The following is a 56151-nucleotide window of genomic DNA, read 5'->3' on the forward strand; positions in this document are numbered from 1 at the left end:
TCGGTCGAGGGGTCGAGCAGCTCCTTGAACCAGCCGACGCCGTTCCAGAAGAACTGGTTGTTGCCGAAGGTGTCCTGCATCGAATAGTTCACCACCGTCATCAGCGGGATCACCGCGGAGAAGGCGACGACCAGGAACACCGGCAGGACCAGGAACCAGGCTTTTTGATTAATGGTCTTGTCCATCAGGCGGCTCCTTCCACCAGAAGGCTGTCCGCATAGACGTGGACATGCGACGGATCGAATTTCAGTCCGGCGCAGCCGTCGGAGCTGGTGAAACCGCCCGGCGCGCGGGCAGCGAGCTTGGCATCGCCGACGCGCACGCGGGCGAAGCGGATGCGGCCGAGATCATCGATCCGGTCGATCTTCGAGGTGAGCAGCCCGGGAGCCGGCGCGACCACGTCGACGAATTCCGGCCGCACCCCGATCTCGATCTTGGCCCCAGCGGGCAGATGGTCGTAGCTGCGGTTGAGCGCGATGACGTGGCCGTCGATCCGCGCCTCGCGGCCCTTCACCTCCGCAGGCATGATGTTCATGCCGGGCGAGCCGATGAAGTAACCGACGAAGGTATGCGCGGGCTTGTCGAACAGCTCCGCCGGTGTACCGCTCTGCACCACGCGGCCGTCATGCATCACCACCACGGTGTCGGCGAAGGTCAGCGCTTCGGTCTGGTCGTGGGTGACGTAGATCATCGTGAGATCGAGCTCGCGATGCAGCGCCTTCAGCTTCGAGCGCAGCTGCCACTTCAGCTCGGGATCGATCACCGTCAGCGGTTCGTCGAACAGCACGGCGGCGACGTCGTTGCGCACGAGGCCCCGGCCGAGCGAGATCTTCTGCTTGGCGTCGGCCGTGAGCCGCGTCGCCTTGCGGTTCAGATATGGCTCGAGGTCAAGCAGGCGGCCGATCTGGGTCACGCGCTTGTCGATATCGGCCTTGGGCACGCCGCGGTTCTTCAGCGGAAACGCGAGGTTCTCCCCCACCGTCATGGTGTCGTAGATCACCGGAAACTGGAACACCTGGGCGATGTTGCGCTTCTGGGTTGACAGCGGTGTGATGTCCTTGCCGTCGAACAGGATTTTTCCACGCGAGGGCGTGATGATGCCGGAGATGACGTTGAGCAGCGTGGTCTTGCCGCAGCCTGAGGGCCCGAGCAGCGCATAGGCGCCGCCTTGCCGCCAGGTCATGGTCACCGGCTTCAGCGCAAAGCTTTCGGCCGGCGCATCATTGCCGCCGTAGGAGTGCGCGAGATCGACGAGGTCAATGCGGGCCATGGCGCACCTCCCTCACGTATTTATGGAGCTGGGCGCGGCGACCAGGCGGTCGGCCGCGTCGAACACGAAGACATCCTGCGGATCGAGCACGGCATCGAGCGTCTGGCCGGGCTCGAACTCGTGCACGCCGTGCAGCACCGCAACCCAGTTCGATCCGTCGCGGGTCAAATGCACGAAACTCTCCGAACCGGTGATCTCGGTCACCGTCACTGTGGCGTGGAAGGCGTGGCGATCGGTCTGGCCATTGGCGAGCCCGAGCTGGTGGGCGCGGAAGCCGACGCGATAGGGTCCGTCGGCGAGTCCGGCGTAAAGGCCGGAGGCCGGCGCCAAGCTGCCGCCGGCATATGCGACCTGCCCGTTCTTCTTCTCGATGCCGACCAGATTGAGCGGCGGGTCCGAAAATACCTGCGCAACGCGGAGCGTCTGCGGGCGGCGGTAGACGTTGGAGGTCTCGCCCATCTGGAGCGCACGGCCCTCCCACATGCAGACGGTGTTGCCACCGAGCAGCAACGCTTCGGACGGCTCCGTTGTCGCATAGACGAAGATCGCACCCGAGGCCTCGAAGATGCGCGGCAGCTCGGCGCGCAGCTCCTCGCGGAGCTTGTAGTCGAGATTGGCGAGCGGCTCGTCGAGCAGCACGAGATCGGCGCCCTTCACAAGCGCGCGCGCGATCGCGGTGCGCTGCTGCTGGCCGCCGGAAAGCTGGAGCGGCGTGCGCTTCAGGAACGGCTCGAGCCGCAACAGCCTTGCGGCCTCCGCGACGCGCTTCTCGATTTCCTCGCGCGGCTTGCCCTGCACGCGCAGCGGCGAGGCAATGTTCTCATAGACCGTGAGCGAGGGGTAGTTGATGAACTGCTGGTAGACCATCGCCACCGAGCGCTGGCGCACGTCGATGCCGGTGACGTCCTTGCCGTTGACGAGCACCCTGCCCGTGGTCGGCTTGTCGAGGCCTGCGAGCAGCCGCATGATCGAGGTCTTGCCCGACAGCGTCGGCCCGAGCAGCACGTTGAGCGTGCCACCGTCGAGCGTCAGCGAGACGTCGCTGATGTGCGGAACGCCGTCCACGGAACGGCTGACGTGATCCAGTGTGACGGTCATGAGCGTCCTCCCGCTTCGAGCAGGGGACTTTGCGGCACGGCATGGCTGGCGATCCAGTCGTCAAGTGCCGCGATCTGATCGGCACTTAGTCGCAGGCCAAGCTTGGAGCGCCGCCAGACGATATCCTCGGCGGTCACCGCCCATTCGTTGTTCATGAGATAGCGCACCTCGCGTTCCGTCAGCGTGGCGCCGAAGGACTGGCCGAGATCGGCCGCCGACTTGGCGTCGCCGAGGAGCTTGATGGCGCGGGTTCCATAGGCCCGCGCCAGGCGGCGGGCATGCTCGACGGAGAGGAAGGGATAGCCGCGCTGGAGGTCCGCGATCAGCGCGTCGACCGCCGACACGTCCATGTCGCCGCCGGGCAGCGGCCATTTGCCGGTCCAGCCCTCGCGCGCCTTGGCGCTGCGCAAATAGGGCGCGAGACGCTCGAGCGCCTCCTCGGCAAGACGCCGGTAGGTCGTGATCTTGCCGCCATAGATCGACAGCAGCGGCGCGCCGCCGGGCGTGTCGAGCTCGAACACGTAATCGCGGGTCGCAGCCTTGGCTTCGCTGGCGCCATCGTCATAGAGCGGGCGCACGCCGGAATAGGTCCAGACGACGTCCTCAGCCTTCACGGGCTTGGCGAGATATTCGCTCGCGGCGGTGCAGAGATACTGGATCTCTTCGGCCGTCGCCTTCACCTTGGCGGGGTCGCCGTCATAATCGCGGTCGGTGGTGCCGATCAGCGTGAAATCGTCCTGGTAGGGAATGACGAAGATGATGCGGCCGTCCGCGTTCTGGAACATGTAGGCGCGGTCGTGGTCGTAGAGTTTTTTGACGACGATGTGCGAGCCCTGCACCAGGCGGACTTTTGCCTTCGCGTTCACGCCGGCGCCGCGCCCGAGCACGTCCTCGACCCAGGGACCGCCGGCATTGACCAGCGCGCGAGCGCGGATCGTCGAGCGCGCGCCGGTGATGGTATCAACCAGGCCGACGGTCCATACGCCGTCGGACTGGCGGATCTCGGTGGCGCGGGTGCGGGTGCGGATGTCGGCGCCCTTGTCGGCGGCATCGCGTGCATTGAGCACGACGAGGCGGGCGTCATCGACGAAGCAGTCGGAATATTCGAAAGCGCGCGAATAGCGGTTCGGGATCAGCGGACGGCCGACTTCGTCCTTGGTCAGATCGACCGAACGGGTTGCCGGCAACAGATGGCGGCCACCGATATGATCGTAGAGGAAAAGGCCCAGGCGGAGCAGCCAGGCCGGGCGCAGGCCGGCGTGATGCGGCAAAACGAAACGAAGGGGACGGATGATGTGGGGCGCGACGCCCCAGAGGATCTCGCGCTCGATCAACGCTTCGCGGACAAGGCGGAATTCGTAATATTCGAGATAGCGCAGGCCGCCGTGCACGAGCTTGGTCGACCAGGACGACGTCCCGCTAGCCAGGTCGTTCATTTCGCACAGGAAAACCGTGTTGCCCCGGCCGACCGCATCGCGCGCGATGCCGCAACCGTTAACACCGCCTCCAATGATGGCGAGGTCGAAAACACGCTCCAACTGACGCATCCCCCGGCGATCGCCCATTCGCTTAGGCGATTTTGCTTTCGCTTTCGATTAGATCAGAACCGAAAACGAAAGCAAGGCGAAAGAAAGCGAAAATGGAACTTTTTTCGTGGGCAAACCGGTGATTTTTGCTGGGCAACAGGATGAAACGGTGGGCAGTACCCTCCCTTGGGTCGGCTCACATGGACCATCCAAAAGAGATCGTCATGCCCGGGCTTGTCCCGGGCATCCACGTTTCTTTGTGCCACGGGGCTAGGCGTGGATGGCCGGGACCAGCCCGGCCGTGACGATGCGGAAGCATCGGCCCGCTACCTCAACCGCACCACCGGCGCCGCTTCGGGCGCGGAATCCTGAGTGGGCTCCGTTGCAGCGTCGTCCTCGGGGGAGCCTTTCGGCATCGCCTCGACCACCTCGATGCCCTTGCTGTGGCAGATCGTGGCGAGACGCTCGGGCAGTTCCTGGTCGGTAACGAAGGTCTGGATCTGGCTGATATGGGCGATGCGCACCGGCGCGCTGCGGCGGAGCTTTGTTGAATCGGCGACCAGCATCACGCTGCGCGCATTCGCGATGATCGCCTGCGCGACCTGCACCTCGCGATAGTCGAAGTCGAGCAGCGCGCCTTCTTCATCGATCGCGGACGCACCGATGATGGCGTAGTCGACCTTGAACTGGCCGATCAGCTGCGTCGCGGTCGAGCCGACCACCGCACCGTCGGCGCGCCGCACCGTGCCGCCGGCGACCACCACCTCGATGCGGGGATGGCGATAGAGCAGCATCGCGACGTTGAGGTTGTTGGTGATGACGAGCAGGTCCTCGTGCGAGGTCAGCGCGCTTGCGACCTCTTCCGTCGTGGTGCCGATGTTGATGAAGAGCGAGCAGCCGTTCGGGATCAGCGAGGCGGCCGCAGCGCCGATCGCCTTCTTCTCGTCGGCGGCGACGAAGCGCCGCGCCTCGTAGGCGAGGTTTTCGACGCCCGAGGCGATGATAGCGCCGCCATGGATCCGGGTCAGCGAGCGGCGCTCGCAGAGATCGTTGAGATCTTTCCGGATGGTCTGCGCCGAAACCTCGAAACGGCGCGCGAGCTCTTCGACCATCACCCGGCCCGAGGCGCGGGCGATGTTGAGGATTTCGGCCTGGCGATGGGTCAATCCGGTCACGGGCGGCAACCTCACATCAGAGTTCTGCATGGTGCGGCGGTTCGACGCCGAGGTCAACGAGAGAGCGCGGTAAAGTTAACGACGGCGCGCCGGCGCCCTGCCCTCACCACTTCATGGCGGCCGCGACAAGCTTCATCAGGGCGTCATCATCGTAAGCGCGGGCCGAGGCGACGGCGCCGGCAGCGACAAGATCGTCGTGACTGAGCGAGGTCCGCATGCCGATCGTCGGTATGCCCGCGGCCGAGGCCGATTGAATTCCGGAGCGGGAATCCTCGAACGCGATCGAGGCATGGGCGGCGGCACCGGCGAAGCGCAGCCCTTCCAGATAAGGCAGCGGATGCGGCTTGCCGTGCGGCAGTTCGTCGCCGATCACGATCGCCTTGAAGCGATCCATGATGCCGAGCCCCGACAGCAGCATCTCCGCATTCAGTCGCGGTGCATTGTTGACGGCGACCATGGGAACGCCCGTCGCGTCCGCCTTGTCGAGCAGCGCCATCAGGCCCGGTACCGGCTTGATCTGCCCGGCCACCAGCGTGCGGAAGATGTGCTCTTTCTCGTCGAGAATCGCTGCGCGCCGCTCCGGCAACACGTCGCTCAAGAATCGCTCCCCGATCGACACATTGGAGAAGCCCTGCAACTCCTTCGAAAACCGTGCATGATCGAACACGTGACCGCGCGGGCCAAACACCTGGTTGAACGCCTCGCGATGCAGCGCGTCGGTATCGGCGAGCGTGCCGTCGATGTCGAACAGCAGAGCCTGGCCCGTGGTTTGCGACATTTCAAATGATTCCTCTTCGCCGGGGCGCACTAATAGCCGAGAATTTCTCGTCCGTCATTCCGGGACGTGCCGCAAGGCGCGGGCCCGGAATCCATCCAATCGCACACGCTGCGGCCCGAATGACGAGTGAGCACACTCGACAAATCGGCGCGCGGCTGCAACACTACCTGCAAGAGCAAAAAGGAGAAAACGATGACCATCAATCGGCGCGAACTGGCCGTCTCGGCCCTGGCACTTGCCGCTCTCGGCGCGGCTCCCGCGCTGGCCGCCTCAGTGGACGATGAGGCGGTTGCGAAAAAGGTCGAGGCTTTTCGTCTCGCCCAGATTGCGGCGGATCCAAAGGCGCTCGGCGCGCTCTGCTGGGACGATCTCAGCTACAGCCATTCCAGCGGCAAGGTCGAGGACAAGGCGACCTTCATCGCCAACGCCACGGATGGAAAATCGAAATTCCTGTCGATCGAGTACAAGGACCCGACCATCAAGGTCGTCGGCCCCGCCGCGATCGTGCGCTTCCACTGGATCGCCGAGCAGGAGATGGCGGCCGATGGGAAAAAAGTGCCGACCAACCTTCACATCCTGATGAACTGGCAGAAGCAGGGCGACGACTGGAAGCTGCTGTCGCGCGCCGCGACGAAGCTTTGATGTAATTCACTTCATTCCGGGGCGCGCCGTAAGGCGCGAGCCCGGAATGACCTGAGGATGCTGCATCGCCCTGCAACGGGCGCGCGGATTCCACGGCATAAATTCCAATCACGCCGCTTCCTTCAAATCTCCATTCACCAACCTCCGCGCGGCGCGTTCCGCTTCGCGTGCGTTGCGGAAGATCTGGCCTTCGAGGCGGTTGAAGCGGTGGGAGGAAGCGAAGAAGCGGTATCCTTCCGGGTTGCGTACGACGATACCTGCTGTCTGTGAATCGACTTCAATGATGTAGCTGTCCGGCATTGCCCGTGATTCCTCGAGTGCGGGCAAATAACGGTGCTCCTGCCCAATGGTTCCTATGGGCATGCGGCCGTTTCCACCCCGAATCGACACGCAATGGAGTACGCTGCGACCTCATCCGTTTTGTGACTTGTTCTTGGCGAAGCCGCGACATCCGCGGCGCACGATCACCACATGCGTTAAGGCAACACATGCGTTAAGGCTCCGCGCGCTTACGTCGCAATCGGCGGCGCGGTGCGGTTGACGGTCTGCGGGCGACCGTGATCATCGATCGAGACATAGGTGAAGTTGCCGTCGGTGACGAGGAACGGATGCTGTTCGCCGCGGCGCAGCGCCCAGGCTTCGAGACGCACCGTGAGCGAGGTGCGCCCAACGCGCACGAGCGTGGCGTAGACCGAGACGAGATCGCCGACGTAGACCGCTTTGCGAAAATTCATCGCTTCGATCGCGACCGTCACGGTGCGCGACTTCGCGACTTTCGAGGCGAACACGCCGCCACCGACGTCCATCTGGCTGAGCAGCCAGCCGCCGAATATGTCGCCATTGGCGTTGGTGTCGGCGGGCATCGCAAGCGTGCGGATGCAGAGATCGCCGCGGGGTTCGGTGCTGGTCTGTTCGGTCATGCCTCTCTCGTTTGAAAATTTCCAGGTATTGATGGGTGCCTAGCTTAGCCGAAAGCGCAAATATCAACACCGTCATTCCGGAGCGCAGCAAAGCGCGAGCCCGGAATCCATTGAACCGCAGAGATTGTAGATGAATGGATTCCGGGCCTGCGCCTGTCGGTGCATCCCGGAATGACGGAAGACCTAATCCGGCCTGACCATCTCGAACATGTTTTCCGGCTTGATCTCGAAATAGTCGCCGCGCCGTCCCGCCCGGACGATCGGACGAGTCGCAGCCGTCTGGTAGACGCCGTCCTTGATGAAGGCCTTGTCGATGTGGACGGCGACGACCTCGCCGAGCGTCAGCCAGGCATCGGCCTGCCGGCCATCGGCGCCCTTGAGGCGCACGATGTCGGACACCCTGCATTCGAAGGCGACCGGGCTCTCGCCGACGCGCGGCACGTTGACGAGCCTGCCAGGCACGGCTGACAGCCCCGCGATCTTGAACTCGTCGACCTCGGGCGCGACGTGGGCGGCGGTCGCATTCATCTGCTTCGCCAGGTCCATGGTGGCGAGATTCCAGACGAACTCCTTCGTCGTCTCGATATTGCCGACGGTGTCCTTCCAGTTGGTGGAGGAGAAGCCGATGATCGGCGGGGTGTAGCAGAAGGCGTTGAAGAAGCTGTAGGGCGCGAGGTTGACGTGGCCCGTGGCGTCACGCGAGGAGATCCAGCCGATCGGCCGCGGCGCGATGATGGCATTGAAAGGATCGTGCTTGAGGCCATGGCCCTTGGCGGGCTCGTAGAAGTGCAGGTCTTTCTCGGTCACGTTGCTTTTTCCCTGATCGTCATTGCGAGCGCAGCGAAGCAATCCAGACTGTCTCCGCGGCGGGATCCTGGATTGCTTCGCTGCGCTCGCAATGACGGAGTTTGTTGGTCCGTGTTGCGCGCCAATCGCCCGGTCATTCCGGGGTAGGTCCGCAAGACCGATCCCAGACTGACGTCCAGCTTGCTTATAGGGGCAATTGCACCACGCGTCAGTGACGCGGCGACAGGCCTGCGATGACGAAATCGATCATCTGATCGATCGTGGGGCCCGGCTTGGTGGCGCATTGAGCGATCATCTGGGGATGGAAGAAGCGCATCATCGCTGTGCAGGCGCAGAGCGAGGCCAGTTGCAGGTCCGGCGCCTCGAATTCGCCGGAGGCGGCACCTTGCGCGATCATCTGGCCGATGATCGAGGCGATGCACTCCATATGGGCGACGCAGACGTCCCAATCCTCCTGCATCGCGATCTCGACCATCTCATGCAGCTTGGAATCACCGACATAGCGCTCGGTGTTCATGCGATGGATGGTGGTCAGAAGCTGCCGGAAGCGGTCGCGCACCGGACCGGGCTGGGCCACGATCCGCTGCGCTTCGAGTTCGACCTCGCCCATCAACGCCCGGGCCACCGACTGATGGATCGCCTTCTTCGATTCGAAGAAGCGATAGACGTTGGCCGGGCTCATCCGGAGCTCTTTGGCGATGTCGCCGACAGTGGTCTTCTGGTAGCCGATCTGGCGGAACAGCCGCTCGGCCACCTCGAGGATGCGTTCCCGGGTGTCGCCTTCGATATGTTCCGAAACCAGTGTCATCTGTCAGGACTCGTCAAAACTCACTCTTCATTTATTCAGCCGCTTCAGCAAGCGGAAATGCGGGCTCGGCATCGCTGCCATGCTGCGGCGCAACCTCCGGCTGCTCGGCCGTTCCAGCCTCGTCGAGGCTCTTGCGGAACCACAGGGCGTAGAGGCCCGGCAGATACAGGAGCGTCAGGAAGGTCGCAACGAACAATCCGCCCATGATGGTGATCGCCATCGGGCCCCAGAACGCCGAGCGCGACAGCGGGATCATGGCGAGGATCGCGGCGAGCGCGGTCAGCACCACCGGACGCGCGCGCCGGACGGTCGCCTCCACGATCGCCTCGCGCCGGGTCAGGCCATGGGAGACGTCGGTCTCGATCTGGTCGACCAGGATGACTGCGTTGCGCATGATCATACCGGCGAGCGCGATCAGGCCGAGCAGCGCCACGAAGCCGAACGGCTGGTTGGCGACGTTGAGCCCGAGGGACGCACCGACGATGCCGAGCGGCGCGGTGAGGAACACCAGGATCAGGCGTGAGAAGCTCTGGAGCTGGATCATCAACAGCGTCAGCATCACCATGACCATCACCGGGAAGAGGATGAAGATCGAGGCATTGCCCTTGGCGGATTCCTCGAACGCGCCACCCGGCTCGATGCGGTAGGCCGGCTCGAGGTAGTCCTTGATCTGTTGCAGCTTCGGCGTGATCTGGCTGGTGACGTCGGGCGCCTGGACGCCGTCGACGACGTCGGAGCGCACGGTGATCGCCATGTCGCGGTTGCGCCGCCACAGGATCGGCTCCTCGTGGGAATACTCGATCTTGGCAATCTGCTGGAGCGGCACGGCAACGCCATTGCGCGAGGTGATGGTGAGATCGCCGACATGGGCGAGGTCGAGCCGCTCGGAGGGGATCGCACGGGCGACCACGCCGACCTTCTCGATGCCGTCGCGCACGGTCGTGACCTGCGCTCCGGAGATCAGCATCGCAAGTGACTGTGAGACCTCCTGCGGGGTGAGGCCCATCGCACGCGCGCGGTCCTGGTCGACGACGAGCTTGAGATACGGCGACTGCTCGTTCCAGTCGAGCTGGACGTCCTTGACGTTCTTGTTCTGACGCATGACGTCGCGGACCTGGTAGGCGATCTCGCGCACCTTGTTGGGATCGGGGCCGATCACGCGGAACTGCACGGGGAAGCCGACCGGGGGACCGAAATTGAAGCGGTCGACGCGGACGCGGGCTTCGTTGAGCGCGCCGTCGGAAACGGCGTTCTCGAGCTTCGCCTTGATGCGCTCGCGCGCCTCGACACCCTTGGCGACGATGACGATCTCGGCAAAGGCCTCGTTCGGCAGCTGCGGATTGAGGCCGAGCCAGAAGCGCGGCGAACCCTGCCCGACATAGGCCGTGTAGGTCGCGATGTCCTGGTCATCCTTCAACAGCTTCTCGGCATCCTTCACCGCCTTTTCGGTGACGTTGAAGGCGGTGCCTTCCGGCAGGCGGAGCTGGAGGAACAGCTCGGGCCGCTCGGACAGCGGGAAGAACTGCTGCTGCACATGGCCGAAGCCGACGATCGAGGCGACGAAGACGCCGACGGTCGCGACCACCACCGTGATGCGGTGGTTGACGCACCATTGCACGATGGCGCGAAGGCCGCGGTACATGCGGGTCTCATAGACCGCGTGCGGATCGTGGTTGTGGTGCAGCTTGATGTTGGGCAACAGCTTGACGCCGATATAGGGCGTGAAGATCACCGCGACGAACCAGGACGCGACCAGCGCGATCGCCACGATCCAGAAGATGCTGCCGGCATATTCGCCGACCGCCGAATTGGCAAAGCCGATGGGGAGGAAGCCAGCGGCCGTGACCAGCGTTCCCGTGAGCATCGGAAACGCAGTGGATTCCCAGGCAAAGGATGCCGCGCGGATGCGGTCCCAGCCCTGCTCCATCTTCACTACCATCATCTCGACTGCGATGATGGCGTCGTCGACCAAAAGGCCGAGCGCGATGATCAGCGCGCCGAGCGAGATGCGGTGCAGGTCGAGCGACATCGAGTTCATGACGATGAACACGATGCCGAGCACCAACGGCACCGAGAGGGCGACCACGATGCCGGTGCGCCAGCCGAGTGCAACAAAGGACACGAACAGCACGATCGCGAGCGCTTCCACGAAGGAGTGCACGAACTCGCCCACCGCATGCTCGACCACGTGGGGCTGGTCGGCGATCAGCTCGACGTCGATGCCCTGCGGCACCGCCTTCATGAATTCGCTGGTCGCCTTTTCGACGTCCTTGCCGAGCTCGAGGATGTTGGCGCCCTTAGCAGTGACGACGCCGATGCCGATCGCGGGCTTGCCTTCCTGGCGCACGACGAAGCTGGGCGGATCGACATAACCGTGGGTAACGGTTGCGATGTCGCCGAGGCGGAAGACGCGCCCATTGCTTTCGACCGGCGTCTCGGCAACAGCCTTGGCGCCGTCGAGCGCGCCGGTCACGCGCAGCGGCACGCGCTGCGAGGACGTTTCGACCGTGCCGGCGGGGGTCACGTTGTTCTGCTTGGCAAGCGAATCGAACAGCGCCTGCGGCGTGATGCCGAGGGTCGCGAGTTTCGCATGCGAGAACTCGACATAGATGCGCTCGTCCTGCGTGCCGTACACGTCGACCTTGGTTACGCCGGGAACTTTGAGGAGGCGCTGGCGGAAACCTTCTGCGGTCTTCTTGAGCTGCGCATAATCAGCGCCATCGCCGGTCATCATGTAGAGAATGGAATCGACGTCGGAGAACTCGTCATTGACGACGGGGCCGAGAATGCCCGACGGCAGCTGGCCCTGCACGTCGACGAGCTTCTTGCGCAGGAGATAGAAAAGATATGGCACGTCCTTCGGCGGCGTGTTGTCGCGGAAGGTCACCTGCATGGCGGTGAAGGCGGGCTTCGAGTAGGTCTGCACCTTCTCGAAATAGGGCAGCTCCTGAAGCTTCTTCTCGATGGGATCAGCGACCTGGGTCTGCATCTCCTGCGCGGTCGCACCCGGCCACATCACCGAGACGTTGACCACTTTCACCGTAAAGAACGGATCTTCGGCGCGGCCGAGCTTCTGATAGGAGAAGAAGCCGGCGGCGCCGAGCACGATCATCAGGAACAGGACCAGCGTCGGATGGCTGACGGCCCAGGCTGAAAGGTTGAAGCGCTTCATCGCACTCTCTCCAAAGATGACCCAATTGCCAAAAACAAAACAACCAACCCTGTTCAACCCGTCATTGCGAGGTAGCGAAGCGATCCAGGGGGCTGGGCAGGTTCTGGATCACTTCGCCGCTTCTTCCATCGCATTCGCGCGACGGCCGAAACTCACCTCGCAATGACGGGACCGTATTAGAACGACAGCGAGGACACGATCCGGACCTTCTGGTTCGGATCGAGCTTCTGCACGCCGAGCGCGACGATCTTCGCGCCCTCTTCCACGCCACTGGCGATGACGACGTCGTTGCTCTCGTAGGATTTCACCGTGACCGGCTTCAGCGCGACGGCGCCGTTGTCGTCCACGACGTAGAAGGAGGGCTTGCCGCCTTCGTTGAACAGCGCCGACAGCGGCAGCCGCGCGACGCGCTCGGTGGCGGCATCCGACAGTGTCAGCGTCGCGGTCATGCCAAGCGCGACCTTGTCGTCGGCTTCCGGCAGCGAGAATTTCGCAAGATAGGTGCGCGTGGCCGGATCGGCGGCAGGCGCGATCTCGCGCAGCTTGGCGGCGTACTTCTTGTTCGGCTCCGACCAAAGAGTGACGCTGGCGACGCCCGACTTGGCGCGTCCGACCAGCGTCTCAGGGATCGCGACGACCGCTTCCTTCTCGGCAAAGCGGGCGACGCGGATCGAAGCCTGGCCCGCGGCGACCACCTGGCCGGGCTCGATCAGCGTTGCGGTGACGACGCCGCGGGCGTCGGCGTTGAGCGTCGCGTAGGAAAGGGAATTCTTGGTCAGCTCGACCGAGCGCTCGGCGCGATTCAACCGCGCGCGGGCCTCGTCGGCGGCCGCGCGGCTCGTATCCATCTGCGCGTCGGTGGTCCAGCCCTTGGCCTTGAGGTCCTTGGCACGTTGCTCTGCGGCGGCAGCCTGGGCCAGCACCCCGGTCGCTGCAGTCTGCTCGGCCACGGCCTGCTCGGCCTGAAGCTTCAGATCGACTTCATCGAGGGTTGCGAGCGGCTGGCCCTCCTCGACGGTCTGGCCGACCTCGACCAGGCGCTTGGCCACCTTGCCGGCGACCCGGAAACCGAGGTCGCTCTCGATCCGGGGCCGGATGGTGCCGACGAAGCTGCGCTCCGGCGTGTCGGCCTCGTAATGGGCGGTTGCGACCAGAACCGGCCGCGGTGGCTCGGCCTTTTGCGCCACGGTGTCATTGCATCCGGCCAGCGCCACGGCCATCAGGGCCAGCGAAGCACCTGCCAAGAGCCTGGAATAGCTCGACAAAATCGACCGGACGAACATCGGACACTCCTGCGGCTGTGTTCCGGAGAAATGTCGACTAATCACTGATAAAAGTCAATAATCGTCAGTCATCAGAAAAACGTGAGCGTTAGGGGATAGTAGTGGGTCTCCCTCCCGTCGCCCTGGCGAAAGCCAAGGCCCATTACCCCTGAAGTCTGTTGTTGAAAGAAACGTCTCCCCACCTGCCCCAAGAGGGGCCGCGGGGTATGGGCCCTGGCTTTCGCCAGGGCGACGCATGAAGGCTACCGCCCGTGCTCGGCGAACTCGTGCTTGCTCTCGTGGCCGCCGACGAACACCAGGATGCCGGCGATCAGGGGCAGGATCGCGAGAACCAGGAGGCCGGTCGAGGTCTGGCCGGTGGCTTCCTTCACCCAGCCGATCAAATAGGGCCCGGCGAAGCCGGCGAGATTGCCGATCGAGTTGATCAGGGCGATGGCGCCGGCGGCCGCCATACCGGAGAGCCAGGCGGTCGGCAGGGTCCAGAACACGCCGAAGCAGCAGAATACGCCGATCGCGGCCACCGTCAGCGCCACCATCGTCAGGGTGGGATCGGTGAGATATGAGGAGACGCCGAGCGCGACGGCAGTGAGCAGCAGCGGCGCACCGACATGCATCACACGCTCGCGCGTGGCATCGGAATGCCGCGCCCACAGGATCATGGCGATGGTGCCGAACAGGTACGGAATCGCGGTGACGAAGCCGGTCTGCGCATTTGTGAGCCCAAAAGCCTTCACGATCTGCGGCAGCCAGAACTGCATGCCGTAGAGCGCACCGACGAAGCCGAAATAGATCAGGCTCAGCGCTATCACCTTCGGCGACGACAAGGCTTCGCCGAGCGAGAGGTGCTTCACCGCCTGCTTGGCTGCGACTTCCGAATCAAGCCTGGCCTTGAGCCACGCCTTCTGCTCGGCCGACAGCCAATCCGCCTTCTCCGGCTTGTCGGTGAGATAGAACCAGGTGACGATGCCGAGCAGCACCGACGGCACGCCCTCGATGATGAACAGCCACTGCCAGCCCTGCAGGCCCAGCACACCGTCGAGCCCGAGCAGGAGGCCCGAGATCGGCGCGCCGATCACAGTCGAGACCGGCACCGCAATGGCAAAGGCCGCGAGGAAGCGCGCGCGATATTCGGCAGGGTACCAATAGGTGAGATAAAGGATGATGCCGGGGAAGAAGCCGGCTTCGGCGACACCGAGCAAGAAGCGCAGGACGTAGAAGCTGGTGACGCCGTTGACCGTCGCCATCAGCGCCGAGATCACGCCCCAGGTCACCATGATGCGGGCGATCCAGCGGCTCGCGCCGAATCTCTCCAGCGCCAGGTTGCTCGGCACCTCGAAGATGAAATAGCCGATGAAGAAGATGCCGGCGCCCCAGGAGAAGATCAGCGGCGTGAACTTCAACTCCGCATTCATGGTCAGCGCCGCGAAGCCGAGATTGACGCGGTCGAGATAGGAAAAGAAGTAGGCCAGCACCAGGAAAGGAATCGGGCGCCAGGAGATGGCGCGGATGGTCGAGGTCTCGACCGCGCTCTTGTTAGGGTTCTTGGCAGTGCCTGCGGAACCGGCAAAGGTAGTGGTCTGGCTCATGGCGTCCCCCTTGGTTGTTGCTTTTCTCAGGTCCGAGGGCGGTTTTGAGCATCGCGGCGAAAGAGTCAATGGAGCGAGCAATGCACGGAACGCAATCGACCACCCCTGTTGCGCCTTTGCAGGTATCGCTGGTCCGCGCCGCCCTCGCTCTCGTCGTGATCGCCTGCGGCCTCACCCTGCGCTGGTATGGCTTTCCGCTTGGGCTGCCCGCTTTCGTCGTGAAGTATGGCGGCTCGCTGCTATGGGCGACCATGGTGTTTTTGCTGGTCGGCGCCGTGCTACCACACCTGACACGGACGAAGATTGCGGCCATTGCGACGGCGATTGCGGTTCTGGTCGAGTTGTCCCGGCTGGTGCATACACCGTGGCTCGATGCGTTCCGCCTCACGACCGCCGGCGCGCTGCTCCTGGGGCGGATCTTTTCGCTGTGGAATGTTTTGGCCTATGTCGTGGGTATTGTTGTCGGCGCCTGGCTCGATCAGATCGCAGGGTGGGCAAAGGCGCGCTAGCGCCGTGCCCACCATCTTGCCTCAACGAAACATAAGCGGTGGGCACGCTTCGCTTTGCCCACCCTACGAAGCCGCTACTTCCTCAGCCAATTGAAACTGCTCGAAGCGATCGAGCTCGTCCTCGATCCTGCGCTTCAGCTCCTTGCGGCCGGCCGTCTTCTTGCCGTTGCCGACCCAGGTCCATTTCTGCATCAGGAGTTTCTTGTTTTGCCGATCGGTCTTGAGGTCCAGCGCGGCCACGATCTCGTCGCCGACGAGCACCGGCAGCGCGAAATAGCCGAGCTTTCGCTTGGCCTTCGGCACATAGGCTTCAAAGAGGTGATTGTAGCCGAAGATGAGATTGGTGCGCTTGCGCTGGATGATCAGGGGATCGAAGGGCGAGAGGATGTGCACGAGATCGGGCGGTGCCCCCTCGCCCGGCTCCAGCGCCGACGGCGGCGCCCAATGCTCCTGCTTGGCCGCGCCTTCCAAAGCAAGCGACACGAGTTCGCCGCGTCGGACCCGTGATGCGATCAGGCGCGCCACCGCCTTCTTGCTCGGCGCGTCGAGATGGCAGATCGAATCGAGGCTCACGACGCCCTGAGCGCGCAGCGCGCGGTCGAGCAGGTAGGTGATACCGTCCTTCGCTGAGGCCGGCTTCGGCAGCTTGTCCCAGCCGAAATGGCGCGTCATCAGTTCATAGGTCTTGAGCATGCCCTGGCGTTCGCTGATTGTGACGACGCCGGTGTAGAAGGCGAGTTGCAACGCCCGCTTCGAGGGCTTGCGGCTCTGCCACAGATGCTCTTTCTCGGTGAGGACGTCATCCTCGATGTCGCGGATCGTCAGCGGGCCAGCCCGCACCAGCCGCATTACCTTGCGCATGTCGGCCGCCGTCACCGACGCGAACCATTTGTGCCCCTCGCGGCGGTGCTCGCGCATCGCCGGCAGGAAGAAACGGAAGTCGCTCGACGGCACGTAGGACAGCGCATGCGTCCAGTATTCGAATACGCTCCTGTCGACGCTCTGGGCGTGGCTCAGGTCGGCTCGGCGATAGGACGGGATGCGGCTGTAGAGAATGTGGTGATGGCAGCGCTCGATGACGTTGATGGTGTCGATCTGCACATAGCCGAGATGGGCGATGGCATCGGCAACCGCTTGCGCGCCCGCGCCAAAGGGCTCGCGGGTATCGAGCCGTTGCGCGTGCAGCCAGATCTGTCGCGCCTGTGACGTCTGAAGCGGGAGTGGTTTGGGCGTGCGGGACATTGCGAGCGGCAATGTAGCGGGATTCGCAAGCAAGCAAAGAAACAACAGCAACGAAAAAGCCGCGCTGCCACCTGCTGACAGCGCGGCCGGCCCCGGCACGAAGGCCGGTGCTACTTCATCATCTGCGCCTTCATGTAGTGCTTGCAGGCACTGGGCATCTTGCCGTTGCTCATGTCGGTGTTGGCCATCGCCATTTCCTTGTTCATGCCCATCTTGGACGAACCATCGGGCATGGCAGCCACTGTCGTCAGCGTGGCGCCCATATTGGCGCTCGTGCAGGCCATCATCTTCGCCGAAGCGGGCGAAAGCGCTAGTGCGACAAAGGCGGCGGCGGTCAGCAAAGTCTTCATCGAAAAGTCTCCTCAAGTAAAACGAAACCGGCGTCGTGCCGGCCTTCGCAACTACGTATTGTCTGCGAGGAGCGTTTCGCGGAGAAGGACGCTTTCATTGCTGCAGTGCAAGGAGGGCCCGGCTCAAGGCCCGCGCTTCGCCCCCTTGGGACGGTCCCCAATGCTGCCGGTCGCAACATCAGGCTCGCAGGCGGCCTTGCCGCGGTCGGTCGCCTGGCAGCGATAGACGCTGCCGGTCAGGCGATCGACCAGCCACATATTGTCCTCGGTCACGCCTTCCAGGCCGACATAGCGATTGGTGAGACCCGTGACCAATGTCGACAGCAGGATCGCGACCGCGATCATCGCCGCGCCGATATAGATCGGCATTGAACTCTGCGAAGTCGTCCGATCCGGCGGGCCGCCACGATTGAACTGATAGTCACTCGGCCTTGGCACTGTTCCGAACCGGCTCCCTTCGCGGGGCTAGCGTTTCTTCCGGGGTGAAGGGGTTTGCTAGGCGCCTATCTGGCCGATTTCTTGTTCGCAGCCGGGCCGCGCGACGACCGCTTTGCGACCATCGTCGAGCGAGGGTGTCCAAAACGAAGGGCGGCCCGGATCGGGCCGCCTTTGCTTCGCCTGTTTGCTCGTCAGCGGCGGCCGAACGATCCGCCCATATGCCGCCGAAGAGGCCGCCGGGAAAAGTCGACGGTCGATCCGCAGCGCTCTTTCGAAGCTCGAATAGACAGGCGTGCTTCCCGACCAACGCAAACGTCCCTGTCTTGTCGGTGGTCGGCCGCTGCCGTGGACCTACATGCGATTGGATGCTGACCGGCTCCGGCGCTAGAATAAGCATCGAGATCAATCCTTTCTGAATGTGATCCGCATCACATCAGGGTGTTTGAACCTGACCTAGGCTCGCAGCATCAAATCGCCATCAGGCGTCATAGCGAGGATTTACGACAATGACCCGTTTCAACACATTTTTCGGATTGAAGGCGATTACCATCTCGGCCGCGCTGTCCCTGACGGCGGGCCTGGCACTCGCCGGCGACAACAACGTCACCGCCAACCAGATCCTAGATGCGCTGAAGTCGAAGCCCCTGACCCGCGGGCTGTCCACCGGTCCACAGACCGACACCCCGAATCAGGCCAAGGAGGCGAGCTTCCTCAACACCGTGCGCAACCGGCAGACCCGGTCGCTGTCGATGGGCGAGCGTGAGCAGATCGCCGAGCTCGCGGCGAGCAAGCCGAAGATCGATCTGGAGATCCAGTTCGACTACAACTCGGCCAACATCGCCAAGACCTCAATGGGGTCGGTGCAGGCGCTCGGCAAGGCGCTGTCCGACCCGGCGCTGAAGGGCTCGACCTTCGTGGTCGCCGGCCACACCGATGCGATCGGCAGCGATCCCTTCAACCAGGATCTCTCCGAGAAGCGCGCCGATACCATCAAGAAGTATCTGGTCCAGAATTACGGCCTCAGCTCCGGTGACCTCGTCACCGTCGGCTACGGCAAGACCAAGCTGAAGGACACCGCGAACGGCACCGACCCGGTCAACCGTCGCGTCCAGGTCGTGAACATGGAAACCAAGACGACAGCCTCGAAGTGATTGCTGCGTCCGATTCGAAAACTCGCCCGCCGCGCCCGCGGCGGGCGAGTTTCATATCCAGTTCTGGAAGATCATCAGCCGGTTGAAGTTCTGCATCGAGGTGCCGACGAAGGCGGCGGAGATCGGCAGCATGACGGCGAAGCCGATGGCTGCGATCGCGACATAGGCCCACAGCACCCAAGGCGGAAGCTTGTCACGTCGCAGCACATAGACCAGTGCGAGCGAGGACGCGGTCGCGGCCGGCAGATAGTAGTAGATGAAGCCGAGCGTGCGCGGCAGCAGCGCCCAGGCAAGATACGGCCCGAAATAAAATGCCGAGACGAGGAACGCATCCCAGCGCCGCGTGACGATGAAGTCGCGCAACACGACCGCCAGCGCGAGCAGCGCCGGCCACAGCACGAGGGGATTGCCGAGGAAAACGACTGCGGAGATGCTGTTGTCGCCGACCTTGTCGAACAGGAACCACACCGGACGTACGAGAAACGGCCAGGACGGCCATGAGCTCATATAGGTATGCCCGGCGATCGCGGTCGTGGTGTTGTCGGCGAAGATGCGCCGCTGGGCCTCGATCAGATCGGATGGCGCCAGTCCGTAGAGCGGCAGGAACGCGGCGAGATAGAACACCGCCGGCAACAAAACGAAGCAGAGCGCGAAATGCTGCGCCCTGAAATCCGGCCAGAGGTCGGGCCGATACCAGTCGGTCGGCTTCGCGTCGGCAAACAGCGTGCGCCAGCTCTGCATCAAGCGGATCGCCGCGACGATGACGATGCAGGCCGCCAGCGGAAACAGGCCGCTCCATTTGCAGGCGGCGGCAACACCGAACAATCCGCCGGCCAGCGCAAACAACCGGTGCGGTCGCTCTCTCCGAAAGCCATGCATGAAGGCCGCCGACGCCAGCAGGCCGAAGGCAAGCGCAAAGATGTCGAGCATCGCGATGCGCGACTGTACGAACAACATCTGGTTGAAGAAAGCGATCAGCGCCGCCGCGATCGCGGGGCCTTCGGCCGAAAACAGCGCGAGGCCGCAAAGATAGACGGCGACGACCGCGAGCGCGCCGAACAGCGTTGCCGGATAGCGCCAGCCCAGCGAATTGTCGCCGAAGGCCGCGATCGACAGCGCGATAAGCTCCTTTGCCAGCGGCGGATGCATCGGATTGAGCACGGGTTTCGGCATGACCGGCTCGAGCATCTGCCGCGCGGCCGGCACGTAATGCACCTCGTCGAACACGAATTTGTCCGGCGTCGAGACGCCAATCAGAAGCACGAGATGCGCGACTAGGAAAATAACGACAGGGATCACTGCGCTCCGCGACATCAGCGACGCAGAAGTCACTTGGTGCTGTCGTTGTGCGGATGTTTTGCGTGGCAAATCTGCTTCACCGCGAAGAAAAATATCTTTGCTCAGCGCATTGAACGCATTCTGGCGCAACTGTCACTAACCATGACGCTCGTGATGCGCTACTTGTGATAATTATACCACATCGCAAGCGAGAGCGATCCGGTACGATACGGGACACATCGATCGGCTATGAGATGATTTTGCGATTTCGCGTTGTTCTTCCTGCATTGCTTGCGGCTCTCTCTTGCACGGCGTCCGCCGCACAAGCGCAGACGCGCGTCGGCGAAGCCGTGGTGATCCAGAAGGAAGTCGTTCGCGTCGCGGCGACGGCGACGCAGATCAACGTCGGCGACAGCATGCTACGCGACGAGACCGTGCGCACCGGTGCCGATAGCGCGGCGCGCTTCGTCATGGCCGACAGCACCAACCTGTCACTCGGACCGAGCGCCACGCTCAAGCTGGACCGCACCGTCTTCAACGACGAGCACAGCTATCGCGACGTCGCGATCCAGATGACGACCGGCGCCTTCCGATTCGTGACCGGGCATTCGGAGAAGGCCGCCTACAAGATCACGACGCCGCTGGCGACCATCGGCGTACGCGGCACCACGCTCGACATCCTCTCCCAGCGCGGCCGCTCGGTCGTGGTGCTGCAGGAAGGCGCTGCCAGCGTCTGCACGCTAGGCTTCCAGTGCATCCAGCTTACCCAGCCGGGCGATACCGCGATCATTACCTCGACCGGCGGCAAGACCAGGATCACCAAGACAAGCACGCCGCCCTGGACCTTTGCCGCGACCTGCACCGCGGCGGCCGGCCTCTGCTCGGTCAACCAATATGCCGACGCCTCTCCCACCATCACGCCCGCCGTCCATGATGACGGCATGCTGTGCGGACGGTGACCATGGCGATATTCCGGCCACATCGCCTGCTTCTCGCCGTCGCGCTGGCCGCAAGCGCCACTCTTGCGCTGCTCTGCGCGGACGCGCGCCCGGCCGCAGCGGCGAGCTGCGACGGCGAGTGCGTGACGACGACATCGACGCCAACGCCAACGCCAACGCCGTCTCCGTCTCCGTCGCCTACGCCGACGACGACGACGAACAGTCCGGGCAATGGGCCGACCGGAGCCGACTCCAGCGCCGGCTCGATCGGCGACCTCGCCAACCAGCGCTTCAACCAGATGATCACCAACCGGGTGCTCGGCTCGGTGCTGCTTGGTGTCAACGAGCAGGTCAATTGCAGCGACTGCATCAGCGCCTTCGGCTCGGCCGGCTCGTTCTCCGCCGGAGTCCATGGCCGCAAGGAGCTCACGAGCAACCTGTCGCTGCTCGCGGGCCTCGCCTATACGCAATACAATGAGGGTGGCTACCACATCACCAGCGCGCCGATCGGCGCCTTTGCGCTGCGCTACGATTTCACCGACTGGGGCTCGTCACGCCCCTTCTTCGACATCGGCACGGTGCTCACGCCCTGGGAGAAGGCACGCTACACCCGCAGCTATCAATCGAGCCTCGGCGCGGTCACCGTGACCGGCTCGACCGACAGCTCGAACTACGCCGTCTACGGCCGGGCCGGCTGGATGAGCCGGCTGTCGCCGCGCGACGAGGTCGCCGCCTCCGTCGAGTTCTGGCAATTGTGGCAGCGCGTGTCCGGCTACAGCGATCCGACCGTCGCGATCAATCCGTTCGATGCGACGATCGCGGGCGGCACCGACCGCACCAGCCTCGTCAAGCTCGGCGGACAATGGACGCATCTGTTTGGCAGCACGGTCGAGGCCAACGTCAACGGCGGCTGGGTGCAGTCGTTCGGCGCCCATTCCGGCATCGTCGCCACCGTCACCGGCAATGGCACGGTGGTGCCGACCATGGGCAATCAAGGCTGGTTCGAATATGGCGGCCGCCTCGGCTTCCGCTTCGCGCAAGGGTGGATCGTCGACCTCTTCGCCAACGGCACGCTCGGCCCGCAGCCCGTCGGCAACACCATCCACGGCGGCGTCGGCTTGCGGATTAATTACTGAGACGCCTCACCGAGGCATAGTCTTGTAGATTCCATGGGGCGGTGAGCGAGCCCTATCCGGTAGGTTTGGGTTACCACACTCGAACCATCGGAGAGTCTGATGCAAGCATCGACCGAGAGCACGCCCACCGCCGGGCATAGTGGCACAATTTTTGTTGCGATCGAACTGAGTCAGAAGACCTGGTTGGTGACGCTGCACAGTCCGGATCGCGACCGGCTCTCGCGCCACAAGCTGGAGGGAGGCGATCACGCCGGGCTACTGGGCCTGATCGAGAAGGTCAGGGCTCGGGCGGCCGAGAAGCTGGGGTGGGCGCCAGGTGTGGTGAGCTGCTACGAGGCCGGTTATGACGGCTTTTGGCTGCACCGGCTGCTGCAGGCGGCCGGGATCACCAACTTCGTGTTCGATGCGGCCAGCATTGCGGTGGAGCAGCGATCGCGTCGGGCGAAGACGGACCGGATCGACGGCGAACTGATGCTGCGCACCTTGATGGCCTATTTGCGGGGCGAGCCGCGGGTGGTCCGGATCGTACGCGTCCCGAGCGTGGCGGAAGAGGATGCGCGGCGCGCGAGCCGCGAGCGCGATCGTCTGGTCAAGGAGCAGACGGCCCATAGCAACCGGATCAAGGCGTTGCTGCGCCTGTTGGGAATGGCTGTCGATACTCCGCGACGGCGGAACTGGCTCGCCTGGCTGGAGCAGCAGCGGGACTGGCAGGGGCAGCCGCTGCCGCCGCATCTTCTGGCCGAGGTCCAACGCGAGTATGCGCGCCTGATGCTGGTGCGGGAGCAAATTGCGGCGCTGGAGCAGGCACACGCTGCGCAGGCTTCTGCGGTCCCTGCTGCGATGAGCGAACGGCGCCAACTCTTGCAACGGCTCAAGGCGCTTGGCCCGGCCTTCAGTGCAACGCTGGTGAACGAGCTGTTCTACAAGGACTTCCGCAACCGACGCGAGGTCGCCGCCTATTGCGGCTTGGCGCCCAGTCCGTGGAAGAGCGGCGGCATTGATCTCGAGCAGGGCATCAGCAAAGCAGGCAATCATCGCGCTCGTCTGAAGGCGATCGAACTGGCCTGGCTCTGGCTTCGTCATCAGCCGGACAGCGCGCTCAGCCAATGGTTCCGTACCCGCACCGCCAACGCCGGCAAGCGTGCCAGGCGCATCGCCATCGTCGCGCTGGCTCGCAAGCTGATCGTGGCACTGTGGCGTTATCTCTCCACCGGGATCGTTCCGGACCAGGCGACGATGAAGGCTTAGAACCGAACCTCGCAGTCAGTGCGGCCAGCAGCTTAGCTGCGGTCCCCTGAGGATGGATGATGACCGTGCCACCCAAGGGCCAACCAAACCGTTTTGTAGATGGGTCTCATCCCCCTCGGCTTCCTCACCGCAAGCATGCGGAATGTGGGTACGGATTACACGATCCGACCGGATATGAGGTGATGCAGTGATTTGCTGCAATCGTCGGAAGCCAATCCTCGCTTGGGGCCCCGTCGCCGCGCTGCGCTACGCATGGCTCCGCGCGCCGCCCTCCCAGAGCAAAACCCTGACCCATTCTCCCGCAACAGCCTTGACTCAAAACGCCCCATATGAGGGTGGGCAAAGCGAAGCGTGCCCACCACATCTCTCTTAATCGAGGACAGATGGTGGGCACGGCGCGAACGCGCCTTTGCCCACCCTACTGCACCTGCCTTGAGGTCACGCCGCGGACTTACCCTCGAATGCGCGGCGCAAAACGTCCACATCCAGCTTGACCATCTTCATCATCGCCTGCATCGCGCGTGCGGCGGCGGCCTTGTCCGGGCTCGACAGAAATTCGAACATCACCTTCGGCACCACCTGCCAGGACACGCCGTAGCGATCCCTGAGCCAGCCGCACTGCCCTTCACTGCCGCCATGAGCCAGGAACGCACTCCAGACGCTGTCGACCTGGGCCTGGTCGTCGCAATGGATCATCAACGAGAGCGCGTGGGTGTATTCCATCTTCATGCCGCCGTTGAGCGCGACCAGGGGCTGGCCGGCCACCGTGAACTCGACGACAAGCACGGAGCCTTCCTTGCCGGACGGATTGTCTGAAACGTTGCGCTGGACGTGCGTGATCGCCGAATTCGGAACGAGCGAGACGTAGAACTTGGCGGCTTCCTCGGCATCGCCGTTGAACCACATGCAGGGCACGAGCTTGGACATCGTGAATGCTCCTCTTCGATCCTCTGGGCTTCGATCAGGCGTTCGCCATGCCGGGCTGGGTCGGCGCCGCCGCCATGTCCAGCCAGTTCACACCCCACATATGACCATCGGGATCCTCGAAGCTGCGGCCGTACATGAAGCTGTATTCGTCCTTCGGGCTGGGATCGGCCACCCCGCCCGCAGCCTCGGCCCTGCCGACGATATCGTCGACCTCGCTCCGACTGTCGGCGGACAAGCAGAACAGCGCCTGGTTCGAGATCTTTGCATCTGCAATCGGCTTCGGCGTGAACTGGCGGAATTTGTCGTGGGTCGTCAGCATCGCGTAGATGGTCTCGGAAAAGATCATGCAGGACGCCGTGTCGTCACTAAATTGCGGGTTCCTGGTCGCGCCTATTGCCTCGTAAAAGACGGTTGCGCGCTTGAGATCGGTCACCGGCAGATTGACGAAGATCATCCTGGGCATCGGAAGCTCCTTGGGCGGGGTTCTGCCCAAGGACGGATGACCCAGCAGCCATCCGACACGGCTTCCGAATATTTTTCGGACTGTCACACTGCGGGGTTCTGTCGCACCGAACGCCCGCGCGCAATTTTTCGTCAGGTCGCGATCGGCGTCGGCATCGTCAAAAATGCCCGCGTGGCATGCCAGAACAGCGCCCGATTGATCGCCAGCACCACCGAATGCGCGGTTCCCGGCAGGATGACGAATTGCCGGTCGCCGTTCGGCAGCTTGTTGTAGAACGCCTCGAGGTCGGCGACGGTCGCGATGCCGTCGAACTCCCCGCGCACCAGGAGCACCGGTGCGAGCACCTTCTCCGGGTCCACCACCGGCAAATTGGCCGTCATGTCGAGGTAGGTGCCGGTCGGGATCTGATCGCCGAACTGAAGCTCGACCTCGGCGAGCACGTCCATGACGGCGGGATCGCTGGTGCCTGGTTTGTCGCGAGTCGCGATCGAGCGGATCATCTCACGGTCGCGCTTGCGCATGTTGTGGGTGCGGTAATAGTCGACCTGCTCGGCGCGCTTGGTCAGCGTCGGCGAGCCCTCGCCCTTGTAGGTGAAGGCCGCGAACACCAGCCGGTCGATGCGTTCTGGCGCGACCATGGCGTAAGCGCCGGCCCGCAACGCACCCGAGGACTCCCCGACGAAATGGAATTTCTTGTGCCCGGTCTCGCGCGTGATCACCTCCACCGCGGCCTTCAGATCGGCAACACCGCTTGCGATATCTGAATTGCTAGAGGTACGCCCCGACTTGCCGTAGTTCTCGTGATCCAGCGTCCAGCAGTCGAAGCCGTAGCGGGCGAACTCGTTCATGGTGGAGTATTCGCCCTTGCCGGGCACGCTGAGATCGAACACCCGCGAGGTGACGGAGGAGCCGTGCACGAACACCACGACCGGCCGCGCCACCTCGTCCGCCTTGGGCGCACCGAGCCGCTTGCGGTACATCCACAAGGGCACATCGCCCTTCTTGGCCCAGTATTCGCTGGACCAGATGTCGGAGGGTTGATCGGCGGCCGCGACGGGGAGTGCGTTGGTGAGCGCGGCACCTACGATGCTCGCGCCTGCCCCTTTGATCAGTCTACGCCGCGGTAGCAAATGATCGGGCTTCGCCATGATGACCTCCGTCGCCTCGTCTTCATGTAGGCTCCAGCGAAGCCTAGCAGACGTAGCGGAAGGCGTCAGCCGAGTTCTCCGTCGTTGCGAGCGCAGCGAAGCAATCCAGAAATGCATCCGCGGAAGGATGCTGGATTGCTTCGTCGCTTCGCTCCTCGCAATGACGGCGGAGAGAGATCAGTTCAATTCGCCTCGTTCGGATCGCGGTGCACGGGGTCGATCCACAGCACGGTTTCGGGCTTCTCGACCGGCTCGATGTCGAGATTGATCGCGACCGCCTCGCCGTCACTGCGCACCAGCACGCATTCCAGAACCTCGTCGGGGCTGGCGTTGATCTCCTGGTGCGGCACGTAAGGTGGCACGTAGATGAAGTCGCCGGGGCCGGCTTCGGCAGTAAACTGGAGATGCTCGCCCCAGCGCATGCGCGCCTTGCCTTTCACGACGAAGATGATGCTTTCGAGATGACCGTGATGATGCGCGCCGGTCTTCGCATCAGGCTTGATGCTGACCGTTCCGGCCCACAATTTCTGCGCGCCGACGCGCGCGAAATTGATCGCGGCCTTGCGGTCCATGCCAGGCGTCGAGGGAACATTGGGATCGAGCTGGTTGCCGGGGATCACGCGCACGCCGTCATGTTTCCAGCGATCGTCATGATCGTGATGATGAGAGTGCGTTTGGTCGTGGCCGCTCATGTGTCTGCTTTCCATTGGTTCCGTGCACGGCAGGCTAACCAAAGCCGCGGCATCAAGCCATACCAAAATCGGAACGCTCTTAGGCGCGTGGCGTTGTCCTTGCAACCAAGATGGAAGGAGATTTTCATGGGTAGCACGACCGACAAGATCAAGGGCGCCAGCAACGAGGCGATCGGCAAGGCCAAGCAGGGCATTGGCGAGGCCACCGGTTCCGATCGCATGAAGGGCGAAGGCACCGTGCAGGAGATCAAGGGCAAGGGCCAGCAGGCCATGGGCGATGCCAAGGACGCCGCGAAGGAAGCGATCGATCGCGCCGCGGCGAACGCCAAGCGCACGGCAGAGTAAGGCGCACGGGACTGAAAAACGAGCGGGACTGAAAACGAGGAGACCGGCCGCAAGGCCGGTCTTTTTGTTCGCGCTGGTACCTGCCGTCACTTCACCCCGAGCAATTCCACGTCGAACATCAGCGTCGCATTCGGCGGGATCACGCCGCCGGCGCCGCGTGCGCCGTAACCGAGCTGCGGCGGGATGATCAGCGTACGCTTGCCGCCGACCTTCATGGTGGCAACGCCCTCGTCCCAGCCGGCGATCACGCGGCCCTTGCCGATCGGAAACTCGAACGGCTCGTTGCGGTCGACGGAAGAGTCGAATTTCTTGCCCTTCTTGCCGTTCTCATAGAGCCAGCCGGTGTAGTGCATCACGCAGATCTGGCCGGGCTTGGGGGAGGCGCCGGTGCCGACGACGCTGTCGATGATCTCGAGGCCTGAAGCTGTGGTCATGGTTTTTCCTGCGGTCTGGGCCGATGCCGGGGTGGAGACGAATGCCGACACTGCGCTGATCACCGTGATCGCGAGCGCCGACATGAGGGTGAGGAGTGCACGCTGGACACGCTGCATAAGACACCTTCCGTTTGGAGCGGGAGGTGTCTAGCGCAACGCGCCGGGCGTGGCCAGCCCGTCGAGGGCGCCTCACTCAATAGCCGAGCGCGCAGCCGTCCTTGCGCGGATCGGAGCCGCCGGTCAGCGTGCCCTTGTCCCAGTCGATCCAGATCGCCTGGCCGCCGCCGAGCGGGCCGACGAGACTTGTGGTCTTGTGGCCAAGCTTCTTCAGGCCATCGACGACTACGGCCGGCACACTGTCCTCGAGCTGATAGACGCCCTCGTAATGCAGGCCGCGCGGCATATCGATCGCCTCCTGCACATCGCAGCCATAGTCGAGGATGTTGGTCAGGACATGCGTCTGGCCAACCGGCTGATACTGCCCGCCCATCACGCCGAACGGCATGATCGCGCGACCCGCCTTGGTGAGCAGCGCCGGAATGATCGTGTGCAGCGGGCGCTTGCCGCCGGCGATGCAATTGGGGTGATCCGGCTGGATGCGGAAGCCGCCGGCGCGGTTCTGCAGCAGCACGCCGGTCTTGTTCGACACGATCGCCGAGCCGAAGGAATGCGCGATCGAGTTGATGAAGGAGCAGACGTTGCGATCCTTGTCGACCACGGCGATGTAAATGGTCGAGGGGTTCATCGGCGGCGCGACGTTGGGCAGGTCGAGCAACCCGTCCATGCGGATTTTTGCGATGTACTCGTCGGCGAATTCCTTCGCGAGGATTTTTGCGACGTCGATCTTCATGTGGGCGGGATCGGCGACATGCATCTCGCGGATCATGTAGGCGATGCGCGCGGCTTCCGCCTCGAGATGGAAGCGCTCGACGCTGAGCGGCGCGAACTTCGACAGGTCGAACCGGGACAGGATGTTCAGCATGACCAGCATGGTGATGCCGGGCCCGTTGGGCGGGCACTGCCAGACATCGTAGTCCTTGTACGTCGTGCCGATCGGCGTGGTCACCTCGGTGGTATGATCGGCGAAATCGTCGAGCGTGTGCAGGCCGCCGATAGAGCGCAGCGTCTCGACCATGTCCTCGGCGATTGCACCCTTGTAAAAAGCGTCGCGGCCGTCCTTGGCGATCGCGCGCAGCGTCTTTCCGAGCTCAGGCTGGCGGATGACGTCGCCGGCCACCGCCGGCCTGCCGTGCGGTAGCAGATAGCGCTCGGTGTTGGTGCCGTTCTTCAGCTTCTCGAATTGGTTCTTCCAGTCGAAGGCGATGCGGGGGGCGACGACGTAGCCCTCCTCCGCCGCCTTGATCGCCGGCTGGGCCAGACGGTCGAAACCGAACTTGCCGTGGTCGCGCAGCACGGTCGCAAAGGCGTCGACCGCGCCGGGGATCGAGACCGCGTGCGCCGAGGTCAGCGGCACGAAATTGATCTTGCGCTCCAGATACCACTCGACATTGGCGGCCTTCGGCGCCCGGCCCGAGCCGTTATAGGCAGTGATCTTGCCCTCGCCTCGCGGCTGGATCAGTGCAAAGCAGTCGCCGCCGATGCCGGTCGATTGCGGCTCGATCACCCCGAGCAGCAGGCTGCCCGCGACCGCCGCGTCCGCTGCCGTGCCACCCTCACGCAGTACCTCGACCGCCGCGAGCGCGGCCAGCGGGTGCGAGGTCGCCACCATCGCGTTCTGGGCGTGGACTGTGGACCTGCCGGGGAAATGGAAGCTTCTCATTGCCTGTTCTGCTCTCTTGCCGCGGGCCGCGCACGTCGCGCCCTCTCGAAAATCCGGGTCTTCATGACACATTCGGACCCCGCCGGGCAATGCTGGCATACCACGGAAATGGCTGCCATCCGCTGTGCGAATGGGGCGCATTTCTGCGGGTTTTCTGGACGGCTGCCGCCTGCTAAACGGGCCGCCATGACTTCCAAGAACAAGGCTTTCAAGGTTGCCGCTTTCTACCAGTTCGCGCCGGTCGCAGATCACCGCGAGCTGCGTGAGCCGCTGGCCGCGTTCTGCGCCGGCCTAGGCATCAAGGGCAGCGTGCTGCTGGCACAGGAAGGCATCAACGGCACGGTCGCTGGCACTGCGGAGGCGATCGATGCCTTTGCCCATGAGCTCGCGCACGGCGACATGTTCGGCGGACGGCTCGACAATCTCGAACTGAAGTTCTCGACCAGCGAGGCGATGCCGTTCGGCCGGCTCAAGGTGCGGCTGAAGAAGGAGATCGTCACGCTCGGTGACGCCGCCGACCCGACGCGTCAGGTCGGCACCTACGTCGATGCCTCGAAGTGGAATGCGCTGATCGCCGAGCCCGATACGCTGGTGCTCGACACCCGCAACGCCTTCGAGGTGGCGATGGGCACGTTCGAAGGCGCCGTCGATCCCGGCATCAGGAGTTTTGGCGAGTTCAAGGACTTTGCCGCGCAGCAGCTCGATCCCGCAAAGCATCGCAGGATCGCGATGTTCTGCACCGGCGGCATCCGCTGCGAGAAGGCGAGCGCACATCTGCTCGCGCGCGGCTTCGCCGAGGTCTACCACCTCAAGGGCGGCATTCTCAGATATCTCGAGGATGTGCCGGAGGAGCAAAGCCGCTGGCGCGGAGAGTGCTTCGTGTTCGACGAGCGCGTAGCGCTCGGCCATGGCTTGCGCGAGCGCCAGAAGGACGCCTCCGCCGATGAATGAGATCGAGACGCTCAGCGAACGCATCGACACGCTCGAAGCACGGCTCGCCTATCAGGATGACACCATCGAGCAGCTCAACCAGACCATCACCGCGCAGTGGAAGCAGATCGATGCGCTGACGCGGCAGATCGCAGCGCTGAGCGAGCGTCTCCAGGAGGCCGAAGCCAACGCGCCCGGCCCCGGCAACGAGCGCCCGCCGCATTACTGAGGGGCGGGCTTTAAAGCGCGATGCGATTCGGATGAAGCGCCATCGTGCTTTAGGTTTTTGTTCGAGCATGATCTCCGCGCAAACGCTCCGCGTTTGTCGCGAGGGAAAACCGCTTCACACTTTGCGCTAATGCGGCCCTTCGGGTCCGGATCATGCTCTACTGCCCTGAAGCCATCGGCAGTAGATTGAAGACCTCGACCGACATCACCAGCCGGTCGCGCCCGTCCTGTTTGGCGCCATAGAGCGCACGGTCGGCGGCCTCGACGAGCGTTCCCGGCCCACCGGTTCGCTCCAGCCACGGGCGGCAGGTCGCACCGCCGACAGAGGCGGTGACGCAGCCGACGGATTCATTGCAGCTATGAACGAGCCCCGCGGCGCGGATCGCCTGGCGGATCCGCTCGCCGATCCGGGCGCAGCCGGCAGCATCGATGTTCGGCAGAAGCACGGCGAACTCTTCGCCGCCATAGCGTGCGGCGAGATCGCTGACGCGCTGGGCCTCTGTTGCGATGATCTTCGCCACGGTGCGCAGGCAAGCATCGCCCGCCGGATGGCCATATTCGTCGTTGTAGGCCTTGAAGTGATCGACATCGATCATCAACAGACCAACGCTCGAGCGGTCGCGATAGGCCCTCGCCCATTCTTCCGCGAGCCGCTCATCGAAGCAGCGGCGGTTGGCGAGCCCGGTGAGACTGTCCTCGGTCGCGAGCGTCTCCAGCTTGTTTTCCAGGTTCTTCTGCTCGGTGATGTCGCGTGAGATCGCGACCACGCCTTCGACCTCGCCGGTAACCTTGCGGGTGATCTGCATGGTCGATTCCAGCCAGATCTCGGACTTCTGCCGGTGCACATTGCGATAGGTGACCCGCGCCTCCTCCCTTTCGCCGCGCTTCAGCGCGTCCACGATCGCCTGGATCTCCGGCAGATCTTCCGGATGGATGCCGGCGAGCGCGGGCGTGCCGATCAGTTGATTGGCGCGCCAGCCGACGACCCGCGCGCTGGAGGGCGAGACGTAGCGGAGCCGCTCGTCGAGCCCGATCCGGGTAACCATGTCGCTGGAGCCTTCAGCCAGCAGACGGAAATGCGCTTCCTTCTCCACCAGCGCCGTCGCCATGCGTTGGCCGCGCTGCAACTGCCGGACCAGCACAGCGCCGATGATCGCGATCAACAACACCAGCGCGAGCACATACAGCATGCGCGAAATGGCTGCCGCCCGCCAGGGCGCCAGCAATTCATCGCGATCGACGGTCGCGATCAGGAGCAGCGGGAGGCGGCCGCTGCGCTCGTAGAAGCTGACACGATCGACGCCATCCAGCAGCGACCTGAAATTATAGGCCCCGCTCGGCTGCAGCTTCGATTGGCGAAACAGCGCCCCGTCGACCACGCTGCGTCCGACGAATTTGTCATTGCTGGGGTCGCGTGCAATGATGATGCCGTCGCCGTGCACCAGCGTGATCGAGCTGTTCCGACCGATCAGGAATTGCTGGTAGAAATGCGACAGATAGTTCGCACTGATGGTCGCAAGCACGACGCCGCCAAAGCTGCCGTCGAGCTTGTTGAAGCGGCGCGACAGTGTGACCACCCACTCGCCGTCGACCAGGCTCTTGATCGGGCGTCCGACATAGGCCTCCCGCTTCGGCGAGAACTTGTGATGCCTGAAGAACTCGTCGTCGCTGAGCGTGGAGGTGACGGCGCCGGCGGATGTCAGCCAGTTGCCGTTGTCGTCGATGATGGCGAGGCTGTGAATGCGCTCGATCGCCTTCTTGCGGACTTCGAGGAGGTTGCGAAGCTTGGCGATGGTGGAGGGGTCCGTGCCGTCCATTTCCAGGCGGCTGACGACGCCGACGACACCGGAATCGAGCAGATCGAGGCTGTCCTCCGCATGCTGGGTCAGCGATCGCGCGAGGTTCGCCATTTCCGTCTCGGTGCCGCGCAGCAGCGCGTCGCGCGAGCTCCATTCACGCCAGCCGCTGATGGCGAGGATGGCCGTGCAGGTGAGCACGACGAACGCCGCCGCCCGCAAGGGCAGGCGGCTCGAGCCGGCTCTATAGCTCATGACGTTCATGCGAACAGGATTCTCCGATGCCCGGAAATTCCGCCGCTTCTGTTATCGAATCCTGAAAAGCGCAGCGCAATTCGCCTCAAACTGCGCCGATTTACGTAGTCCTACGGTGCTCGCGATCATCTGATCGCTAACGGCAGGTTAGCGCGTCGAGGGGGTATCGGACCGCACGAGGCCTTAGCTGAAGATCGCCTTAACCTTGTCCCACAGCGAATGGCTGTCCGCCTCCGCATCGGCCTTCGATGGCGTCGGCTGGGCGGCGCTGACAGGATCAGACGCCGGGAAGGTATCGACCAGACCGGCATCGAGCCTGGCATGGGTTTCGCGATCGGCGGCGAGCGCCTCGCGTGGATCGTCGGCGTGCTTGTCGTGCGGCGCGGGGTTGAATTTCTCAGCCATGAGATCCTCCATTGGCCGATCAACGTCGCCGCCTGCCGAGGGGTTCCTCTGTTCCGCTTGGCCCGGCGGGAGCGGCGGTGTATCAGGAACCGCAACATGTCCCAGGGATCATTCGTGCCACCCTCCTCCGCAAAGCCTTTCGTCGACGTGCTCTCCGGCCAGCGGCAGGCCGTTCCGCCGGTCTGGATGATGCGGCAGGCTGGCCGCTACTTGCCCGAATATCGCGAGGTGCGCGCCAAGGCCGGCGGCTTCCTCGATCTCTGCTTCACGCCGGAGCTCGCCGCCGAGGTGACGCTGCAACCGATCCGCCGCTTCGGCTTCGATGCGGCGATCATCTTCTCCGACATTCTTGTCATCCCCTACGCGCTCGGCCGTTCCGTGCGCTTTGAGATCGGCGAGGGTCCGCGGCTGGAGCCGCTGGATGATCCCAACAAGGTCAAGACGCTGTCGCCGCGCGCCGACTTCGGCATGCTCGAGCCGGTGTTCGAGGCGCTGCGCATCGTGCGCCGCGCGCTCGATCCGAAGACCGCGCTGATCGGCTTCTGCGGCGCGCCCTGGACGGTCGCGACCTACATGGTTGCGGGCCAGGGCACGCCGGACCAGGCGCCGGCGCGGATGATGGCTTACCGGCATCCGGAGGCCTTCGCGAAGATCATCGATACGCTGGTCGGCAACTCCGTCGACTATCTGCTCGGGCAGCTCGCTGCCGGCGCGGATGCGCTCCAGATCTTCGACACCTGGGCGGGCGTGCTGCCGCCGGCCGAATTCGCGCGCTGGTCGGTCGAGCCGACGCGGCGCATCGTGGAGAGCGTGCGCGCCAAGGCGCCGGATGCGAAGATCATCGGCTTTCCCCGCGGCGCCGGCGCGCTGCTGCCGGGCTATGTGGAAGCGACCGGCGTCAACGCGGTGAGCATCGACTGGACGGCCGAGCCCGCCTTCATCCGCGAGCGCGTGCAGTCGCGCGTCGCGGTGCAAGGCAATCTCGATCCGCTGGTGCTGATCACAGGCGGCGATGCGCTGGATCGCGCCGTCGACGAGGTGCTGGCGAATTTCGCGAAGGGACGGCTGATCTTCAATCTCGGCCACGGCATCCAGCCGGAGACCCCGATCGCCCATGTCGACCAGATGCTGAAGCGGGTGCGCGGCTGACGCATCGACGCTCCGTCCGTTCCCTCCCGACGGCGGCGGGGCGTGCTTTGCAAAATGCTCGAAAACAACCCCATGCAAAGTAGAACGGCCCCGCCGGCCAGGCGCTCCGGCCGCGCCCAGGGCATTTGAGGCGTCGGGCAAAACAGGAGCACGATCCTACGCTCGGGCCGATGATCGATTTGCGGCGGCCTAGCGCGGCCGGCTGCGCTCGATGATCTCGGACGCGCCCCTGGCCAGCAGATCGAGCCCGACCGCACGGCCGAGCTCGCGCGGACGGTTCGCGGGACCGGCGCGCGAGGCTTCGATGATGGTGTTGCCGGAAAGATCGAGCACCGATGCGGTGAGCGACATCTGATCGCCGTCGATCGTCGAGAACCCCGCCACCGGCGAATTGCAGTGACCATTGAGGACCCACAGCACCTCGCGTTCGGCATCAGCGCAGGCATGCGCGGTGGGATCGTCGATCGCAGACAGGATGCGCCGCGTCTGCCAGTCCTGCGCTGCACATTCCACCGCAACGATGCCCTGCCCTGCCGCAGGCAACATCTCCGTAGCCGAGAATTCGTAGGCGATCCGGCTCGCAAGGCCGACGCGATCGAGCCCCGAGCGCGCCATGATCAGCGCATCGGCGGGACCGACCGCGCCACCATCCGGCAACCGCTGCAACTCACCGTTATCGAGCTTGCGCACGCGCGTGTCGGCGGCGCCGCGGAAGTGGATCACCTCGGCGTCCGGAAACAGCCGCCGCGCATAGGCCGCGCGACGCACGGCGTTGGTGCCGATCTTGAAACCCTTGCCGCGCGACTGTCTGAATGCATCGAGCGTAACACCATCACGCAGCACCAGGGCATCGTTCGGCGGATCGCGCGACAGTGTGGCGCCGATCACGAGGCCGGGCGTGTCCTCGTTGCCTGGCATGTCCTTGAGCGAATGCATCGCCGCCTGTAACTCGCCCGACAGCACCGCGGCACGGATCTGTGCGACGAAGGCGCCGCCCTTGCCGCCATGGGGTAACAGCTTGCTGGTCTGGTCGAGATCGCCCGTGGTGTCGAACTTGACGATCTCGACGTCGATATCGGGCACGGCGGCGGTCAGGCGGCGCGCGATCTCTTCCGTCTGTGCCAGCGCCATCGCGCTCTTGCGCGTGCCGATCCGCAATCGAATAGCCAAGCCGTATGCTCCCCTTTTGCGCGGATTACCGCGCATCCTCCAATATCATGTCGGAGGCCTTTTCGGCGATCATGATGATCGGCGCGTTGGTATTGCCCGACACGAGATCAGGCATGATCGATCCGTCGACCACGCGCAAGCCCTCGATCCCCCTCACCTTGAGCCGCTGATCGACCACGGCGAGCGCATCATTGCCCATACGGCAGGTCGAGGTCGGATGATAGATGGTGCTGCCGCGCTGGCGGCAGAATTCCAGGAGCTCCGCATCGGTCGCGACCTTGAGGCCGGGATCGACCTCCTCCACCACAAAGGGTTTTAGCGCCGGCGCGTGCAATATCTTGCGCAGGATCTTCAGGCCCTCGACGTTCGTGGTGCGGTCGGTCTCGGTCGACATGTAGTTGACGCGGATTTCCGGCGGCACCGTCGGGTCAGCACTCTTGATCCGCAAGCTCCCGCGGCTTTCGGGGCGGAGCTGGCACACGGAGGCGGTGAAGCCGGAAAAATCGTGCAGCTTCTCGCCCATCTTGTCGGTCGAGAACGGCAGAAAGTGCACCTGGATGTCCGGCGTGGCGAGACGCGGACTGGTCTTGAAGAAGGCGGCCGCAGTGCCCGCCGCGATCGTCAGCCAGCCCTGGCGGAACAGTGCATAGCGTATTCCAGTCAGCGTACGTCGGATCGGATGGTTGATGGCATCGTTGAGCGTGATCGGCTGCGAGCAGCGCATCACGATGCGGACCTGCATGTGATCCTGGAGATCGTGGCCGACGCCCGGCGCATCGAGCACGACATCGATGCCATGCTTACGCAGGAGGTCGGCCGGGCCGACGCCGGAGAGCTGCAAAAGCTGCGGCGAGTTGTAGGCGCCGCTGGAGACCAGCACCTCCTTGCGCGCCCGCACGCGGCGCAAGGCCGAGCCTTGGCGATATTCGACGCCGACGGCGCGGCGCCCCTCGAACAGGATGCGCTGGCCCAGCGCCAAGGTTTCGATCTTGAGATTGCCGCGGTTCTTCGCGGGGCCGAGATAGGCGACAGCCGTGGACGCGCGGCGGCCCTTGCGCGTCGTGGTCTGGAACAGGCCGACGCCTTCCTGCGAGGCGCCGTTAAAGTCGGGATTGTAGGGCAGGCCTGTCTCGACCCCCGCCTTGATGAAGGCTTGTGACAGCGGATCGGACAGGATCAGATCTGAGACCGGCAGCGGTCCTCCGGTGCCGTGGAATTGATCGGCGCCGCGAGCCTGGTTCTCGGCCTTCCTGAAATAGGGCAGCACGTCGTCATAGCCCCAGCCGGCGTTGCCAAGCTGGCGCCAGCGGTCGTAATCCTCGTGCTGGCCGCGGACGTACAGCAGGCCGTTGATCGAGCTCGAGCCGCCCAACGTCTTGCCGCGCGGCTGGAACACTTGCCGTCCGTTGAGCTCGGGCTCCGGCTCGGTCTGGTACATCCAGTTGACGCTCTTCTCCTTGAACAGGCGGCCGTAGCCGAGCGGCACGTGGATCCAGATGTTGGAATCCTTCGGGCCGGCTTCAAGCAGCAGCACCGAATGCTTGCCGTTCGCCGACAAACGGTTGGCGAGCACACAGCCGGCCGAGCCGGCGCCGACGATGACGTAGTCGAATTCGGGATCGTTTGAATGGGCGGATTGCAGTTGGGCGGTCATGCTTTTCCGGTTTTTATTGTTGTTGTGGGCGTTTCGGATCGAAGGTCCATAGCACACTCATTGCCGCAGACGCAGCGCCTCGATCAGCGACTTGAACGCGCGGGCATATTCTACGCCCGCCTTGGCGATGTCGGCTCTTCCGGCGCAGGCCACCGCGGCCTCCGTCACCGCGCCGAGCAGCAGCCGCGCCAGTGGCTCGATCGGCTGCCGCGCGATCAGGCCCGCGTCCATCGCGGCAGCAAGCGCGCGCGGCATCTCGCCGCCAAAATGCTGCGCGTCGATCTCGCGCCAGCGCTCCCAGCCGAGCACGGCCGGGCCGTCGCGCAGGATGATCTGGCCGGTCGGCCCCTTGGCGGTCGCGGCGAAATAGTGCTGCGTGCCGGCGACCATCGCGGCAAGCACGTCCTTCTCGGCGCGGACGGCGCGGTTGATCTCGGCGACGAGGTCGCGCGAGACCTCGTCGAACACTGCGGCGAATACCGCCTCCTTGGTCTTGAAGTGATGATAGACCGCGCCTTTGGCGACGCGGGCGCCGTCGGCGATGTCGTCCATGGTCGTGGCGACAAAACCCTGCGTCCCAAACAGGCGGCGCGCCACCGTCAGGATCGCCTCGGTGGTCGCGGCCCGCCGTTCCGCCTGCTTTGCCATAACGCCTGCTGTAGTCGAATTCCGCAACTGCTGCCAGTTGACTTTTCGACTGACGGTCGGTATTTACCGACTATCAGTCGGTTTATAGTCGTGAGGTGCTGCCATGCCGAGCCGTGAGATTGTCGAAGCGTTTGCCAAGCACCTCGAGGAGGGCGACTTCGTCGGGGCGATCGAGCGGTTTTATGCAGCCGACGCCGCCACCCATGAAAACCAGGCCGAGCCGATGGTCGGCCGCGACAAGCTCGCGGCCAAGGAGCGCGGCGTGCTGGCTGCCTTCAAGGAGGTCAAGGCCGTGCGCCTCGGGCCAAGCCTGATCGCCGGAGACAATGTCGCCACGCGCTGGAAATTCGCCTTCACCAATGCCGAAGGCGTCACGCGCACGCTGGAGGAGATTGCGTGGCAGACCTGGCGCGGCAATGAGCTGATCGAGGAACGCTTCTTCTACGATCCGAAGCAGCTGGCGCGCTGATGCCGCGCGCGGGAACCGGGGACGGCGGCATTTGTATTGATTTGTTACCGATACCGGCGGTTCCCTATGCACATCGTGCCACAGCGATCCCGGCGCGGGCGATAAATTCATAGTTCGTCAAAGGTTTGCAGCGAATTCTCCGACCTTGAGCCGAATATGAACGGCCCATGCCTGCAGGCTCTGCAATGCGGTCCCGACTGACGTCCTATCTGACCAAGCTGTTCGCCGGCGATCTCGCCGCGTTCGGCGGACCCGCAACCGACGACGCTGTCGCCGGACATATCCGCGCGGAGCAGATGGCTCTCGTGCTCGGCTATTCCGTCGGCATCATGCTGGCCAATGCCTGCAATGCGGCCGTGCTTGCCATCGCGCTCTGGCATTCGCCGGACTGGAAGTTCGCCCTGGTCTGGGCGAGTGCAGTCGCGGGCGCTGCGATCCTGTTCGGCGTGCAATCCCACAGCGCGCGCCGCATCACGAAGCCGCAATTCGTATCCCGTCGCGCCATGCACCGTCTCGTGCGCAACGCCTTCATCCTCGGCTCCGCCTGGGGCATCGTGCCGGTCGCGTTCTTCGCCAACGCCTCCACCGGCGGCCAGCTCGTCATCACTTGTCTGTGCGCCGGCATGCTGGCCGGCGGCGCCTTCGCGTTCGCCACCATCCCGATCGCGGCGATCGCATTCACGACTCCCCTCTTCCTCGGCATCGGGATCTGTCTCGGCAGCGGCGGTGATCCCGCCTATCTGCTGATGGCCGTGTTGGTCGTGGTCTACGGATCCGTGCTGCTGCGCGGCGTGTTCGTCAATTCCTTCACCTTCATGCGACGCATCATGCGGCAGCTCGAGGCGGAGCGGTCGGTCCGCCAGGATCCGCTGACGCACCTGCCCAACCGTTTCGCGTTCAACGAGACACTCGATGCCGCCCTGAAGCGGCTGGCCCTGTCCGGCGAGGAGTTCGCCGTGCTGCTGCTCGACCTCGATCGCTTCAAGGAGGTGAACGACAAGTTCGGCCATCCCGCCGGCGACGAATTCCTGGTCCAGGTCGCCAGCCGCCTGCAACGCTGCACGCGGGCGGCCGAGCACGTCGCGCGCATCGGCGGAGACGAGTTCGCGCTGGTCATGGCCAATCTCACCCGGGCCGAGGACGCCCTGGGGATCGCGGAGCGATTCGTCACGGCCTTTGCCAGGCCGTTCCTGATCGAGGGCCGCGAGATCATTGGCGGCACCAGCGTCGGCATCGTGCTGGCGCCGCGGGACGGCGACACGCAGCTTGACCTGCTCAAACATGCCGATGCCGCACTCTATCGCGCCAAGAAGGCCGGCCCCGGCACGATCTGCTTCTTCGAGGCCGCCGACGACAAGTCGGCGCGCGACCGCAAGGCGCTGCAATCGGATCTGGAGCTCGCCGTCGCACGGGACGAGCTGTTCCTGGTCTTTCAGCCGTTCCTCAATCTCAGGGAAAACCGGATCACCGGCTTCGAGGCTCTTCTGCGCTGGAAGCATCCGGTGCGCGGACTGGTGCCGCCGAGCGAGTTCATTCCGATCGCCGAGGAAACCGGCCTCATTCACGAGATCGGCGAATGGGTCATCAGGCGCGCCTGCGCGACGCTGGCGGAGTGGCCCGACCATATCAGGGTCGCGGTGAATTTCTCCGCGGCACAATTCCACAACACGGGCATTCTCCAGACCATCGTGCAGGCACTGACTGAGGCCAACGTCGCCCCGCACCGGCTGGAGATCGAGATCACCGAATCGATGCTGCTGTCGAAATACGGTTCGGCGTCGTCGATCCTGAACGCGCTGCTGCAACTCGGCGTCACGGTGGCGCTGGACGATTTCGGCACCGGATTCTCGTCGCTGACGTATTTGCGCAAGCTGCCGTTCAGCCGCATCAAGATCGATCAGTCCTTCATCAGCGACATGCTGGCGCAGCCGGACTGCGCCGCGATCGTGAAGTCGGTGATCTCCCTCGCGCGGGACTTGAATATCGGCGTGGTCGCCGAAGGCGTCGAGACGGTTGATCAGCTCGAATATCTGCGCCAGACCAATTGCGACGAAGTCCAGGGCTATCTCATCAGCCGCCCCGCCTCGGCCGAGCAGGTTCTGGCGCTGCTCGGCCCGAAGAAGCATAGGGCGACCCACGCGGCGTAGAGCCAACCTTGCGTTTTTCTCCGTCCTCCTGAGGATTGCGCCCGCATGTGTGAAAGAGATCATATTTGTGGATTTGATATTCGGCTTACATTTTCCTTTCCGGCCTAATCTCGCCGCACGATCGCGGCCGCGCTCTCGGGGGATAGAGGGCAAGCCTGGGGAATGGTGCCATGCGCTATTTCTTCGAGGACTGTGCGTTGGACACCGACAAGCGCGAGTTGCGGCGCGGGTCCGATGTTGTGCCTACGCCGCCACAGGTTCTCGATCTGCTCGAATATTTGATCCGCAGCAGGGATCGCGTCGTCAGCAAGGACGATCTCATAAGCGCGATTTGGAATGGTCGGATTGTATCTGACTCGGCACTGACGACCCGGCTGAACGCCGTCCGACGCGCGATCGGCGACTCCGGCGAGCAACAACGTCTTATCAAAACATTTCCACGAAAGGGTTTTCGTTTCGTGGGCGCCATACACGAACAGGATCGGTGCCCAAGAACGGCGGTGGTCTCCCTCGCAGAACCGTCAAAGTTTGCCCGCGCGGCAGGGAGCACAGCGGTTTCGGTCCCAGATCTTGCTGAAAGAGCAGTAAGCAAACGGCGATTCCATGACTGGCTGGGTCAGCTCAGAGGTCGTATGAAGCTCGTCGGCGGGGCGCTGGCGTCGGTTGCCACCATCGGCGCAATTGCCGGCGGCCTTATCGGTTATTGGAATGTCTGGAAGACGATCCGTACCGACGTAGTTCGGGAAGCTCAAAAGATCCAGGGGCAACCGACAGTCGGGCCCGAGATTGCGACTCGTCTCTCTCTCGTCGTGTTGCCCTTCGCCAATCTCAACAACGATCCAGAGCAGGAGCGCTTTGTCGACGCCATCACGACAGATTTGACGACCGGTCTCGCACGAACGCCAGCCACTTTCGTTATTGGACGCGAGACCGCCTTTACCTACAAGAACCAGTCGATTGATCTGAAGCAGCTCGGGACGGATCTCGGCATCCGCTGGGTCGTACACGGCGCGGTGAGACGCAACGGAGACCAGGTGCGGATCAACGTAACGCTAACCGATCTTCAGACCGCCCACGACATCTGGTCAGATCGGTTCGACGGCGACCGAACAAATCTGACCGTCTTGCAGGACAACATCACCGCGCGGCTTCTCTGCATTGCGCACCTGCACCTCCGTCAACTTGAAGAAGCCATCGAACAGTGCAGCCGTTCGTTGAATATCGGCGCGAACCTTCAAGCTTACATTAGTTGATCCAGATCGCATCCACCCGGTGTCCACCGTGATGGTGCCCCGAGCGCGCCCGCTTCCAGCGGGCTCCTCAGGATGAGGTCCACCGATTAATCCGGAGAAGGACCTCGCGCTCACAACCCGGGGCAAACAATCGCTACCGCAATGCCTGGCAAAACGTTGGCTCGTTCTGAACCTTCCGCTTTTGACCACAACTCGGACATTCAGGCTCCGGGCGGCATGCACGCAATCCCGGCAATATTCTTGCCGTATCCAACTTGGGACCCGCTAGATTAGATTGCGTCGGGCTTGCAGGAAATAGGAGCTGACCATGTCACCTCTTGCCCGAATTGTACTCGCGCTTCTGTTGACGACTACGCAACTTCCGGCAGCATTTGCACTAGACAACGCACCAGCGACCATTTCGCAGGATCTTGTGCCATTCTCGTCGGACGACGGGCTTGCGCGACTGGCCCGCTCAACCGCCAAGGTGGACTTTCCGGCCCTTGCCAATCAGTTTGAAGCCGAGTCCAACGGAGCCTTCTGTGGACCCGCGTCTGCGGCAATTGTGCTCAACGCCGTTCGAGGTCGGAGCCCTGATCTGCCGCGGGACCGGAGCCGATTACACTCAGAAGATCTTAAATACATTCCGAGCGGCTACGATCCCTCAATCCCTCGCTTCACACAGGACAACGTGATCACCAAAGGTCAAAAGACACGCGCGCAAGTTCTCGGCGAACCGGTGACGATCAATGGAAAGCAGATTCAGGATTTCGGATACCAGGTTCGTCAGCTCGATGAGATGCTAAGGGCGAATGGTCTTACGACCCGGCTTGTCATCGTTGATGACAGCAAGCCTGAGCAGGATATTAAGACTGATCTGGTTGAAAACCTCAAACGTCGGGGTGACTATGTGATCGTCGCCTACCAGCGCAAGGCTGTAGGACAACAGGGCCCCGGCCACATCTCGCCGCTTGGCGCATACGACACTGAATCCGACTCGTTCCTTGTCCTTGACGTCAACCCCGCGAGCGCTGGCTGGGTGTGGATGCCAGCTGCAACCCTCGTTAAGGGTATGCGCACATTCGATACGGTTGAGAACCGCGGGTATATTCTTGTTGAGGCCCCTTAGGGGTCTTCACTTGGCATCGATGAAACGGAAGCTTCCCAAATTGGCCCATCAGCGAAGTGCGACCGTGCGCGCGGGTCTCGCGCCACTCCTCTGCCAAACGACGATGAATTGTCGTAGGCTGCTCTCTGCGCACAGGATCATCCGACGATGAATCCCCTTCGAACCACCGTCGTTATGAAGACCGACATCAGCGGCTCGACGTCACGCTTCCGTGAACTTCTGACCGCCGATCTCCAGGCGCTATTGGGTGAACATCGCGCGCTTCTGGCGCGCCGTGCCGCCGAGCACGGCGGCCGTATCATCAAACCCGCTGGAGACGGTTATTGGCTCGAATTCCTCAGCGTCACTGGTGCGGCCAAAGCTGCGATAGCAGTGCAGGAAGAGCTGCAACTGACCCAAGTAAACCGAGGTCACGATCGCCTCTCGATTCGCATCGTAATTGCACTCGGGGATATCGCCGTTCAGGACGACGACTTCATCGGGGACGTTTTTGCCCTCGTCACTCGCGTCGAAGCGCTAACGCCGCCCGACGAAATCTACCTCACGGCTGGAGCCCGACTCGCTCTAACATCGGCGGAGATCCAGACCGCGCTCGTTGAGAGTTTTGCGTTGAAGGGGTTTGTCGAACCGATGCCGATCTACCGCATCGAACAGCGGCATCGCACACGCGTTATTCCTGAAATCTACATTCTTTTCTTAGATCTTCACGGCTTCGGCAAGATCATGGATGCCGGGCCTGTCGCCAAAATTGAGCGCATCCTCGACATGCTCGATGGGGTGACCTACGGGACGGCACAAGAATTCGGCGGCACGGTTCGATTCAACCTAGGTGATTCCTATTGCATAACATTTGCCGATGCCGCGCAGGCCATGGCGGGGGCAGAGCGCTCGATCCGTAAGTGGGAGGCAATCCGGCCCGTGGAGCAGTTCGACTGCACGATCGGTATCGGGTTGCACCGAGGCACACTCTACGCATTCCGCTCCTTTCTCTATGGTCGCGATGTCTGGGTTGCCTCGCAATTGCAGAGTGCATCGAGCAAGCTCTTGACGAGCGAGGAGAACGGGATTTTCGTCACTGACGCCGTCCGCAGTGCCCTCTTTGGCACGCCATGGCACAACCGACTCCAGCCCGTCGAACTGCAACCGTTGCTCAGGCCACAACTGGTCGGGATTGGAGCCTATCGACTGTGCGAAGTCGCCCTAGACAACGAGTTGCATGATCCTCTCTGAAGCGTAAACCAAATGGACCTTAAGGAGGTCTCCAAATGGCCCATCGGCGAAGTGACCGCACGGCTCAGCGAGGTCCGGACAATCGACGCGCTTGGTAGCCTTAGGTTGCGCATGAACGCGCTGCGGAGGATACGATGAAAATCGATGGGAGTTGTCACTGCGGATACATTACATTTGAAGCCGACATCGAGCCGGACAAAACCCTGCTCTGCAATTGCACCGACTGCCAGACATTCTCAGGCTCCGCGTTCCGCGTGCACGCCTTCACGCGGGAAGACGCTTTCAGGTTGCTCTCGGGCGAACCGAAAATCTACGTCAAGACCGCCGAAAGCGGAAACAAGAGGCCACAGGCGTTTTGCCCGGAATGTGGAACACATATCTACGCGACGGCCGTCGGAGCAGGCCCCAAGGTTTACGCCATCCGTGTGGGCTCCATTCGTCAACGCGACCTGATCGTCCCCCGTACGCAGTGGTGGTCTCGCTCCGCTCAGCCATGGGTCACACACGTCGCGTCGATGCGAAAGTTCGAAAAGCAGCCTTAGATCGATCAAACCGGCAAGGTAACCTTGACCTGATGGCCGTGGGACGCCGGGGCACACCGAGTCGCCTGCTATTGGCCCATCAGCGAAGCGGCAATATGCCTTGCCGAGGTCCGCTCAGCGTCATGAAGCGGACGAGAGTTGCTCACGTTGAGTTCTTCGCATTTTGACCCGAATGTATGGTCCGGCCGCGCGTTGCAAGAGGTTTTCGTCGATCTGGTGGTAAGCGGTCTTGCATCAATGTATCCGGTCTCTAGTTGGAGCTGTTTTGCTCCGGACCATCATGGATATCAGCGCGCGTGCGTTCTCATTACCGGACAGGCCTCGAACGGGCCATTCGGGTCACCAGTGTTCGCATGCGCCGGGAAGACCGAACCTCCATCTCGTCTCATCCTCTCGCAGACCTCGCTGGAACTGTTGATCGGATTACGTCATCGCTTGCTCCTCATATCCCGCTGTTCCTTTGTTCGTGCCCGGCGGTCGTTCCTTCGTCCCGGCCTGCGCGCGCAGACGCGCCGCGCGCCAGGGGCCGTCAAGGCCGGCCGTCGTGCTGTCCTGACGTCTTGCTCTCCTGCTGCCAGGCTGCGCCTTGACGGCCCCTGGCGCGCGGCGCGAGGATCAAGCAGGTCGGGACCCCGTCTCCGCCGTCTTGACGCACGCGAAGGCGCGTCCCTTATTGAGGACCGCCCAGGCGATCCGGGCGAGCTTGTTGGCGAGCGCAATCGCCAGCACGTTGTGGTGCAATCGCTTCTTGGCGGCTTCGATCCAAGATTTGAGGCCATAGCGCTCCCAACACTTGACCTTGACCAGCACAACCCATGCGGCTTGCACAAACAGCGCGCGTAGGTAGCGATTGCCGCGCCTTGATATCTTGCCGAGGATCGTGCGGTCGCCGGTCGATATCTGCTTCGGCACCAGTCCAAGCCAGGCGCCGAAGTCGCGACCTTTCGAGAACACGTCGCCGGTGCCGATCGCGGCCACCATTGCGCTTGAGATAAGCGGGCCAATGCCGGGCACCGTCATCAGCCTCTCGCAGGCCTTATCTTGACGGGCCAGCGTTTCGATCTCGCCAGATAGCTCCTCGATACGCGCATCCAGCCGGCGCCAGTCGCCCGCCAGCCCCTCGATGATCCGCAACATGCGAGGCGAGAGCACATCGGTGCGTGTCGCCAAGATACCTGGCAACTCGAACCGCAGGGAATGCAGGCCTTGCCGCACGGCGATGCCCCGCTCCAGCAGGAACGCACGGATCTGATTGATGACGCCGGTACGCTGACCGACCAATCGATCGCGGACGCGGTGCAGTGCCTGAAGGTCGAGTTGATCGGCGGTCTTGGTCGCGACGAACTTCATGGTCGGGCGTTGGACAGCCTCGGCGATGGCTTCCGCATCTCGGAAGTCATTCTTCTGTCCCTTCGAATACGGGCGCACGTATTTCGCCGGCATCAGGCGGGCGTCGTGGCCAAGCCTTTGGAGCTTGCGACTGAGATGATGGGCGCCGACGCAGGCCTCCATGCCGATCACGCAAGGCGGTATATTGGCGAGCCGCGCTTCTACTTGGCCACGCGACCACTTTTGCCGCAGCACGATGGCGCCGCGCGCATCGTGGCCGACGACGTGGAACGAGTTCTTGCCGATATCGATGCCGATCACGGCGGTCGCGGTATTGGGTGTCTGAGACATGGCGTGCTCCTTGTCTTGAGCGCCCCTTGCCAGCTTCTCGTGCTGGCAGGGCCGGAGCACGGCCGGACCATTCCATTACCTGACGTCCGGTGCGTCCAATGACCGCGCCGCTTGAACCCTAGTGTCCGCACCCCAGACGTAACAACAGCCGGGGAATTCAGGAGCCGCCCGGCTCAGTCGCGAATGCCCCAGAGCAGTCATAGCCCGGCCCGAAATCTCGCAGCGGGCCGTCTCCTGCCGTATCGACCTGTGATATCCTATCACTCGCAAGAAGTGGAGGGACTGCGCAGTGAAACGCCGCGAGTTCATGACGCTGCCAGGCGGCGCGCACAGCGTGGTCGGGGCTAAGCACTGATGGATACGGCGAGCAAGACGGTCAACCTTGCTTTACAGGGTGGCGGTGCGCATGGCGCCTTCACCTGGGGCGTTTTGGATCGCCTGCTCGAAGATCAGCGGATGTCGTTCGAGGGGATCTGCGCTACCAGCGCTGGCGCCATGAACGGCACGGTCATGGCGTACGGCCTGACGATAGGCGGCCGCGAAGGCGCAAAACTCACTCTCGCCGAATATTGGCGCCGCATCAGCGAAGCTGCGGCCTGCGGACCGCTGCGGCCCTCCATTTTCGATCGTCTGTCGCAAACTCGTTCGATCGAGAGATCGCCGGCCTTCATGTTCTTCGACATGATGACACGACTGCTGTCACCTTATCAGTTTAACCCATTGAACTATAACCCATTGCGTGACGTGCTCGAGAAGACCGTCGACTTCGAGCGACTGCGCAGGGAGAATGTCGTCAAACTGTTCCTTTGTGCGACAAACGTCCGCACTGGAAAGGTGAAGATCTTTGAGAACCATGAGCTCACCGTCTCGGCCGTTCTCGCTTCCGGGTGCCTTCCGCAGCTCTTTCAGGCTATTGAAATCGATGGCGAAGCCTATTGGGATGGCGGCTACATGGGCAACCCAGCGATCTTCCCGCTGATCTATGGCTGCCAATCCACAGACGTCATCGTTATTCACATCAATCCAATTGTGCGTGGGGAGATTCCTCGCACGGCGAGCGATATATTAAACCGATTGAACGAAATCAGCTTCAATTCGTCGCTGATGCGCGAGATGCGAGCAATTGCCTTCGCCAACAAGCTCGTTAGCAGAGGCGCGCTGCGCGACGAGATAAAGACGATGCTGATTCATGCCATAGAGGCGGAATCGTTCATGAAAGACCTCGGCGTCGCCTCCAAGTTCAATGCAGACTGGGAGTTTCTCACCTATCTGCGCGACGTGGGCCGTACCTGCGCTGAGGAGTGGTTAGCTGCAAATTATTGCCACATCGGTGTGCGTTCGACCATCGACATTCACGGCAGATACTTGTAGTGCGTTTAGATTGGTACAGCGAAGCCCGACGTGCTGGTCGGAACGCCTGCGATCGGCGCCGTCATCTTAAAGCATGCGACGAGTACCATTCCGATCGTCGGGATTGCCATGATCAACGGGGCCCGCCTGGGACTTTTTGAAAGTCTTTCGCACCCCGGCGGGAACGTGACCGGCACTGACAGCGTGGGTGCGGCGATGAAGCGGCGCGAGTTCATCACACTTCTTGGAGGCGCAGTTGCTACCTGGCCGCTCGCGGCACATGCCCAACAGGCGAAGAATTCCCGGATAGGAGTCCTGTCGTTTGGCCGCGGCGACAAGTCCGACGCAAGTCTGACAACTCTCGACGCGTTCGTGCCGGCGCTGCGCGAGCTTGGCTATATCGAAGGGCAGAGTATTGGCTTCGACCGGAGATTTGCGGATGGTGATGCGACCAAGCTCGACGAGCTGGCGCAGCAATTGGTTGAGCAACGAGTTGATGCAATTGTCGCCTTGAGCACGCCGGCTGTCCGCGCGGCGAGGCGAGCGACTTCGACAATCCCGATCGTCGGCATAGGCATGGCCGATCCCGTCGAGGACGGGCTTGCTTCAAGCCTGGGGCGGCCGAAAGGCAATGTAACAGGCACGACATTTCTCGGCCCCGAACTGGTGTCGAAGCGGCTACAACTGCTTAAGGAAATCGTTCCGGGTCTTTCTCGCGTTGTCGTGCTGTGGCACCCCCGTGCATACGGCGAGCACACAATGGCCGGCATGTTGAAGGAGATCGAAAGCGCCGCCCAATCCCTGGGAACGAGACTTCAACTCGTGCCGGTGGATCGTCCTGCTGATCTGGACGGTGCCTTCGCAGCGATGGCTGCAGAGCGTGCTGATGCTCTCATTGTGTTTCCCAGTCCGATGTTGTTCAGCCAGTACGCGCGCATCGTAACCTTCGCGGCAAACAATCGCCTGCCGGCGATGTATGCGGCGCGGGAAGCAGTCGACCTCGGAGGCCTTGTCTCGTATGGCGTAAACTTGCCCGGTCTGTCTCGCGCGACCGCAACTTATCTGGACCGTATCCTCAAAGGCGCAAAGCCGGCTGAATTGCCTATACAGCAGCCAACCAAGCTCGAGCTGGTGATCAATCTGAAGACGGCTAGGGCGCTCGGCTTGACGGCCAATCGCGACTTTCTGCTGATTGCCGACGAGGTGATCGAATAGGCCTCCTGGTGCAGCGCGCGATTGGCCCAAACCGAACAGCGCTTAAGCCACTGTGCTTAAGCCATTGTGATGTTCCGTCGGCGGCAAACCGGACGGCGTCGGTCTCGACGCGCTAACGCGCGAAGATGCGTTGTTTAGCGACGGTTGTGCGACATGGCGCCCGTCCTGCTCCTCGGCAGGACGCGCATCAAGACCGCAGCTTCCAATTAGGCATTATCTTGGCGACACGGCCGAGACTGACCGCATCTACGCCACAGGTGCGCCATATTGTCTTCCCTTCGCCTCCTTAACCTGCGTACCAAGTTGGGGATGTGAACGGGGGGACCGCGGCCGCGCGGCTGGCGACATTGAAAATTTGGCACGCAAGCTGCATTGCCGGCGCGCTGACCGCGACTTCGCTTGCCGCGCATCAGATCGCGGTATCGCGCCCGAGCGTCGCAACGCCGAATGCGAGAATCGCCGATGCGTTCAGCGCCATCCCGCTGAATGTGACGACGGTTCTGACAAATGCCGGCGCAGCGTTTCCGACTCCGGTCATCGAAGCGAAATTCGATACAAGATCATCAGCTAATGCGATCGTCGCGGCGGGATTCAACGCTGCCGCGCCGGACGCGGTGATGCCGTCCGATTCAACCAGTACGCCGCGGCAAGAGCCAATGTTGCAGGTCGCCAGCCTTGAGGCAGCGCCGCCCGAGAACTCGGCAACGCCACAGCAGGACCGTCCGCGCGCTGCCTCACCCAATCCGGACGAAGGCGAACCGTCGTATCTCAAATACTACATCTACTCGGAAATCCCGCCGCCGGACAAACCCGCGAAGATCGCTCTGTCGGCGTTGAGCGGCGTTCCGCTCGGAACGCCCATCCAGGAGATCGAACACGCGGCCAAGGCGTTCGGTATAGATGCCAATTTCATGAAGGCGGTCGCCAAAATCGAATCCGATTTCAATCCTAAGCAACGCACCGGCTCCTATATCGGCCTGTTCCAGCTGAGCAAGTATGAATTCGGCAAATACGGATCGGGCGACATCCTCAATCCTCGCGACAACGCGATGGGCGCCGCCTACAAGTTCATCACCGAGGCTGCGCTATTCGAAGTAATAACGCACAAGCAGCCGACGTTTTCCGATCTCTACCTGATCCACCAGCAGGGCTGGGAAGGAGCCGCCGAACACATCAGCCATCCGCAGCGGATTGCCTGGAAGTCGATGTGCGCAACTCAGGAGGGCTCGGCGAAGGGCGAGCGATGGTGCAAGCGCGCCATCTGGGGCAACACGCTGCCGGCGGTCAAACGCGAATGGAAGTCGGTCGATAGTCTCACCTCGGGCGCGTTCGTCGCGATGTGGCGGGACCGCGTCGACACGCTCTATGCCCGCTATCCAGTGCAAACTGCGGCGGCCGAACGCTCAAGATAGAACCCACTAGGCAGCATCACGATGCGCGGTTGTATCCCGGCGTTCCCATTCAGTTCCGCGTCGCCGATCGCCACATCACCCAGAATGCAATCTTCCTCGGCGCGATCCTTGTTCACCAGTAGTATGGCCACCCCTCATAGAAGCGCAGATCCGACGCCAGCGGCGGGACGGATGAGCCAAGACTTGGTGGCGGTCCGTTTGGATCAACCCGGTCGTCCTGAGGGCGATAGCGATACCGTGGAACAATATAATAATCCCAAGGAGTTGGCCTTAACACGGGCACCGTGACGACAAGCCTCTGCCGTGGTTCGCGAACGACTTGGGCCTTCCGCACTTGGGCTGCAGCACCAGACGTCCCCAAGCTACACAGCACTAGGGCCGTTCCGAGAGTGCACGCGACGGTCATTATTTTCATGCCTCGGCCTCCTTCCCAGAGAGTGCTAAAGGACTCAACGCATGGCAAGCTAATTCGCTCGCTACTTGCGTGAAATGACCGCTCCTGGCTCAAAGCCGCGGTCCCGGATTGTCCGCTCTCGCACCGCTGTTGGGGGTAAGCAGACGTGAGCGCCGAAGGGGCAAAGTTGCGTTTAAAAGTTGCGTCTATATGTACACGCGCTAGATCGCGTCCGCCCGGTGCAGCGTATCCACGGTGATGGTGCCGCGGGCGCGCGACACGCAGGCGCAGATCTTCTGGTTCTCCTGCTTCTGATGATCGCTGAAGAAGACGTCGCGATGGTCGATCTCGCCATCGACGTCGACGACGTCTATCGCGCACAGGCCGCATTCGCCGCGCTTGCAGTCGTACATCACCTCGTGGCCGGCGGCGTTGAGCACGTCCAGCATCGAGCGTTCGCGCGGGATTTCGAACTCGACATCCGAGCCCTTCAGGCGGACGCGAAACGCCTCCGTCGGCAGCGAGCCGCTGGAGCCGAAGGTCTCATAGCGCAGATCGGAGAGCGGGCGCCCTGCACCGAGCCAGGCATGGCGCGCAGCATCCAGCATGCGCATCGGGCCGCAGAACAGCGCCAGTGCGTCCGGCGGCAGTGCGGCGAACAGCGCGTCGAGATCGAGCCGCCCTCCCTCGTCGCTGGCATGGACGACCAGACGGTCGCCCAATAGCGCGGTGAGATGATCGATATAGGCGGCATCCTGACGCGAGCGCACCGCATAATGGAGCGTCACGCCGGCGTCCCGCCGGACCAGCGCCTGCGCGGCACCGACGATCGGCGTGATGCCGATGCCGCCGGCGACCAGGCAATAGTGCTTGCGGCTCCAGTCGACCGACAGCAGCGACGAGGGCATCGTAACGTCGAGCCGCGCGCCCGGCTGGAGCGACCACATGTAGCGCGAGCCGCCGCGGGAATCCTCGGCACGGCGCACCGCGATCCTGAAACCACGGGGATCGGCCTCGCCGACCAGCGAATAGGACCGCGTCTCCGGCTGGCCATTGATGGTCACGGCGACGTTGATGTGGCTGCCGACCGGATAGGCAGCACCGTCGAATTGATCCGGCAGAATCAGGAATTCGCGAATGCTGGGCGAAAGTTCGCGGGTCTCGACCAGCGTTGCCGGAGTCCAGGTTTCGATGAATCGCATGGCACTCCCCTATTCGGTTGCGGACTTGATCAGCGCGAGCGCCGGCAGCAGGTCCAGATGCGTCCGGTTGCGCAGCGCAAGTCGCAAATTGCGCACGGCGAGCCGCGCATGCTCGCGCATGATGGCTTCGGCGCGGGCGCCTTCCCGGTTCTCGATGGCGTCGATGACGATGCGATGATGCTCCTGCCCGATGATCAAAATCTGCTGCGCCTCCGGCAGCGCCGATTGCGCCATCACGAAGCCGCTGGGCGAAGCGAACGGCAGCGCCGAGGCGCGGTCGATCTGCCGGATCAAGGGCGGGCTGCGCGACAATTCGGTGAGCAGCGCATGGAAGCGCGCATTCAGCGAGACATAGGACGAGAAGGCATCGACCGAGATCGGCACCTGGCGCAACAGCTCGTCGATCGCGGCGTGGCACTCCCTCAGCGGCTCGAGCTCGCGCGCGGAAACGCCGCGCTCGGCGGCAAAGCGTGCGGCGAGCCCTTCCAGCGTGCCGCGCAGCTCGATGGAATCGAGGATGTCGCGCTCGGAGAAGGCCTTCACCATGAAGCCGCCGGAGGGGATCGCCTCAAGGAGGCCTTCCTCCTCCAGCCGCACCAGCGCCATGCGCACCGGCGTGCGCGAGGCGCCCGTGGTCTCGACCGCCTGGAGCTCGGAGATGCGCTCGCCGGGACGCAAGGACCCCGACAGGATCTGGTCGCGCAGCGCGAGCTGCGCCTTCACGGTCTGCGAGACGGAGCGATCGACCTCGCGCTCGGCCATGACCTACTCCGCGGCCTGAAGATGTTGCGGCCCGTTTTCCTTCGCGACCATCTTGTCGATCAACCGCCGCGACCACATCGCGCCGGCGTCGATGTTGAGGTTGTAGAAGACGCGATCCGGATTTTCATCCATCGCGCGCTGCTGCGCTTCGAGGATCAGCTCATCCTCGTGGAAGATGCCAGTGACGCCCTCGCGGATCTCGGTCGTGATGCGCTGGTCGCCAAGGCGATAGTTGCGCGCGAAGGCCCAGAAGTAATGGCAGGTCTTCTCGGTCTCAGGGGTGATGGTGTTGAGCACGAAGCCGTTGACGCCCTGCGAGCGGTCGCCTTCCGGCGCGCCGGTCCCGGTCGGCGCCACGCCGACGTCGATCGTCACCGTGCACGGCGCCTCGAAGCGGATGATCTGCCAGCGGTCGACGAGGCCGGGCTTGCCGAGCTGCCTGCCCCAGAACGGCGGCGGCTCGATGTTGCGCATCCAGCGCGTCACCGTGACCGTCTTCTCGCCATGGGTGACGTCGAACGGCGCTTCGGCCACCGCGTCATTGCCGATCGAAGAGCCGTGCACGAAGGTCTCGTGCGTGAGGTCCATGAGGTTGTCGACCACGAGGCGGTAATCGCATTTCGCGTAGATGGTCTTGCCGTCGCCCGCCCAGGCCGGATCGTCGTTCCAGTGCATGTCCGGCACCAGCGCAGGATCGGCCAGCGCGGGATCACCCATCCACAGCCAGACGAAGCGATGGCGCTCGACGGTCGGATAGGCGCGGACGCAGGCCGACGGGTTGATGGTCTCCTGCGAGGGCATGAAGGTGCAGCGGCCTTGCGCGTTGTATTTCAGGCCGTGATAGCCGCAGACGACGGTGTCGCCTTCCAGCCGGCCCTTGGAAAGCGGCACCAGGCGGTGCCAGCAGGCATCCTCCAGCGCCGTCACGCCGCCATCGGCCTTCCGGTACATCACCACATGCTTGCTGCAGATCGTCCGCGGCAACAGCGCCTGCTTCACCTCGGCGTCCCAGGCGGCGGCGTACCAGGCATTCATCGGGAATGGTTTTGTCACCGGTCTCTCTCCCAGGGGCTTATGAATACGTTATGTATACAATAGCACGCGAAACGGAAAAATTGGAGGTTTTAAAATACCTCTATGCCGTTTTATGTATACAGGTTGCAGGGATTGGCCGCAGGCTCAGTGTGACCTCTCCCGCCTGCGGGAGAGGTCGTACCGAAGGCACGGGTGAGGGCTCTCTCCGCCCAGGGATTTTCTCCGCAAATCTCGGATAATCCCAACGCCGAGACACCCCCACCCCGGCCCTCTCCCGCAGGCGGGAGAGGGAGCACAGCGTCGCCGTGGTGGGAGCGAGGCTCGCGGTCTAGGGAGTTACGCCCCAAACACCTTCTTCAGCCCGGCCTGGGCCTCCTGCTGGATGCGGTGCAGGTGATCGGTGCTGCGGAAGCTCTCGGCGTAGATCTTGTAGACATCCTCGGTGCCGGAGGGCCTGGCTGCGAACCAGCCGTAATCGGTCTCGACCTTGATGCCGCCGAAGGGCTGGCCATTGCCGGGAGCCTTGCTCAGCGTGGCCCGGACGGGGTCGCCGGCAAGGTCTTTCAGGCCGAGCTGCTCGGGGGTTACCGACTTCAGCACGCTCTTCTGGGCGGCGGTGGCGGCGACGTCGATGCGCTCGTAATGGGGCACCCCGAGCTCGGTAGTGAGGTCCGCAAAGAGCTGGCTCGGGTCGCGACCGGTCTTGGCCAGGATTTCGGCGGCGAGCAGGCCGAGGATGATACCGTCCTTGTCGGTGGTCCACACCGTGCCGTCGCGCTTGAGGAACGAGGCCCCTGCACTCTCCTCGCCGCCGAAGCCGAACGAGCCGGTGACCAGGCCATCGACGAACCATTTGAAGCCGACGGGGGTCTCGACCAGCTTGCGGCCAAGCTTCTTGGCGACGCGATCGATCACCGAGCTCGAGACCACGGTCTTGCCGATCGCGGCATCCCTGCCCCAGTGCGGCCGATGCGCGAACAGGTACGCGATCGCGGTCGCAAGATAATGGTTGGGGTTCATCAAGCCGCCGGTTGGCGTCACGATGCCGTGGCGATCCGCATCGGTGTCGTTGGCAAAGGCGACGTCAAAGCGGTCCTTCATGTGGATCAGGCTCGCCATGGCATAGGGCGAGGAGCAGTCCATGCGGATCTTGCCGTCCCAATCCACCGTCATGAAGCGGAAGGTCGGGTCGATCGCCTCGTTCACCACCGTCGCCTTCAGGCCGTAGCGCTCGATGATCGGATGCCAGTAATGCACGGCGGCGCCGCCGAGCGGATCGATGCCGATGTTGACGCCGGCCGATTTGACGAGCGCGAGATCGACGACATTGCCGAGATCGGCAACGTAAGGCGTGACGAAATCGAACGCGTGGACGGAGGAGGTTTTGAGCGCCTTCGCGTAGTCCATGCGCGCGACGCCCTTCAGGCCGTCGGCAAGCAAGGCGTTGGCGCGCTTCTCGACGACGCCGGTGACGTCGGTGTCGGCGGGACCGCCATGTGGCGGATTGTATTTGTAGCCGCCGTCCTCCGGCGGATTATGCGACGGCGTGATGACGACGCCGTCGGCGAGGCCACTCGTCCGCCCCTTGTTGTAGGACAGGATCGCGTGCGAGATCACCGGCGTCGGCGTGTAGCCGCCGGCCTGGTCGACCATGACGTCGACGCCGTTGGCGGCGAATACCTCGATGGCGCTGACCAGCGCGGGCTCGGCCAGCGCATGGGTGTCGATGCCGATGAACAAGGGACCGGTCAGCCCCTTCTCACGCCGGTAGTCGCAGATCGCCTGCGTCGTTGCGAGGATATGGCCCTCGTTGAACGAATTCTTCAGCGAGGTGCCGCGATGGCCTGACGTTCCGAATGCCACCCGCTGGGCCGGATCGGCCGGATCCGGCTTGTTGGCGAAATAGGCCGTGACAAGCCTTGGAACATTGGCAAGCGCGCTCGGCGCAACCGGCTTACCCGCCGCGGGATCGACTTCTGCCACTGCAACTCCTCGCACTTTCAAACGACAGCCTAGAACACCATACCATCGGTCAGGCCATCGCCAAGCCGGTTGCCGGACCCGTCAGCGCGGCGCACCAGCCAACGACCAACCGACAACGCCCATCCGCCACGGGACGATCCACCGGCAGTGGCGATCTCGTACTTTGGTGCCGGATGTCGGTTGATGCAGGACAAAGACGCTGCCACGCCATATCGGCACGCTGCTTCCCGTTTGATCACTGAAGTGCCGGGAATTGCGGGAGTTTCACCGGCAGGTCCCGAAGGGAGCAGATTATGATTGGACGTCAGATTTTCGCGCTCATGCTGGCGAGCGTCGTCTCGTCAGCCCTCGCCGCGGACGGCGATCCGGCCGCCGGCAAGACCGTTTTCGAGCGAACCTGTGCAAACTGCCACGCGAGCGTGATCGGGGTGAACAAGGTCGGCCCAAGTCTTTGGAATGTCGTTGGACGCAAGCCGGCCGCCGTCCCCGACTTCGCCTATTCTGAGGCGATGAAGGCCAACAAGGAGGTCTGGACGCCGGGCGCCCTGGACACCTACCTCGCCGATCCCCGTGGCGACGTCCACGGCGTCAAGATGTTCTTCAAGGGGCTGCCGGACCCCACCGAGCGCAGCAACGTCATCGCCTATCTTCAGACGCTGAAGTAAGCGATTGAAGCTGGCAGGCGGCCGGCAAATCCGGTGAACGCCCGTTCGCCGGATCGTGCGGCTCTGCTATGGTCTCGCGCGGCCACGGAGAATCATCCCGCCCATGGACCTCGCGCGCCGGCTTGTGCCCGTGCTCTGCCTGCTCGCCATCGCGGGCGTAGCGGCCCACGCGAATGCTGCCGAGTTCTACACCGAGGATCTCCGCATCCCGATGGCGGCAGCGGGGCCGCAGGGGCTGGAGGCCTTCCTGGTGCGGCCCGCTGCGTCCAGGCGCTATCCGCTCGCCCTGCTCAGCCATGGCACGCCGCGGGACTTCGACGACCGC

General features: G+C 63.3%; 54 protein-coding genes and 1 pseudogene (2 of these 55 running past the window's edge). 22 read left to right on the forward strand and 33 right to left on the reverse strand.

What is annotated here, in order from left to right; all coding sequences use genetic code 11:
• The 6 genes from NLN62_RS06145 to NLN62_RS06170 all read right to left on the reverse strand — a co-directional run.
• Positions 1-185, reverse strand: partial view of a carbohydrate ABC transporter permease gene (locus NLN62_RS06145; protein ID WP_027522784.1) — the beginning only. Its footprint begins 790 nt before the window's first position; only the first 185 of its 975 coding nucleotides appear in the window; the start codon lies at positions 183-185; the stop codon falls past the left edge of the window.
• Positions 185-1270, reverse strand: a complete 1086-nt coding sequence (locus NLN62_RS06150; protein WP_254107963.1) for an ABC transporter ATP-binding protein — start codon at positions 1268-1270, stop codon at positions 185-187. The genes NLN62_RS06145 and NLN62_RS06150 overlap by 1 nt, the downstream gene beginning before the upstream one ends.
• A gap of 12 nt (positions 1271-1282) precedes the next feature.
• Positions 1283-2368, reverse strand: a complete 1086-nt coding sequence (locus NLN62_RS06155) for an ABC transporter ATP-binding protein (RefSeq protein WP_027522782.1) — start codon at positions 2366-2368, stop codon at positions 1283-1285.
• Positions 2365-3915 (reverse strand): glycerol-3-phosphate dehydrogenase, encoded by a 1551-nt coding sequence (gene glpD, locus NLN62_RS06160; protein ID WP_027522781.1) that lies wholly within the window; start codon positions 3913-3915, stop codon positions 2365-2367. The genes NLN62_RS06155 and glpD overlap by 4 nt, the downstream gene beginning before the upstream one ends.
• A 305-nt stretch (positions 3916-4220) precedes the next feature.
• Positions 4221-5069 carry a DeoR/GlpR family DNA-binding transcription regulator gene (locus NLN62_RS06165; RefSeq protein WP_027522780.1) on the reverse strand — a complete coding sequence of 283 codons (849 nt, stop codon included), beginning with the start codon at positions 5067-5069 and terminating at the stop codon, positions 4221-4223.
• 103 nt (positions 5070-5172) lie between these two features.
• Positions 5173-5847, reverse strand: a complete 675-nt coding sequence (locus tag NLN62_RS06170) for an HAD family phosphatase (protein WP_254107965.1) — start codon at positions 5845-5847, stop codon at positions 5173-5175.
• 192 nt (positions 5848-6039) lie between these two features.
• Between NLN62_RS06170 and NLN62_RS06175 the strand changes: the two genes are divergently transcribed.
• Positions 6040-6489: a nuclear transport factor 2 family protein gene (locus tag NLN62_RS06175; RefSeq protein WP_254107967.1), complete on the forward strand. Its 450-nt coding sequence runs from the start codon at positions 6040-6042 to the stop codon at positions 6487-6489.
• A gap of 108 nt (positions 6490-6597) precedes the next feature.
• On the opposite strand, the gene NLN62_RS06180 is transcribed toward NLN62_RS06175, so the two are convergent.
• The 5 genes from NLN62_RS06180 to NLN62_RS06200 all read right to left on the reverse strand — a co-directional run bounded on the left by NLN62_RS06180 (position 6598) and on the right by NLN62_RS06200 (position 12196).
• Complete coding sequence (locus NLN62_RS06180; protein ID WP_254113350.1) at positions 6598-6789, reverse strand: hypothetical protein; 192 nt, start codon at positions 6787-6789, stop codon at positions 6598-6600.
• Between the two features lie 209 nt (positions 6790-6998).
• The gene (locus NLN62_RS06185; RefSeq protein WP_027522776.1) at positions 6999-7409 is read right to left on the reverse strand and encodes an acyl-CoA thioesterase; all 411 of its coding nucleotides are present in this window, start codon (positions 7407-7409) and stop codon (positions 6999-7001) included.
• A gap of 183 nt (positions 7410-7592) precedes the next feature.
• Complete coding sequence (locus tag NLN62_RS06190) at positions 7593-8216, reverse strand: flavin reductase family protein (RefSeq protein WP_254107969.1); 624 nt, start codon at positions 8214-8216, stop codon at positions 7593-7595.
• Between the two features lie 208 nt (positions 8217-8424).
• Positions 8425-9024 carry a TetR/AcrR family transcriptional regulator gene (locus NLN62_RS06195; protein ID WP_254107971.1) on the reverse strand — a complete coding sequence of 200 codons (600 nt, stop codon included), beginning with the start codon at positions 9022-9024 and terminating at the stop codon, positions 8425-8427.
• 31 nt (positions 9025-9055) lie between these two features.
• Positions 9056-12196: an efflux RND transporter permease subunit gene (locus NLN62_RS06200; protein WP_254107973.1), complete on the reverse strand. Its 3141-nt coding sequence runs from the start codon at positions 12194-12196 to the stop codon at positions 9056-9058.
• Here NLN62_RS06200 and NLN62_RS06205 point away from each other — a divergent pair.
• Entirely contained in the window at positions 12183-12362 is a 180-nt protein-coding gene (locus NLN62_RS06205; RefSeq protein WP_254107974.1) for a hypothetical protein, read from the forward strand. The two genes, NLN62_RS06200 and NLN62_RS06205, sit on opposite strands and share 14 nt — an antisense overlap.
• Before the next feature lie 10 nt (positions 12363-12372).
• On the opposite strand, the gene NLN62_RS06210 is transcribed toward NLN62_RS06205, so the two are convergent.
• On the reverse strand, positions 12373-13479 hold the full coding sequence (locus NLN62_RS06210; protein WP_254107975.1) for an efflux RND transporter periplasmic adaptor subunit: 1107 nt from the start codon (positions 13477-13479) through the stop codon (positions 12373-12375).
• A gap of 242 nt (positions 13480-13721) precedes the next feature.
• Positions 13722-15065, reverse strand: a complete 1344-nt coding sequence (locus NLN62_RS06215) for an MFS transporter (RefSeq protein WP_254107976.1) — start codon at positions 15063-15065, stop codon at positions 13722-13724.
• Between the two features lie 80 nt (positions 15066-15145).
• Between NLN62_RS06215 and NLN62_RS06220 the strand changes: the two genes are divergently transcribed.
• Positions 15146-15574: a DUF2809 domain-containing protein gene (locus NLN62_RS06220; protein WP_027522770.1), complete on the forward strand. Its 429-nt coding sequence runs from the start codon at positions 15146-15148 to the stop codon at positions 15572-15574.
• A gap of 63 nt (positions 15575-15637) precedes the next feature.
• On the opposite strand, the gene NLN62_RS06225 is transcribed toward NLN62_RS06220, so the two are convergent.
• From NLN62_RS06225 to NLN62_RS06235, 3 genes are all read right to left on the reverse strand, one after another.
• Positions 15638-16816, reverse strand: coding sequence for a winged helix-turn-helix domain-containing protein (locus NLN62_RS06225; RefSeq protein WP_254107977.1), 1179 nt, complete (start codon positions 16814-16816; stop codon positions 15638-15640).
• Positions 16817-16926: 110 nt separating this feature from the next.
• On the reverse strand, positions 16927-17166 hold the full coding sequence (locus NLN62_RS06230; RefSeq protein ID WP_027522768.1) for a hypothetical protein: 240 nt from the start codon (positions 17164-17166) through the stop codon (positions 16927-16929).
• Between the two features lie 123 nt (positions 17167-17289).
• The gene (locus NLN62_RS06235) at positions 17290-17535 is read right to left on the reverse strand and encodes a hypothetical protein (protein WP_027522767.1); all 246 of its coding nucleotides are present in this window, start codon (positions 17533-17535) and stop codon (positions 17290-17292) included.
• 575 nt (positions 17536-18110) lie between these two features.
• Between NLN62_RS06235 and NLN62_RS06240 the strand changes: the two genes are divergently transcribed.
• Positions 18111-18755 (forward strand): OmpA family protein, encoded by a 645-nt coding sequence (locus NLN62_RS06240; RefSeq protein ID WP_027522766.1) that lies wholly within the window; start codon positions 18111-18113, stop codon positions 18753-18755.
• A gap of 51 nt (positions 18756-18806) precedes the next feature.
• Here the strand turns inward: NLN62_RS06240 and NLN62_RS06245 are convergent, their stop codons facing one another.
• On the reverse strand, positions 18807-20069 hold the full coding sequence (locus tag NLN62_RS06245; RefSeq protein ID WP_254113351.1) for a phospholipid carrier-dependent glycosyltransferase: 1263 nt from the start codon (positions 20067-20069) through the stop codon (positions 18807-18809).
• Between the two features lie 218 nt (positions 20070-20287).
• Here NLN62_RS06245 and NLN62_RS06250 point away from each other — a divergent pair, with 218 nt between their 5' ends.
• The 3 genes from NLN62_RS06250 (at position 20288) to NLN62_RS06260 (ending at position 23355) form a co-directional block, all read left to right on the forward strand.
• Complete coding sequence (locus NLN62_RS06250) at positions 20288-20992, forward strand: FecR domain-containing protein (RefSeq protein ID WP_027522764.1); 705 nt, start codon at positions 20288-20290, stop codon at positions 20990-20992.
• Between the two features lie 2 nt (positions 20993-20994).
• A complete protein-coding gene (locus NLN62_RS06255) occupies positions 20995-22107 on the forward strand; it encodes a hypothetical protein (protein ID WP_254107978.1) in 1113 nt (370 codons plus the stop codon).
• Positions 22108-22206: 99 nt separating this feature from the next.
• The gene (locus tag NLN62_RS06260; protein ID WP_254107210.1) at positions 22207-23355 is read left to right on the forward strand and encodes an IS110 family transposase; all 1149 of its coding nucleotides are present in this window, start codon (positions 22207-22209) and stop codon (positions 23353-23355) included.
• A gap of 438 nt (positions 23356-23793) precedes the next feature.
• Here the strand turns inward: NLN62_RS06260 and NLN62_RS06265 are convergent, their stop codons facing one another.
• From NLN62_RS06265 to NLN62_RS06280, 4 genes are all read right to left on the reverse strand, one after another.
• Positions 23794-24282 (reverse strand): VOC family protein, encoded by a 489-nt coding sequence (locus NLN62_RS06265; RefSeq protein ID WP_027522762.1) that lies wholly within the window; start codon positions 24280-24282, stop codon positions 23794-23796.
• Between the two features lie 34 nt (positions 24283-24316).
• Positions 24317-24745 (reverse strand): VOC family protein, encoded by a 429-nt coding sequence (locus NLN62_RS06270; protein ID WP_254107980.1) that lies wholly within the window; start codon positions 24743-24745, stop codon positions 24317-24319.
• 131 nt (positions 24746-24876) lie between these two features.
• Entirely contained in the window at positions 24877-25893 is a 1017-nt protein-coding gene (locus tag NLN62_RS06275) for an alpha/beta hydrolase (RefSeq protein ID WP_254107981.1), read from the reverse strand.
• Positions 25894-26075: 182 nt separating this feature from the next.
• Positions 26076-26585 carry a cupin domain-containing protein gene (locus NLN62_RS06280; RefSeq protein ID WP_254107983.1) on the reverse strand — a complete coding sequence of 170 codons (510 nt, stop codon included), beginning with the start codon at positions 26583-26585 and terminating at the stop codon, positions 26076-26078.
• A 126-nt stretch (positions 26586-26711) separates the two neighbouring features.
• On the opposite strand from NLN62_RS06280, the gene NLN62_RS06285 reads away from it, so the two are divergent.
• Complete coding sequence (locus NLN62_RS06285) at positions 26712-26930, forward strand: CsbD family protein (protein ID WP_254107985.1); 219 nt, start codon at positions 26712-26714, stop codon at positions 26928-26930.
• 86 nt (positions 26931-27016) lie between these two features.
• Here NLN62_RS06285 and NLN62_RS06290 read toward each other — a convergent pair whose 3' ends face one another.
• Positions 27017-27481 (reverse strand): FKBP-type peptidyl-prolyl cis-trans isomerase, encoded by a 465-nt coding sequence (locus NLN62_RS06290; protein WP_027522757.1) that lies wholly within the window; start codon positions 27479-27481, stop codon positions 27017-27019.
• Between the two features lie 76 nt (positions 27482-27557).
• Complete coding sequence (gene ggt, locus NLN62_RS06295; RefSeq protein ID WP_254107987.1) at positions 27558-29144, reverse strand: gamma-glutamyltransferase; 1587 nt, start codon at positions 29142-29144, stop codon at positions 27558-27560.
• A gap of 186 nt (positions 29145-29330) precedes the next feature.
• Here ggt and NLN62_RS06300 point away from each other — a divergent pair, with 186 nt between their 5' ends.
• Both NLN62_RS06300 and NLN62_RS06305 read left to right on the forward strand, forming a co-directional pair.
• On the forward strand, positions 29331-30095 hold the full coding sequence (locus NLN62_RS06300; protein ID WP_254107989.1) for a rhodanese-related sulfurtransferase: 765 nt from the start codon (positions 29331-29333) through the stop codon (positions 30093-30095).
• Complete coding sequence (locus NLN62_RS06305) at positions 30088-30303, forward strand: SlyX family protein (RefSeq protein ID WP_027522754.1); 216 nt, start codon at positions 30088-30090, stop codon at positions 30301-30303. The genes NLN62_RS06300 and NLN62_RS06305 overlap by 8 nt, the downstream gene beginning before the upstream one ends.
• A gap of 157 nt (positions 30304-30460) precedes the next feature.
• Here NLN62_RS06305 and NLN62_RS06310 read toward each other — a convergent pair whose 3' ends face one another.
• Entirely contained in the window at positions 30461-32362 is a 1902-nt protein-coding gene (locus tag NLN62_RS06310) for a diguanylate cyclase (RefSeq protein WP_254107990.1), read from the reverse strand.
• Positions 32363-32536: 174 nt separating this feature from the next.
• A complete protein-coding gene (locus tag NLN62_RS06315; protein ID WP_027522752.1) occupies positions 32537-32758 on the reverse strand; it encodes a hypothetical protein in 222 nt (73 codons plus the stop codon).
• A 114-nt stretch (positions 32759-32872) separates the two neighbouring features.
• On the opposite strand from NLN62_RS06315, the gene hemE reads away from it, so the two are divergent.
• Complete coding sequence (gene hemE, locus NLN62_RS06320; protein WP_254113352.1) at positions 32873-33907, forward strand: uroporphyrinogen decarboxylase; 1035 nt, start codon at positions 32873-32875, stop codon at positions 33905-33907.
• A gap of 189 nt (positions 33908-34096) precedes the next feature.
• Here the strand turns inward: hemE and hemC are convergent, their stop codons facing one another.
• Genes hemC through NLN62_RS06335 form a run of 3 tightly spaced genes read right to left on the reverse strand, consistent with a single transcriptional unit; the run spans position 34097 to position 37379 of the window.
• The gene (hemC, locus tag NLN62_RS06325; RefSeq protein ID WP_254107992.1) at positions 34097-35077 is read right to left on the reverse strand and encodes a hydroxymethylbilane synthase; all 981 of its coding nucleotides are present in this window, start codon (positions 35075-35077) and stop codon (positions 34097-34099) included.
• 25 nt (positions 35078-35102) lie between these two features.
• Positions 35103-36731 (reverse strand): GMC family oxidoreductase, encoded by a 1629-nt coding sequence (locus NLN62_RS06330; protein ID WP_254107994.1) that lies wholly within the window; start codon positions 36729-36731, stop codon positions 35103-35105.
• 57 nt (positions 36732-36788) lie between these two features.
• A complete protein-coding gene (locus NLN62_RS06335) occupies positions 36789-37379 on the reverse strand; it encodes a TetR/AcrR family transcriptional regulator (RefSeq protein ID WP_254107996.1) in 591 nt (196 codons plus the stop codon).
• 103 nt (positions 37380-37482) lie between these two features.
• On the opposite strand from NLN62_RS06335, the gene NLN62_RS06340 reads away from it, so the two are divergent.
• The 6 genes and pseudogenes from NLN62_RS06340 to NLN62_RS06365 all read left to right on the forward strand — a co-directional run bounded on the left by NLN62_RS06340 (position 37483) and on the right by NLN62_RS06365 (position 44128).
• Complete coding sequence (locus NLN62_RS06340; RefSeq protein WP_254107998.1) at positions 37483-37848, forward strand: nuclear transport factor 2 family protein; 366 nt, start codon at positions 37483-37485, stop codon at positions 37846-37848.
• A gap of 185 nt (positions 37849-38033) precedes the next feature.
• Positions 38034-39995, forward strand: a complete 1962-nt coding sequence (locus NLN62_RS06345; RefSeq protein ID WP_254107999.1) for a bifunctional diguanylate cyclase/phosphodiesterase — start codon at positions 38034-38036, stop codon at positions 39993-39995.
• A gap of 170 nt (positions 39996-40165) precedes the next feature.
• A pseudogene (locus NLN62_RS53300) lies at positions 40166-41215 on the forward strand (winged helix-turn-helix domain-containing protein); the annotation flags it as partial.
• A 340-nt stretch (positions 41216-41555) separates the two neighbouring features.
• Positions 41556-42356, forward strand: coding sequence for a phytochelatin synthase family protein (locus NLN62_RS06355; RefSeq protein ID WP_254108001.1), 801 nt, complete (start codon positions 41556-41558; stop codon positions 42354-42356).
• Positions 42357-42530: 174 nt separating this feature from the next.
• The gene (locus NLN62_RS06360) at positions 42531-43586 is read left to right on the forward strand and encodes an adenylate/guanylate cyclase domain-containing protein (RefSeq protein ID WP_254108003.1); all 1056 of its coding nucleotides are present in this window, start codon (positions 42531-42533) and stop codon (positions 43584-43586) included.
• A 134-nt stretch (positions 43587-43720) separates the two neighbouring features.
• On the forward strand, positions 43721-44128 hold the full coding sequence (locus NLN62_RS06365; RefSeq protein ID WP_027522743.1) for a GFA family protein: 408 nt from the start codon (positions 43721-43723) through the stop codon (positions 44126-44128).
• Positions 44129-44743: 615 nt separating this feature from the next.
• Here the strand turns inward: NLN62_RS06365 and NLN62_RS06370 are convergent.
• Complete coding sequence (locus tag NLN62_RS06370) at positions 44744-45808, reverse strand: IS110 family transposase (RefSeq protein ID WP_254108005.1); 1065 nt, start codon at positions 45806-45808, stop codon at positions 44744-44746.
• 354 nt (positions 45809-46162) lie between these two features.
• Between NLN62_RS06370 and NLN62_RS06375 the strand changes: the two genes are divergently transcribed.
• The 3 genes from NLN62_RS06375 to NLN62_RS06385 all read left to right on the forward strand — a co-directional run bounded on the left by NLN62_RS06375 (position 46163) and on the right by NLN62_RS06385 (position 49785).
• On the forward strand, positions 46163-47179 hold the full coding sequence (locus NLN62_RS06375) for a patatin-like phospholipase family protein (protein ID WP_254108006.1): 1017 nt from the start codon (positions 46163-46165) through the stop codon (positions 47177-47179).
• Positions 47180-47188: 9 nt separating this feature from the next.
• Positions 47189-48373, forward strand: a complete 1185-nt coding sequence (locus NLN62_RS06380) for an ABC transporter substrate-binding protein (RefSeq protein ID WP_305881689.1) — start codon at positions 47189-47191, stop codon at positions 48371-48373.
• Between the two features lie 347 nt (positions 48374-48720).
• Positions 48721-49785: a transglycosylase SLT domain-containing protein gene (locus tag NLN62_RS06385; RefSeq protein WP_254108010.1), complete on the forward strand. Its 1065-nt coding sequence runs from the start codon at positions 48721-48723 to the stop codon at positions 49783-49785.
• Between the two features lie 615 nt (positions 49786-50400).
• Here the strand turns inward: NLN62_RS06385 and NLN62_RS06390 are convergent.
• The 4 genes from NLN62_RS06390 to pgm all read right to left on the reverse strand — a co-directional run bounded on the left by NLN62_RS06390 (position 50401) and on the right by pgm (position 55161).
• Complete coding sequence (locus NLN62_RS06390) at positions 50401-51381, reverse strand: PDR/VanB family oxidoreductase (RefSeq protein WP_254108012.1); 981 nt, start codon at positions 51379-51381, stop codon at positions 50401-50403.
• A gap of 9 nt (positions 51382-51390) precedes the next feature.
• Positions 51391-52143, reverse strand: a complete 753-nt coding sequence (locus tag NLN62_RS06395) for a GntR family transcriptional regulator (protein WP_254108014.1) — start codon at positions 52141-52143, stop codon at positions 51391-51393.
• Positions 52144-52146: 3 nt separating this feature from the next.
• Entirely contained in the window at positions 52147-53196 is a 1050-nt protein-coding gene (locus NLN62_RS06400) for an aromatic ring-hydroxylating dioxygenase subunit alpha (protein WP_254108015.1), read from the reverse strand.
• 318 nt (positions 53197-53514) lie between these two features.
• Positions 53515-55161, reverse strand: coding sequence for a phosphoglucomutase (alpha-D-glucose-1,6-bisphosphate-dependent) (gene pgm / locus NLN62_RS06405; protein ID WP_254108016.1), 1647 nt, complete (start codon positions 55159-55161; stop codon positions 53515-53517).
• Positions 55162-55454: 293 nt separating this feature from the next.
• Between pgm and NLN62_RS06410 the strand changes: the two genes are divergently transcribed.
• Together NLN62_RS06410 and NLN62_RS06415 are read left to right on the forward strand one after the other, a co-directional pair.
• Entirely contained in the window at positions 55455-55826 is a 372-nt protein-coding gene (locus tag NLN62_RS06410) for a cytochrome c family protein (protein ID WP_027522736.1), read from the forward strand.
• A 103-nt stretch (positions 55827-55929) separates the two neighbouring features.
• On the forward strand, positions 55930-56151 hold the 5' end (the start) of the coding sequence (locus tag NLN62_RS06415; RefSeq protein ID WP_254108017.1) for a S9 family peptidase. It continues 900 nt past the right edge of the window; only the first 222 of its 1122 coding nucleotides appear in the window; it begins with the start codon at positions 55930-55932; its stop codon lies off the right edge, out of view.

The organism is Bradyrhizobium sp. CCGUVB23, assembly GCF_024199885.1.
In the GTDB taxonomy this organism is placed as follows: domain Bacteria; phylum Pseudomonadota; class Alphaproteobacteria; order Rhizobiales; family Xanthobacteraceae; genus Bradyrhizobium.

What these genes read in the sequence shown, in the direction of transcription:
- NLN62_RS06270 (WP_254107980.1), bottom strand. Translation starts at nt 24,745, where the DNA reads ATGCCCAGGATGATCTTCGTCAATCTGCCGGTGACCGATCTCAAGCGC.
- NLN62_RS06240 (WP_027522766.1), top strand. Translation starts at nt 18,111, where the DNA reads ATGACCCGTTTCAACACATTTTTCGGATTGAAGGCGATTACCATCTCG.
- NLN62_RS06360 (WP_254108003.1), top strand. Translation starts at nt 42,531, where the DNA reads ATGAAGACCGACATCAGCGGCTCGACGTCACGCTTCCGTGAACTTCTG.
- NLN62_RS06235 (WP_027522767.1), bottom strand. Translation starts at nt 17,535, where the DNA reads ATGCCGATCTATATCGGCGCGGCGATGATCGCGGTCGCGATCCTGCTG.
- glpD (WP_027522781.1), bottom strand. Translation starts at nt 3,915, where the DNA reads ATGCGTCAGTTGGAGCGTGTTTTCGACCTCGCCATCATTGGAGGCGGT.
- NLN62_RS06175 (WP_254107967.1), top strand. Translation starts at nt 6,040, where the DNA reads ATGACCATCAATCGGCGCGAACTGGCCGTCTCGGCCCTGGCACTTGCC.
- NLN62_RS06345 (WP_254107999.1), top strand. Translation starts at nt 38,034, where the DNA reads ATGCGGTCCCGACTGACGTCCTATCTGACCAAGCTGTTCGCCGGCGAT.
- NLN62_RS06370 (WP_254108005.1), bottom strand. Translation starts at nt 45,808, where the DNA reads ATGTCTCAGACACCCAATACCGCGACCGCCGTGATCGGCATCGATATC.
- NLN62_RS06265 (WP_027522762.1), bottom strand. Translation starts at nt 24,282, where the DNA reads ATGTCCAAGCTCGTGCCCTGCATGTGGTTCAACGGCGATGCCGAGGAA.
- NLN62_RS06150 (WP_254107963.1), bottom strand. Translation starts at nt 1,270, where the DNA reads ATGGCCCGCATTGACCTCGTCGATCTCGCGCACTCCTACGGCGGCAAT.
- NLN62_RS06315 (WP_027522752.1), bottom strand. Translation starts at nt 32,758, where the DNA reads ATGGCTGAGAAATTCAACCCCGCGCCGCACGACAAGCACGCCGACGAT.
- NLN62_RS06300 (WP_254107989.1), top strand. Translation starts at nt 29,331, where the DNA reads ATGACTTCCAAGAACAAGGCTTTCAAGGTTGCCGCTTTCTACCAGTTC.
- NLN62_RS06280 (WP_254107983.1), bottom strand. Translation starts at nt 26,585, where the DNA reads ATGAGCGGCCACGACCAAACGCACTCTCATCATCACGATCATGACGAT.
- NLN62_RS06355 (WP_254108001.1), top strand. Translation starts at nt 41,556, where the DNA reads ATGTCACCTCTTGCCCGAATTGTACTCGCGCTTCTGTTGACGACTACG.
- NLN62_RS06170 (WP_254107965.1), bottom strand. Translation starts at nt 5,847, where the DNA reads ATGTCGCAAACCACGGGCCAGGCTCTGCTGTTCGACATCGACGGCACG.
- NLN62_RS06210 (WP_254107975.1), bottom strand. Translation starts at nt 13,479, where the DNA reads ATGTTCGTCCGGTCGATTTTGTCGAGCTATTCCAGGCTCTTGGCAGGT.
- NLN62_RS06395 (WP_254108014.1), bottom strand. Translation starts at nt 52,143, where the DNA reads ATGGCCGAGCGCGAGGTCGATCGCTCCGTCTCGCAGACCGTGAAGGCG.
- NLN62_RS06200 (WP_254107973.1), bottom strand. Translation starts at nt 12,196, where the DNA reads ATGAAGCGCTTCAACCTTTCAGCCTGGGCCGTCAGCCATCCGACGCTG.
- NLN62_RS06250 (WP_027522764.1), top strand. Translation starts at nt 20,288, where the DNA reads ATGATTTTGCGATTTCGCGTTGTTCTTCCTGCATTGCTTGCGGCTCTC.
- NLN62_RS06155 (WP_027522782.1), bottom strand. Translation starts at nt 2,368, where the DNA reads ATGACCGTCACACTGGATCACGTCAGCCGTTCCGTGGACGGCGTTCCG.
- NLN62_RS06245 (WP_254113351.1), bottom strand. Translation starts at nt 20,069, where the DNA reads ATGTCGCGGAGCGCAGTGATCCCTGTCGTTATTTTCCTAGTCGCGCAT.
- NLN62_RS06365 (WP_027522743.1), top strand. Translation starts at nt 43,721, where the DNA reads ATGAAAATCGATGGGAGTTGTCACTGCGGATACATTACATTTGAAGCC.
- NLN62_RS06305 (WP_027522754.1), top strand. Translation starts at nt 30,088, where the DNA reads ATGAATGAGATCGAGACGCTCAGCGAACGCATCGACACGCTCGAAGCA.
- NLN62_RS06255 (WP_254107978.1), top strand. Translation starts at nt 20,995, where the DNA reads ATGGCGATATTCCGGCCACATCGCCTGCTTCTCGCCGTCGCGCTGGCC.
- NLN62_RS06290 (WP_027522757.1), bottom strand. Translation starts at nt 27,481, where the DNA reads ATGCAGCGTGTCCAGCGTGCACTCCTCACCCTCATGTCGGCGCTCGCG.
- NLN62_RS06215 (WP_254107976.1), bottom strand. Translation starts at nt 15,065, where the DNA reads ATGAGCCAGACCACTACCTTTGCCGGTTCCGCAGGCACTGCCAAGAAC.
- NLN62_RS06410 (WP_027522736.1), top strand. Translation starts at nt 55,455, where the DNA reads ATGATTGGACGTCAGATTTTCGCGCTCATGCTGGCGAGCGTCGTCTCG.
- NLN62_RS06230 (WP_027522768.1), bottom strand. Translation starts at nt 17,166, where the DNA reads ATGAAGACTTTGCTGACCGCCGCCGCCTTTGTCGCACTAGCGCTTTCG.
- NLN62_RS06225 (WP_254107977.1), bottom strand. Translation starts at nt 16,816, where the DNA reads ATGTCCCGCACGCCCAAACCACTCCCGCTTCAGACGTCACAGGCGCGA.
- NLN62_RS06335 (WP_254107996.1), bottom strand. Translation starts at nt 37,379, where the DNA reads ATGGCAAAGCAGGCGGAACGGCGGGCCGCGACCACCGAGGCGATCCTG.
- NLN62_RS06285 (WP_254107985.1), top strand. Translation starts at nt 26,712, where the DNA reads ATGGGTAGCACGACCGACAAGATCAAGGGCGCCAGCAACGAGGCGATC.
- NLN62_RS06330 (WP_254107994.1), bottom strand. Translation starts at nt 36,731, where the DNA reads ATGACCGCCCAACTGCAATCCGCCCATTCAAACGATCCCGAATTCGAC.
- NLN62_RS06275 (WP_254107981.1), bottom strand. Translation starts at nt 25,893, where the DNA reads ATGGCGAAGCCCGATCATTTGCTACCGCGGCGTAGACTGATCAAAGGG.
- NLN62_RS06180 (WP_254113350.1), bottom strand. Translation starts at nt 6,789, where the DNA reads ATGCCGGACAGCTACATCATTGAAGTCGATTCACAGACAGCAGGTATC.
- NLN62_RS06310 (WP_254107990.1), bottom strand. Translation starts at nt 32,362, where the DNA reads ATGAACGTCATGAGCTATAGAGCCGGCTCGAGCCGCCTGCCCTTGCGG.
- NLN62_RS06340 (WP_254107998.1), top strand. Translation starts at nt 37,483, where the DNA reads ATGCCGAGCCGTGAGATTGTCGAAGCGTTTGCCAAGCACCTCGAGGAG.
- ggt (WP_254107987.1), bottom strand. Translation starts at nt 29,144, where the DNA reads ATGAGAAGCTTCCATTTCCCCGGCAGGTCCACAGTCCACGCCCAGAAC.
- NLN62_RS06185 (WP_027522776.1), bottom strand. Translation starts at nt 7,409, where the DNA reads ATGACCGAACAGACCAGCACCGAACCCCGCGGCGATCTCTGCATCCGC.
- NLN62_RS06195 (WP_254107971.1), bottom strand. Translation starts at nt 9,024, where the DNA reads ATGACACTGGTTTCGGAACATATCGAAGGCGACACCCGGGAACGCATC.
- NLN62_RS06390 (WP_254108012.1), bottom strand. Translation starts at nt 51,381, where the DNA reads ATGCGATTCATCGAAACCTGGACTCCGGCAACGCTGGTCGAGACCCGC.
- NLN62_RS06260 (WP_254107210.1), top strand. Translation starts at nt 22,207, where the DNA reads ATGCAAGCATCGACCGAGAGCACGCCCACCGCCGGGCATAGTGGCACA.
- NLN62_RS06375 (WP_254108006.1), top strand. Translation starts at nt 46,163, where the DNA reads ATGGATACGGCGAGCAAGACGGTCAACCTTGCTTTACAGGGTGGCGGT.
- NLN62_RS06220 (WP_027522770.1), top strand. Translation starts at nt 15,146, where the DNA reads ATGCACGGAACGCAATCGACCACCCCTGTTGCGCCTTTGCAGGTATCG.